46 protein-coding genes are annotated in these 50,411 nt (G+C 69.9%); 24 read left to right on the plus strand and 22 right to left on the minus strand.

Annotated features, from left to right (window positions below):
* The 4 genes from ACFWV3_RS42780 to ACFWV3_RS42795 all read right to left on the minus strand — a co-directional run.
* Positions 1 to 466 (minus strand): hypothetical protein (locus ACFWV3_RS42780; RefSeq protein WP_382419703.1); only part of this gene is annotated, 466 nt, incomplete at its 3' end.
* A gap of 33 nt (positions 467 to 499) precedes the next feature.
* Complete coding sequence (locus ACFWV3_RS42785; protein WP_382419704.1) at positions 500 to 862, minus strand: hypothetical protein; 363 nt, start codon at positions 860 to 862, stop codon at positions 500 to 502.
* Entirely contained in the window at positions 859 to 1,722 is an 864-nt protein-coding gene (locus ACFWV3_RS42790; RefSeq protein ID WP_382419705.1) for a 3-hydroxybutyryl-CoA dehydrogenase, read from the minus strand. Before ACFWV3_RS42790 ends, ACFWV3_RS42785 begins: the two co-directional genes overlap by 4 nt.
* A 1,358-nt stretch (positions 1,723 to 3,080) precedes the next feature.
* A complete protein-coding gene (locus ACFWV3_RS42795) occupies positions 3,081 to 4,616 on the minus strand; it encodes an amino acid permease (protein ID WP_382419706.1) in 1,536 nt (511 codons plus the stop codon).
* A gap of 125 nt (positions 4,617 to 4,741) precedes the next feature.
* Here ACFWV3_RS42795 and ACFWV3_RS42800 point away from each other — a divergent pair, with 125 nt between their 5' ends.
* The 6 genes from ACFWV3_RS42800 to ACFWV3_RS42825 all read left to right on the plus strand — a co-directional run bounded on the left by ACFWV3_RS42800 (position 4,742) and on the right by ACFWV3_RS42825 (position 11,450).
* Positions 4,742 to 6,082, plus strand: a complete 1,341-nt coding sequence (locus tag ACFWV3_RS42800) for a glutamine synthetase family protein (protein ID WP_382419707.1) — start codon at positions 4,742 to 4,744, stop codon at positions 6,080 to 6,082.
* Positions 6,069 to 6,773, plus strand: coding sequence for a gamma-glutamyl-gamma-aminobutyrate hydrolase family protein (locus ACFWV3_RS42805; RefSeq protein WP_382419708.1), 705 nt, complete (start codon positions 6,069 to 6,071; stop codon positions 6,771 to 6,773). The genes ACFWV3_RS42800 and ACFWV3_RS42805 overlap by 14 nt, the downstream gene beginning before the upstream one ends.
* On the plus strand, positions 6,770 to 8,122 hold the full coding sequence (locus ACFWV3_RS42810) for an aldehyde dehydrogenase family protein (RefSeq protein WP_382419709.1): 1,353 nt from the start codon (positions 6,770 to 6,772) through the stop codon (positions 8,120 to 8,122). The genes ACFWV3_RS42805 and ACFWV3_RS42810 overlap by 4 nt, the downstream gene beginning before the upstream one ends.
* A gap of 31 nt (positions 8,123 to 8,153) precedes the next feature.
* Positions 8,154 to 8,921 carry a 3-oxoacyl-ACP reductase gene (locus ACFWV3_RS42815; protein ID WP_382419710.1) on the plus strand — a complete coding sequence of 256 codons (768 nt, stop codon included), beginning with the start codon at positions 8,154 to 8,156 and terminating at the stop codon, positions 8,919 to 8,921.
* Between the two features lie 3 nt (positions 8,922 to 8,924).
* Positions 8,925 to 9,623 carry a FadR/GntR family transcriptional regulator gene (locus ACFWV3_RS42820; RefSeq protein WP_382419711.1) on the plus strand — a complete coding sequence of 233 codons (699 nt, stop codon included), beginning with the start codon at positions 8,925 to 8,927 and terminating at the stop codon, positions 9,621 to 9,623.
* A gap of 186 nt (positions 9,624 to 9,809) precedes the next feature.
* On the plus strand, positions 9,810 to 11,450 hold the full coding sequence (locus ACFWV3_RS42825; protein ID WP_382419712.1) for an AMP-binding protein: 1,641 nt from the start codon (positions 9,810 to 9,812) through the stop codon (positions 11,448 to 11,450).
* 136 nt (positions 11,451 to 11,586) lie between these two features.
* On the opposite strand, the gene ACFWV3_RS42830 is transcribed toward ACFWV3_RS42825, so the two are convergent.
* Positions 11,587 to 12,141: a hypothetical protein gene (locus ACFWV3_RS42830; protein ID WP_382419713.1), complete on the minus strand. Its 555-nt coding sequence runs from the start codon at positions 12,139 to 12,141 to the stop codon at positions 11,587 to 11,589.
* Complete coding sequence (locus ACFWV3_RS42835; protein ID WP_382419714.1) at positions 12,138 to 12,449, minus strand: hypothetical protein; 312 nt, start codon at positions 12,447 to 12,449, stop codon at positions 12,138 to 12,140. Before ACFWV3_RS42835 ends, ACFWV3_RS42830 begins: the two co-directional genes overlap by 4 nt.
* A gap of 186 nt (positions 12,450 to 12,635) precedes the next feature.
* Between ACFWV3_RS42835 and ACFWV3_RS42840 the strand changes: the two genes are divergently transcribed.
* From ACFWV3_RS42840 to ACFWV3_RS42875, 8 genes are all read left to right on the plus strand, one after another.
* On the plus strand, positions 12,636 to 13,127 hold the full coding sequence (locus tag ACFWV3_RS42840) for a GNAT family N-acetyltransferase (RefSeq protein WP_382419715.1): 492 nt from the start codon (positions 12,636 to 12,638) through the stop codon (positions 13,125 to 13,127).
* A 74-nt stretch (positions 13,128 to 13,201) separates the two neighbouring features.
* Positions 13,202 to 15,208 carry a threonine--tRNA ligase gene (gene thrS, locus ACFWV3_RS42845; protein WP_382419746.1) on the plus strand — a complete coding sequence of 669 codons (2,007 nt, stop codon included), beginning with the start codon at positions 13,202 to 13,204 and terminating at the stop codon, positions 15,206 to 15,208.
* Positions 15,205 to 15,753, plus strand: a complete 549-nt coding sequence (locus tag ACFWV3_RS42850; protein WP_382419716.1) for an HIT family protein — start codon at positions 15,205 to 15,207, stop codon at positions 15,751 to 15,753. Before thrS ends, ACFWV3_RS42850 begins: the two co-directional genes overlap by 4 nt.
* Positions 15,754 to 16,176: 423 nt before the next feature.
* Positions 16,177 to 17,025 (plus strand): helix-turn-helix domain-containing protein, encoded by an 849-nt coding sequence (locus tag ACFWV3_RS42855; RefSeq protein ID WP_382419717.1) that lies wholly within the window; start codon positions 16,177 to 16,179, stop codon positions 17,023 to 17,025.
* 239 nt (positions 17,026 to 17,264) lie between these two features.
* Positions 17,265 to 17,867 (plus strand): phosphatidylinositol phosphate synthase, encoded by a 603-nt coding sequence (gene pgsA / locus ACFWV3_RS42860; protein WP_382419718.1) that lies wholly within the window; start codon positions 17,265 to 17,267, stop codon positions 17,865 to 17,867.
* The gene (locus tag ACFWV3_RS42865) at positions 17,864 to 18,766 is read left to right on the plus strand and encodes a phosphatidylinositol mannoside acyltransferase (protein ID WP_382419719.1); all 903 of its coding nucleotides are present in this window, start codon (positions 17,864 to 17,866) and stop codon (positions 18,764 to 18,766) included. Before pgsA ends, ACFWV3_RS42865 begins: the two co-directional genes overlap by 4 nt.
* Before the next feature lie 30 nt (positions 18,767 to 18,796).
* On the plus strand, positions 18,797 to 19,909 hold the full coding sequence (locus ACFWV3_RS42870; protein ID WP_382419720.1) for a glycosyltransferase family 4 protein: 1,113 nt from the start codon (positions 18,797 to 18,799) through the stop codon (positions 19,907 to 19,909).
* The gene (locus tag ACFWV3_RS42875; protein ID WP_382419721.1) at positions 19,906 to 20,853 is read left to right on the plus strand and encodes an NUDIX hydrolase; all 948 of its coding nucleotides are present in this window, start codon (positions 19,906 to 19,908) and stop codon (positions 20,851 to 20,853) included. Before ACFWV3_RS42870 ends, ACFWV3_RS42875 begins: the two co-directional genes overlap by 4 nt.
* Here ACFWV3_RS42875 and ACFWV3_RS42880 read toward each other — a convergent pair.
* Positions 20,850 to 22,877, minus strand: coding sequence for an NB-ARC domain-containing protein (locus ACFWV3_RS42880; protein ID WP_382419722.1), 2,028 nt, complete (start codon positions 22,875 to 22,877; stop codon positions 20,850 to 20,852). The two genes, ACFWV3_RS42875 and ACFWV3_RS42880, sit on opposite strands and share 4 nt — an antisense overlap.
* Before the next feature lie 124 nt (positions 22,878 to 23,001).
* Here ACFWV3_RS42880 and ACFWV3_RS42885 point away from each other — a divergent pair, with 124 nt between their 5' ends.
* Positions 23,002 to 24,240 carry an MFS transporter gene (locus ACFWV3_RS42885; protein ID WP_382419723.1) on the plus strand — a complete coding sequence of 413 codons (1,239 nt, stop codon included), beginning with the start codon at positions 23,002 to 23,004 and terminating at the stop codon, positions 24,238 to 24,240.
* Between the two features lie 109 nt (positions 24,241 to 24,349).
* Here ACFWV3_RS42885 and ACFWV3_RS42890 read toward each other — a convergent pair whose 3' ends face one another.
* Genes ACFWV3_RS42890 through ACFWV3_RS42905 form a run of 4 tightly spaced genes read right to left on the minus strand, consistent with a single transcriptional unit; the run spans position 24,350 to position 29,090 of the window.
* Complete coding sequence (locus tag ACFWV3_RS42890; protein ID WP_382419724.1) at positions 24,350 to 25,342, minus strand: TIGR03842 family LLM class F420-dependent oxidoreductase; 993 nt, start codon at positions 25,340 to 25,342, stop codon at positions 24,350 to 24,352.
* A gap of 18 nt (positions 25,343 to 25,360) precedes the next feature.
* Positions 25,361 to 26,746 carry a dihydropyrimidinase gene (gene hydA, locus ACFWV3_RS42895; RefSeq protein ID WP_382419725.1) on the minus strand — a complete coding sequence of 462 codons (1,386 nt, stop codon included), beginning with the start codon at positions 26,744 to 26,746 and terminating at the stop codon, positions 25,361 to 25,363.
* Positions 26,743 to 27,585: a nitrilase-related carbon-nitrogen hydrolase gene (locus ACFWV3_RS42900; RefSeq protein WP_319970831.1), complete on the minus strand. Its 843-nt coding sequence runs from the start codon at positions 27,583 to 27,585 to the stop codon at positions 26,743 to 26,745. The genes hydA and ACFWV3_RS42900 overlap by 4 nt, the downstream gene beginning before the upstream one ends.
* Positions 27,582 to 29,090 carry an NCS1 family nucleobase:cation symporter-1 gene (locus ACFWV3_RS42905; RefSeq protein WP_382419726.1) on the minus strand — a complete coding sequence of 503 codons (1,509 nt, stop codon included), beginning with the start codon at positions 29,088 to 29,090 and terminating at the stop codon, positions 27,582 to 27,584. Before ACFWV3_RS42905 ends, ACFWV3_RS42900 begins: the two co-directional genes overlap by 4 nt.
* Before the next feature lie 144 nt (positions 29,091 to 29,234).
* On the opposite strand from ACFWV3_RS42905, the gene ACFWV3_RS42910 reads away from it, so the two are divergent.
* Complete coding sequence (locus tag ACFWV3_RS42910; RefSeq protein ID WP_382419727.1) at positions 29,235 to 29,936, plus strand: hypothetical protein; 702 nt, start codon at positions 29,235 to 29,237, stop codon at positions 29,934 to 29,936.
* Here the strand turns inward: ACFWV3_RS42910 and ACFWV3_RS42915 are convergent.
* The 4 genes from ACFWV3_RS42915 to ACFWV3_RS42930 are packed head-to-tail and all read right to left on the minus strand — an operon-like array spanning position 29,911 to position 33,109.
* The gene (locus ACFWV3_RS42915) at positions 29,911 to 31,218 is read right to left on the minus strand and encodes an AAA family ATPase (protein WP_382419728.1); all 1,308 of its coding nucleotides are present in this window, start codon (positions 31,216 to 31,218) and stop codon (positions 29,911 to 29,913) included. The genes ACFWV3_RS42910 and ACFWV3_RS42915 overlap by 26 nt on opposite strands.
* The gene (locus ACFWV3_RS42920) at positions 31,215 to 31,724 is read right to left on the minus strand and encodes a hypothetical protein (protein WP_382419729.1); all 510 of its coding nucleotides are present in this window, start codon (positions 31,722 to 31,724) and stop codon (positions 31,215 to 31,217) included. The genes ACFWV3_RS42915 and ACFWV3_RS42920 overlap by 4 nt, the downstream gene beginning before the upstream one ends.
* Before the next feature lie 36 nt (positions 31,725 to 31,760).
* A complete protein-coding gene (locus ACFWV3_RS42925; RefSeq protein ID WP_382419730.1) occupies positions 31,761 to 32,384 on the minus strand; it encodes a class I SAM-dependent methyltransferase in 624 nt (207 codons plus the stop codon).
* A gap of 17 nt (positions 32,385 to 32,401) precedes the next feature.
* On the minus strand, positions 32,402 to 33,109 hold the full coding sequence (locus ACFWV3_RS42930; protein WP_382419731.1) for a MerR family transcriptional regulator: 708 nt from the start codon (positions 33,107 to 33,109) through the stop codon (positions 32,402 to 32,404).
* A 127-nt stretch (positions 33,110 to 33,236) separates the two neighbouring features.
* On the opposite strand from ACFWV3_RS42930, the gene ACFWV3_RS42935 reads away from it, so the two are divergent.
* A complete protein-coding gene (locus tag ACFWV3_RS42935) occupies positions 33,237 to 33,674 on the plus strand; it encodes a hypothetical protein (protein ID WP_382419732.1) in 438 nt (145 codons plus the stop codon).
* A 60-nt stretch (positions 33,675 to 33,734) separates the two neighbouring features.
* Here the strand turns inward: ACFWV3_RS42935 and ACFWV3_RS42940 are convergent, their stop codons facing one another.
* On the minus strand, positions 33,735 to 35,327 hold the full coding sequence (locus ACFWV3_RS42940; RefSeq protein ID WP_382419733.1) for a PucR family transcriptional regulator: 1,593 nt from the start codon (positions 35,325 to 35,327) through the stop codon (positions 33,735 to 33,737).
* A gap of 107 nt (positions 35,328 to 35,434) precedes the next feature.
* Here ACFWV3_RS42940 and ACFWV3_RS42945 point away from each other — a divergent pair, with 107 nt between their 5' ends.
* Positions 35,435 to 36,718 carry an aspartate aminotransferase family protein gene (locus tag ACFWV3_RS42945; protein ID WP_382419734.1) on the plus strand — a complete coding sequence of 428 codons (1,284 nt, stop codon included), beginning with the start codon at positions 35,435 to 35,437 and terminating at the stop codon, positions 36,716 to 36,718.
* Positions 36,715 to 38,196: a CoA-acylating methylmalonate-semialdehyde dehydrogenase gene (locus ACFWV3_RS42950; protein ID WP_382419735.1), complete on the plus strand. Its 1,482-nt coding sequence runs from the start codon at positions 36,715 to 36,717 to the stop codon at positions 38,194 to 38,196. Before ACFWV3_RS42945 ends, ACFWV3_RS42950 begins: the two co-directional genes overlap by 4 nt.
* A 45-nt stretch (positions 38,197 to 38,241) precedes the next feature.
* Here the strand turns inward: ACFWV3_RS42950 and ACFWV3_RS42955 are convergent, their stop codons facing one another.
* Complete coding sequence (locus ACFWV3_RS42955; RefSeq protein ID WP_382419736.1) at positions 38,242 to 40,299, minus strand: elongation factor G-like protein EF-G2; 2,058 nt, start codon at positions 40,297 to 40,299, stop codon at positions 38,242 to 38,244.
* 238 nt (positions 40,300 to 40,537) lie between these two features.
* On the opposite strand from ACFWV3_RS42955, the gene pdxS reads away from it, so the two are divergent.
* A complete protein-coding gene (gene pdxS, locus ACFWV3_RS42960; protein WP_382419737.1) occupies positions 40,538 to 41,431 on the plus strand; it encodes a pyridoxal 5'-phosphate synthase lyase subunit PdxS in 894 nt (297 codons plus the stop codon).
* 46 nt (positions 41,432 to 41,477) lie between these two features.
* On the opposite strand, the gene ACFWV3_RS42965 is transcribed toward pdxS, so the two are convergent.
* The 4 genes from ACFWV3_RS42965 to ACFWV3_RS42980 all read right to left on the minus strand — a co-directional run bounded on the left by ACFWV3_RS42965 (position 41,478) and on the right by ACFWV3_RS42980 (position 45,995).
* A complete protein-coding gene (locus tag ACFWV3_RS42965) occupies positions 41,478 to 42,104 on the minus strand; it encodes a hypothetical protein (protein ID WP_382419738.1) in 627 nt (208 codons plus the stop codon).
* 49 nt (positions 42,105 to 42,153) lie between these two features.
* Positions 42,154 to 44,340 carry an RNA polymerase recycling motor ATPase HelR gene (gene helR, locus ACFWV3_RS42970; protein ID WP_382419739.1) on the minus strand — a complete coding sequence of 729 codons (2,187 nt, stop codon included), beginning with the start codon at positions 44,338 to 44,340 and terminating at the stop codon, positions 42,154 to 42,156.
* 158 nt (positions 44,341 to 44,498) lie between these two features.
* Positions 44,499 to 45,332, minus strand: coding sequence for a fibronectin type III domain-containing protein (locus ACFWV3_RS42975; RefSeq protein ID WP_382419740.1), 834 nt, complete (start codon positions 45,330 to 45,332; stop codon positions 44,499 to 44,501).
* A 108-nt stretch (positions 45,333 to 45,440) separates the two neighbouring features.
* Positions 45,441 to 45,995 (minus strand): helix-turn-helix domain-containing protein, encoded by a 555-nt coding sequence (locus ACFWV3_RS42980; RefSeq protein ID WP_382419741.1) that lies wholly within the window; start codon positions 45,993 to 45,995, stop codon positions 45,441 to 45,443.
* 57 nt (positions 45,996 to 46,052) lie between these two features.
* Between ACFWV3_RS42980 and ACFWV3_RS42985 the strand changes: the two genes are divergently transcribed.
* The gene (locus ACFWV3_RS42985; protein ID WP_382419742.1) at positions 46,053 to 46,766 is read left to right on the plus strand and encodes an AzlC family ABC transporter permease; all 714 of its coding nucleotides are present in this window, start codon (positions 46,053 to 46,055) and stop codon (positions 46,764 to 46,766) included.
* On the plus strand, positions 46,745 to 47,053 hold the full coding sequence (locus ACFWV3_RS42990; RefSeq protein WP_382419743.1) for an AzlD domain-containing protein: 309 nt from the start codon (positions 46,745 to 46,747) through the stop codon (positions 47,051 to 47,053). Before ACFWV3_RS42985 ends, ACFWV3_RS42990 begins: the two co-directional genes overlap by 22 nt.
* Here the strand turns inward: ACFWV3_RS42990 and ACFWV3_RS42995 are convergent.
* Positions 47,050 to 47,490 carry an Lrp/AsnC family transcriptional regulator gene (locus ACFWV3_RS42995; RefSeq protein ID WP_382419744.1) on the minus strand — a complete coding sequence of 147 codons (441 nt, stop codon included), beginning with the start codon at positions 47,488 to 47,490 and terminating at the stop codon, positions 47,050 to 47,052. The genes ACFWV3_RS42990 and ACFWV3_RS42995 overlap by 4 nt on opposite strands.
* 74 nt (positions 47,491 to 47,564) lie before the next feature.
* Between ACFWV3_RS42995 and ACFWV3_RS43000 the strand changes: the two genes are divergently transcribed.
* Positions 47,565 to 48,752, plus strand: a complete 1,188-nt coding sequence (locus ACFWV3_RS43000; RefSeq protein WP_382419745.1) for a trans-sulfuration enzyme family protein — start codon at positions 47,565 to 47,567, stop codon at positions 48,750 to 48,752.
* 140 nt (positions 48,753 to 48,892) lie between these two features.
* Positions 48,893 to 50,227, plus strand: a complete 1,335-nt coding sequence (locus ACFWV3_RS43005; RefSeq protein WP_382419747.1) for an amino acid permease — start codon at positions 48,893 to 48,895, stop codon at positions 50,225 to 50,227.
* Positions 50,228 to 50,411: the final 184 nt, after the last annotated feature.

Raw genomic sequence — 50,411 nt, forward strand, 5'->3', positions numbered from 1 at the left:
ACCACAGAGTTACCACGTCCTCTTCTAGGTATATCGTGCCAACGCGGATGCGCACTGCGGCATTCACCAGCACGGTTGGATGTTTAGACGCCGCAGGTGGCTTGGGGTCGTCGGTGGTCGCCGGGCTCACCGTGAGGTGGAAGTCGTAGCGGTGGCCGCCCAGGTAGATCGCGTCGACGAGCCCGCGGACCATGTCCGGCAGCCGGAACGACGCGGAGCCGAACAGCCGGGTCACCGCCTCCGCCGCCCGCAGCTCGTGCAGGGAGGCCGAGTACCCCCGCGGCCGCGCGCTCGCCTGCGCGTTCCAGGTGTTCGACAGGCACACGGCCAGCTGCTCGGTGGAGGTCAGCCCGAAGAACCGGCGGAACCGCCGCTGCCCCACCCGCACGGTGGCCGCGGCCACCAGTCCGAGCCCGAGCCAGAACACGATGTTCGCGATGACGTTGCTTGCGATGTCGGCCAGCACTCGATCATCATCTCGGGCGCGGCGGGGCCCGGTCTAGCGATCACTGACGCGGTGCGCGTCCTCCGGCCAGCTGCCGTGGCCCACGAGGTGCTCGACGATGGCCAGCGCCCGGTCGAGCGGCACCGTGTCGGAGTTCTGGTACGTGTCGTTCTGGCCGTTGGAGAGCAGGAACCCGTCGCTGGTGCCCTCCGCACCGGGATCGGTGGCGTGCTCACCGGGGTCGTCGGGTTCATCGAGCAGCATGACCATCGCGCGGTCGTTGTTGGTGACGAAGGCGATCCTGCGCTCGGGCTCACCGCTCAGCCACGTCTCCAGCCGCCCGCCGGCGATCCTGCCGCGCAACACCGCGACCACCTCGTCCGCCGCGAGGTGGTCGCCGTCGACGGTCCAGGTCACTTGGCGTAGTTGTGGAAGCCGCGTCCCGACTTCTTGCCCAGCAGACCCGCGTCCACCATGCGCAGCAGCAACGGCGGCGGCGAATACAGCGGCTCCTTGAACTCGTCGTACATCGACTCGGCGATGGCCTTGGTGGTGTCGAGGCCGATCAGGTCGGTGAGGCGCAGCGGCCCCATCGGGTGCGCACAGCCCAGCACCATGCCGTTGTCGATGTCGTCGGCCGACGCGAAGCCCGACTCGAGCATCCGGATCGAGGACAGCAGGTACGGGATCAGCAACGCGTTGACCACGAACCCGGCGCGGTCCTGCGAGCGGATGACCTCCTTGTGCAGGGTCTCGCGCACGAACGCCTCGGCACGGTCCTGCGTGGTCGCCCCGGTCAGCAACGACGGCACGATCTCCACGAGCTTCAGCACCGGCACGGGGTTGAAGAAGTGCACGCCGATGACCTGCTCGGGCCGGTTGGTCGCCATGCCGAGCTTCATGATGGGAATCGACGACGTGTTGGACGCGAAAATGGCGCCCTCGTCCGTCACCACCTTGTCGAGCGAGGCAAAGATCTCGGTCTTGACCTGCTCGTTCTCGGCAACCGCCTCGACCACGAACTGCCGGTCGGCGAACTCGCCGATGTCGGTGGTGAACCGGATCCGCCCGAGAGCAGCCTCCCGCTCCTCCTCACCGAGCTTGCCGGACTTCACACCCCGGGCGAGCGAGGTGGCGATCCGCCCCTGCGCAGCCTCGGCCGCCCCCGCGTTGACCTCGACGACGATGACGTCGAGCCCGGCCCGGGCACTCACCTCGGCGATCCCGGAGCCCATGAGGCCGGAACCGACGACTCCCACACGTTGAATGTCACTCACGCCCCGATCCTGCCACGACCAGCTGGAAACAGGGTCGTGAGCAGATGTGACCACGACCGCCGCCAACAAGGGCGGGGGAGGGGAGGGGAGCCACGCGCCAATGGCGAAGCCGAGGCCCCAAGCGATGCCGAAGGCGAGCAGTAACAACCCCCCACGCACTCGCGACCGCGACGCCGAAGGCGAGCCGTACAGACCTTGCCTCGATGGGTAGCGGTGAACCCACTCGTGGTTAGGCGATTGGGGCTTGACTTTGGGTGCGAGGTGCTACCACTCGTGGATCGGCCGGGTGCGAAGCATCCGGCCTTTTCCGGCCGACCAAGCGCCTCGCAAGGGCCCCGAAGTCAAGCCCCAATCGCAATCGTCGCGAAGCGGCGATGAACCCCGCTGATTCGTCCGAGGTGCACGACCACGCTGGAACAGAAACGGGTCTCAGCCTAACGGGACCACGCTGGAACCCCTAGAACCCAACTCCCGCAACGTCTCCACAACCGTCTCCGCATAACCCCCAACAGGCCGATACCCCAACGCAACCCCAGCCGAGGTATCCAAAACCACAGGCGGAACCCGATGCCAGGGATGCCGCCCACCGGACTCATCCGACAACAACACCTCCCGCCACGAATGCCCGAAAAACCGAGCAACGATCCGAGAGATCTCCAACCCGCTGGGAGCATCCGGATCGGCAGCGTTCACCACCCGACACCCAGGACGCAAGGCAACAGCCTCGACAAGCGCAGCGATGTTGACCGCAGCAGACGGATGATCAGTCCCTTCACCACGGCAGGCGAGCACGATCTCAGGCTCCCCGGCCAACACCCGGTCGACGAAGTAGGACTCCAACGGCCGCTTGTTCCCCGGCCCGTGCACTTTGGACGGTCGAAGAACGGACACCGGCACCCCGCTGTCGAGCAACACCCGCTCCGCGGCCACCTTGTTGGGCCCGTACCCCTCAGCGGACATGAAATCCATCGAACCAGGCGCAAGCGTCGGCTGATCCTCAGCAACAGGACCGTCAAACCGAGGAGCCTCAGCAGAGTTCACATGACGCCCAGATGAATCCACGTACACGGCCTTCGACGACATCATCACGGTAGAAGTCGCATTGCGCGCCAACGGCAACAACGACCGCGCATGCTCAGCCGTGTAACAAAGACAGTCGACAAGCAGATCGGCACCATCACCGAAAACGCGACCGATCGCAACAGGGTCGTACCGATCCACCGAACGCCCAGGCGCATCCACAACCCACCCAGCAGCCACCAGTCGACGCCTAACAGCACCGCCGATAAGCCCACGACCCCCGAAAATCACCGCACGTGGCACTCCCGCACACTACGCGGAAGTGCCACGCAACAGCGTCACACCGAGTCGAGATCCCGTTCGATAGCAGCCAGTTCCTCAGGAGTCCCCTGAACAGTGGGCCCCTTGAACCACTTGCGAGCGGACACGAGCCACCACACACCGGCGAACCCGAGCACCACCAACACGGCGACAGGCGTGTAGTTGAACGTCTTCGCGGTGACCGGACTCGCCTGCGGCAACATGAACAACACGCTGATGAACACGACCCAGGCGACGGCGACCACACCGATCGGCCGGCTGAAGCGGCCGAGGTGCCACGGCCCGCGCTGGAACCGTTCGCCCTGCAGCAACCGCAGCAAAGTCGGCAGCACGTAGGCGATGTAGAGCCCGATCACCGCGATGGAGGTCACCGCGGCATAAGCGGTCGGGTTCCACAGGTACGGCAGGCCGAGCACGAGCGCACCACCGGCGGCCAGCCAGATCGCGTTGGTGGGCGTCCGGGTGCGCTTGTTGATCTTGTGCCAGAACGCCGACGCCGGCAGTGCGCCGTCGCGGGAGAAGGCGTAGATCATGCGGGAGTTCGCCGTCACCGACGACATGCCGCAGAACAGCTGCGCGCCGATCGCGATCAGCAGCAACAGCTTGCCGCCGGTGAGTCCCAGGGCGTCGATGAAGATCTGCGCCGGGGGCACGCCGGTGGCGCTGGACAGGGCGCCGTCGTAGTCCCGGATCGCGAACGTGATGCCGACCAGCAGCACCCAGCCCGCGATGAGCGACACGACGATCGACATCACGATGCCGCGCGGGCCGCTGCGGGCCGCGTCGTGGGTCTCCTCGGTCATGTGCGCCGAGGCGTCGTAGCCGGTGAACGTGTACTGCGCCAGCAGCAGGCCGAGCAGGCCCACGTAGAACGCCGAGGACCAGCCGGTGTTGTTGACGAAGTGGGTGAAGACGAACGAGGCGGACTGGTGCTCCGAGGGCAGGATCACCAGCGCGCCGACGATGACCACCACGCCGACGATGTGCCACCACACGCTGATGTCGTTGAGCAGCGCGACCAGCTTCACGCCGAACGTGTTCAGCAGGCCGTGCAGCACCAGCACGATGGCGAAGATCAGGATCGTGTGCGGGGGAGTGGCCGCGAAGCCGAACTGGAGGTCGAGGAACGCGTTGATGAAGAACGCCGCGCCGAAGTCGATGCCCGCCGTGACGGCGACCTGGCCGAGGAAGTTGAACCAGCCGGTGAACCACGACCAGGCGGCGCCGTTGCTCGGCGCCAGTTTCGCGGCCCAGTAGTAGAGGCCACCCGCCGTCGGGTAGCTGGAGCAGACCTCGGCCATGGCGAGGCCGACGATGAGCGTCATGAGCCCGACGAACGGCCAGCCCCACACGATCAGGGCAGGGCCGCCGGTGTTCATGCCGAAGCCGTAGAGGGTCAGGCAGCCGGAGAGGATCGAGATGATGGTGAACGACACCGCGAAGTTGGAGAACCCGGACATCGTCCGGGACAGCTCCTGGGCGTAGCCCAGCTCGTGCAGCCGTTGTTCGTCAGCGGATTTTCCGGTGGCAGGACTGTCTGTTTCGTGACTCATCGGCGTCCTCCTCGATTGGACTCCGTCCAGTCCTTTAGACGGTGGCTGAGGGTGGCGCTCGTCACCCCGTGGTGTCAAGATGGTGCGGCCAATGGCTCGCAGACAGACCTTTGGAGGAACGCGGGATGCTGACCGTCGAGGAGTTGCGCGCGGCCGTGGACGCGGGGGAGATCGACACCGTCCTGGTCGCGATCGTGGACATGCAGGGGCGCCTGCAGGGCAAGCGGTGCGCCGCTCGGTACTTCCTCGACGAGGTCCTCGGGCACTCCGCCGAGGGCTGCAACTACCTCCTCGCGGTCGACGTCGAGATGAACCCGGTCAGCGGCTACGCGATGTCGAGCTGGGACCGCGGGTACGGCGACTTCGTCATGAAGCCGGACATCGCGACGCTGCGGCGCGTCCCGTGGCAGGAGGGCACCGCGCTCGTCATGTGCGACCTCGTCTGGGAGAACGACGACCCGGTCGTCGCGTCTCCCCGGCAGATCCTGCGCAAGCAGCTCGACCGCCTCTCCGAGCTGGGGCTGGAGGCGTACGTCGGCACCGAGCTCGAGTTCATCGTCTTCGACGACACCTACGAGCAGGCCTGGAGCTCCGGCTACCGGAACCTCACGCCGTCCAACCAGTACAACGTCGACTACTCGCTGCTCGGCACCGCCCGCGTCGAGCCGTTGCTGCGCGCCATCCGCAACGGCATGACGGGCGCGGGCATGGTCGTCGAGTCGGCCAAGGGCGAGTGCAACCCCGGCCAGCACGAGATCGCCTTCCGCTACACGACGGCGCTGCGGACGTGCGACCAGCACGCGATCTACAAGAACGGCGCCAAGGAGATCGCGGCGCAGCAGGGCAAGTCGCTCACGTTCATGGCGAAGTACAACGAACGCGAGGGCAACTCCTGCCACATCCACCTGTCGTTGCGCTCGAAGGACGGCGACCCGGTGTTCGCCGAGGGCCACGGCATGTCGAAGCTGATGAAGCACTTCCTCGCGGGCCAGCTGGCCGCGCTGCGGGAGCTCACCTACTTCCTCGCGCCGAACATCAACTCCTACAAGCGGTTCGTGCAGGGCTCGTTCGCGCCGACGGCGGTGGCGTGGGGCCGGGACAACCGCACGTGCGCGCTGCGGGTCGTCGGGCACGGCCAGTCGCTGAGGTTCGAGAACCGGGTGCCCGGCGGTGACGTGAACCCGTACCTCGCGGTGGCGGCGCTGATCGCGGCCGGCCTGCACGGCGTCGAGCAGGAGCTGGAGCTCGAGGACGAGTTCGTCGGCAACGCCTACGCGTCCGACCGGCCGACGGTGCCGACCACGTTGCGGGAGGCCGCGGACCTGCTCGCCGGCAGCGAGATCGCGCGGTCCGCGTTCGGCGAGGACGTCGTCGAGCACTACCGCAACGCCGCGAAGGTCGAGCTGACCGCGTTCGACGCGGCGATCACGGACTGGGAGAAGGTGCGCGGGTTTGAGCGCCTCTGAACCACTCGTCGGCATCAGCACCTACCTGGAGCGCACGCGCTTCGGCCACTGGGACGTGGAGGCCGCGGTGCTCTACCGCGGCTACCTCGACTGCGTGGTCAGGGCGGGCGGCACCCCGGTGATGCTGCCGCCGGTCGGCACCTGGAACGCCGAGAACATCGCGTTCCTCGACGGGCTGGTCATCGCGGGCGGCGCGGACATCGACCCCGCGGCGTACGGGGCCGAGAAGCACGAGAGGACCGGGGAACCGCGCCGCGACCGCGACGACTCGGAGTTCGCGCTCGTCGACGCCGCGCTGAAGCTCGACCTGCCGGTGTTCGGTGTGTGCCGCGGCATGCAGGTGCTCAACGTCACGCTGGGCGGCACGCTGCACCAGCACATCGAGGGCCACAACCCGGCACCCGGCGTCTTCGAGCACACCGACGTCGAGGTCTCGGCGGACACCCGGCTGCACTCGATCCTGGGCGACCGCACCAACGTCCAGTGCCACCACCACCAGTCGCTGGACCGGGTCGCGGACGGCCTGCGGGTCACGGCCAAGGCCCCCGACGGGACGGTCGAGGCCGTCGAGCTGGATGGCGCGCGGTTCGTCGTCGGCGTCCAGTCGCACCCGGAGCAGGACATCGAGGACCTGAGGCTGTTCGAGGCGCTGGTAGAGGCCGCCCGAGAGTTCGCGAGGAGCAAAGCGTGACCTTCGACGTCATCAACCCGGCCACCGAGAAGGTCGTGCGGTCCGTGCCGCACACCTCGCTCGAGGAGACGGACGCGGCGATCCTCCGCGCGCAGCGGGCGTTCGAGAGCTGGCGGACCGTCGCTCCCGGGGATCGCGCCCGGCTGCTGCGGAAGTTCGCCGAGGTCGTCGACGCGCACAACGAGGAGCTGGCGCGGCTGGAGGTCGAGAACTCCGGGCACACCATCGGCAACGCGCGGTGGGAGGCCGGCAACGTCCGGGACGTCCTGCAGTACTACTCGGCGGCGCCGGAACGCCTGTTCGGCAAGCAGATCCCGGTCGCGGGCGGTCTCGACGTCACGTTCCACGAACCGCTCGGCGTCGTCGGCGTGATCGTGCCGTGGAACTTCCCGATGCCGATCGCGGGGTGGGGCTTCGCGCCCGCTCTGGCCGCCGGCAACACGGTCGTGCTCAAGCCCGCCGAGGTGACGCCGCTGACCGCGATCCGCCTCGGCGAGCTCGCGCTGGAGGCGGGGATCCCGGAGGGCGTGTTCCAGGTGCTGCCGGGCAAGGGCAGCGTCGTCGGCAACCGGTTCGTCACGCACCCGGTGGTGCGCAAGGTGGTCTTCACCGGCTCCACCGAGGTCGGCAAGCAGATCATGGCCGGCTGCGCGGACCAGGTGAAGCGGGTGACGCTGGAGCTCGGCGGCAAGTCGGCGAACATCGTCTTCGCCGACTCCGACCTGGAGAAGGCGGCGGCGACCGCGCCGTACGGGGTGTTCGACAACGCCGGGCAGGACTGCTGCGCCCGGTCGCGGATCCTCGTGCAGGCGAGCGTCTACGACCGGTTCATGGAACTGCTGGAGCCTGCGGTCAAGGGCGTGAAGGTCGGCGAACCCGGCGACGAGGCGACCGAGATGGGGCCGCTCATCAGTGCCGCGCACCTCGGCAAGGTGGCGTCTTACGTCCCGGACGACGCCCCCGTCGCGTTCCGCGGCTCGGCACCGGACGGACCGGGGTTCTGGTTCCCGCCCACCGTCCTCACGCCCGCCCACGACCACGTGACCGTCACCGAGGAGATCTTCGGGCCGGTCGTCGTCGTGCTGCCGTTCACCGACGAGGCCGACGCGATCCGGATCGCGAACGACTCCGAGTACGGCCTGTCCGGTTCCATCTGGACGAACGACGTCGGACGCGCGATCCGGGTGTCGCGGGCCGTCGAGGCAGGAAACCTCTCGGTGAACTCGCATTCGTCCGTCCGCTACTGGACGCCGTTCGGCGGCGTCAAGCAGTCCGGTCTCGGCCGGGAGCTCGGACCGGACGCGCTCGACGCGTTCACCGAGGTCAAGAACGTCTTCATCGCAATCTGACACTCGGGCAAACCTGACAGGAGAACAGCAGATGGTGCAGCGACTCGAGGGCCGCGTGGCCGTCGTGACGGGTGGCGGCAGCGGCATCGGACTCGCCACCGTGCGCAGGTTCGCGAGCGAGGGCGCGAAGGTCGTCGTCGCCGACCTCGACGAGGAGACCGGCAAGGCGGCCGCCGACGAGGTGGGCGGCCTGGCCGTCGCGGTCGACGTGACCGACGAGGACCAGGTCGAAGCGCTCTTCCAGACCACTGTGGACACCTACGGCAAGCTGGACATCGCGTTCAACAACGCCGGCATCTCACCGCCCGACGACGACTCGATCCTCACCACGGGCATCGAGGCGTGGGAGCGCGTGCAGAAGGTGAACCTCACGTCGGTGTACCTGTGCTGCAAGTACGCCATCCCGCACATGCAGGCCAACGGCAAGGGCTCGATCATCAACACCGCGTCGTTCGTCGCGACGATGGGCGCGGCGACGTCGCAGATCTCCTACACGGCGTCGAAGGGCGGCGTGCTGGCGATGTCACGGGAGCTCGGCGTGCAGTTCGCGCGCGAGGGCATCCGCGTCAACGCCCTGTCGCCCGGTCCGGTCAACACGCCCTTGTTGCGGGAGCTGTTCGCGAAGGACCCCGAACGGGCCGCGCGCCGCCTGGTGCACGTCCCGCTGGGACGGTTCGCCGAACCCGAGGAGATCGCCGCCGCGGTCGCGTTCCTGGCCTCCGACGACTCGTCGTTCATGACCGCCTCGAACTTCCTCGTGGACGGCGGCATCGCCGGCGCGTACGTGACACCGCTCTAGACCATGGTGGAGCACGCGCAGGACGCGTTGTTCCGCCCGGTGCGGGCGGGCAACGCGTTCGAGGAGACCGTCGAACGGCTCATGCAGTCCATCCGGCTCGGCGTCGTCGCGCCGGGGGAGCGGCTGCCGTCCGAACGGGACCTGGCCACCCGGCTCGGCGTGAGCCGGGTGACCGTGCGCGAGGCCATCAGGTCGTTGCAGGAGAACAACTACGTCGAGTCGCGCCGCGGCCGGTACGGCGGCACGTTCGTGCGGACCGAGATCCCGAAGCCCGCTCCCGGCAAGGAGTTCGGCGACCTCCACGACGTGCTGACCCTGCGCAAGGTGCTGGAGACCGGTGCCGCGGAGACGGCGGCGGGCCGGTCGCTGGGCCCCGCCGAACGCCGCGGCCTGCGCACCCGGCTCGACGAGGCCTCGACCTCATCGCTTGCTGAATATCGGCGCAAGGACTCGCGGCTGCACCTCGCGATCGCCGAGGCGACCGGGTCCGCCGCGCTCACCGCCGCCGTCGCCGACTCGCGGATGCGCGCCAACGAGCTGCTCGACAGCATCCCGCTGCTCGAACCGAACCTCGTCCACTCCAACGCCCAGCACGAACGCATCATCACCTCCATTTTGGACGGAGATCCGGCGTCGGCGCGGCAGGCCATGGCCGAGCACCTCGACGGCACCGCGTCACTGCTGCGCGGCTTCTTGGTCTGACCGGTCAGACTCCCGCGTTCGCAGCAGCGAAGGGCAGCGGACGCCTCGGACCAGGTAGGATGAAAACGTTTGCACCCATGATTGTCCTGTTGTCATGCTCATTCCGCGGGGAACAGCACTTGGCGTGGGCCTTGCGGACAGTTACCGTCCGAACACCTCGGGGACTTGCAGCGCGAGGAGCTGTTGATGCCAGGGTTGCGCAAGGTGTTTCGCGACGCCATGGGCCGGGTGCACTCACTCCGTGTCTTGTCCGCCGCGGGCATGGTGAGTCTCACGAACGTGAAGATGTCCATGCAGGCGTTGAGAGAGGTGCAGGTCTGGGGTCCGAACGTCACGGCGTTGCGCCGTTCCGTGCGGTTGAACCCGGACGGTGTCGCGATCGTCGACGACCGCGGTTCGGTGACTTACCGGCAACTCGACCGGCGTTCGAATGCAATCGCGCAAGGATTGCGCGCGTTGGGCGTGCAACACACGCACATCGTCGCGTTGATGTGCCGCAACCACCGCGGCATGGTCGAGTCGTTGCTGGCGTGCGCGAAACTCGGCGTGCGCGTGCTGTTGGTGAACACGGGATTCGGCGCGCCCGTCATTCTCGATCTCCTGCACCGTGAAAGAGCGTCGCTCGTCATTCACGACGAGGAGTTCACGCCGCTGTTCCACCAGCTGCCGCCGTCCATTCCGCGCTGGCTCGCGTGGTCGCGGGACGGTGTGGACCGTCGCACGCCGACGCTCGACCAGCTGGTGGCGAAAGCGCCGCGCGGAGAGCTGGAACCGCCGCGCGAACCCGGTGTCGTCATCCAGCTGACGTCCGGCACGACCGGGACGCCGAAGGGCACCGCGCGCGAGATCAAGTCCGTGCTGACGGCGTCGGACTTCCTCGACCGGATCCCGATGGTGGCGAACGAGTCGACGTTCATCGCCGCCCCGATCTTCCACTCGGTCGGCTACTCGCACCTGACGCTCGCGATGTCGCTGGGCTCGCGCGCCGTGCTGCACCGCCGGTTCGACCCGCGCAAGACGCTGTGGTCGGTGCAGGGCCAGCGGTGCACGACGCTGGTGCTGGTCCCGACGATGCTGCAGCGGATCATGGAGCTGGACCGGTCCGTGATCGACTCGTACGACCTGCGGCACCTGAACGTCGTGTTCTCCTCCGGGTCGCCGATCGCGCCGGAGCTCGTGGAGCGCACCATGGCGACGCTCGGGCCGGTGCTCTACAACCTCTACGGCTCGACGGAGGTCGCCGTCGCCACCGTCGCGACGCCGGAGGACCTCGCCGCGGCGCCGTCCAGCGTCGGCCTGCCGCCGCACAACTGCATCGTGCGCCTCTACGACGAGGACGGGACCCGCATCACGCGGTCGTTCGTGACGGGCCGGATCTACGTGCGCGGCTCGCTCACCGTCGACCTCTACACCGACGGCACGCAGAAGGACTCCATCGACGGGCTCGTCGCGACCGGCGACCTCGGGCACTTCGACCCCAGCGGCCGGCTGTACTTCGACGGCCGGGAGGACGACATGATCGTCTCCGGCGGCGAGAACGTGTACCCGGTCGAGGTCGAGAACCTGCTGATGACGCACTACCGCGTGCGCGACGCCGCGGTGCTCGGCGTGCCGGACCCCGAGTACGGCCAACGGCTGCGCGCGTTCGTCGTGCCGGTGGCGGGCACCCGGATCGACGTGCGGGAGCTGCGCGAGTTCGTGCGCACCCGCCTCGCGCGGCACAAGGTCCCGCGCGAGGTCGTGGTCGTGCCGCAGCTGCCGCGCAACGCGACCGGCAAGGTGCTGCGCCGCCAGCTCATGTCGATCCGGCTGGGGCCGCAGGGCTGACAGAAACTGGGCGGAACGCACGCCACGGCAGAACGAGGGGGTTTGATCCGGCCGTGGCGCGCGTCCCTGGTTCTTGGGGAGCGCACGACCCGTGTCGTCGGGGTTCGGGCAGTGACGCGGGTCGTGCACTCGTCTGTCACCGCTCGAAGCGGTCGCCCCTGTCACCCCGGTCGGGCCCGCGGTCGCCGAACGGCCCGCGCTGGTCTGCCCCGCCGCGGTCAGGGCCGCGGTCGCCGCGCTCGTACATCCGCACGTGGCCGGGCCCGCCGCGGTGGTCGAACCGGTTGGCCGCGACGGCTCCCACGACGCCACCGCCGAGCACGAGGCCCAGCAGGCCCACCGCGACCAGCTGAGTGGCCCGGTGACCGGCGAACCGGCGCACCCGGCCCGGCTGGGCGGGGACGGCGGTCACGGGAACCCCAGCGGCCGGAGGAGGCGGCGGAGGCGGTGCCGCGGCGGCGTGCTCCGCGGTGGGCTGCGCCGCCGTCGGTTGCTGGGGCGCGGGTTGCTGGGGCGCCGGTTGCTGAGGCAGCTCGGCGGTCGGCTGCGGGGTGGTCGCCGGGTGCTGACCAGGCGTGGCCGGTGCGTCGGCCGGCAGCGGGGTCGTCGCCTGCTCCGGTGCAGGCCGGGCCGCCTGCGGTTCGTTGCTCGACGGCCCCTGCGGTGGGGGCGTCGGTCCCTGCTCGCTCATGTCCTCAACGATGCGCCGTTCGGCTGAGCTGGGGCTGACAGCCACCTGTTCGTTTCCTGAAGCTCGGCGCCGTCCCGCGCTGAGTTCAGCACAGGCCTGGAACCAGCGAAAACGTGCCGCTGGTCGGCGTAGGTCGCGCCGAAGAGCTCGTCGTCGAGCACACCGGACCACAGGAAGTGCAGGGTCGTGAGCGTGCCGTCACGGGCGTCGCGGCGCGCGTAGTGCTCGCGCAGGTCGGCGTACAGCAGGCGCAGCTCGTCCCGGTTGGACTCGGTGAGGCGGACCGGGCATTCGACGACGACGTGCATGATCGGTGCTCCGTTCGGCGGCGGGGAACACAGACTGCTCGCTCCGGCCACCGCGACGCATCCGAAAAACCACTCAGAACCGGCTGCGTAACCACCCGATCGAGTCAACCATCGCACCTCGGACGCGCCGTCCGCCCGCCCGGTTCCCCGGGAATCCACTTGCGCGCACCGGCTTCAATCGGACGCATGGAACTCGTCCCGCTCCGCATGGAGTTCGCGCAGGCGATGGCCGCCGGCGGCCCGAACGACGCCGAGGTCGACCGCCTCACCGGCACGCACGCCACGTTCACGCTCGCGGATTACGAGGCGTACGTCGAGCGGACCCTGAACGACCCGAACCGCTACACCCGCGCCATCACCGCGGACGGGAGGTTCCTCGGCGAGGTCGTCCTCACCGTCGACCAGGACAACCGGTCGGCCGGCATGCGGATCGCGTTGTGGGACGGTTTCGGCAAGGGCTACGGGACGATCGCGATCCGGCACGTCCTCGACCACGCGTTCACCGTGCTCGACCTGCACCGGGTCGACCTCGAGGTCTACGACTTCAACGAGCGGGCCATCCACGTGTACAAGAAGCTCGGCTTCCGCGAGGAAGGCCGGTTGCGGGACGCGCTGCTCTGGGACGGCGTCTTCCACGACGCGATCGTCATGTCCATCTTGAGCACCGATAACATCTGATCGAACACCAACACCACCAGCTAGGAGTCATCGTGTCCGAGTCGCGTCCAGCCCTCGCCCAGAACCCGCCGCGCGTGGTGGTTCCGGCTGGGACGACGGCGGGCACGGCCGTGCGCGAGGCCGGTCTGCCCGGCAAGGGGTCCGACGCGATCGTCGTCGTCCGCGACGCCGAGGGCCACCTGCGCGACCTGTCGTGGACCCCGCAGGTCGACGTCGAGGTCGAGGCCGTCGCCGCGGACACCGAGGACGGCCGCAGCGTCATCCGCCACTCCGCCGCGCACGTGCTGGCGCAGGCGGTGCAGCAGCAGTTCCCCGAGGCCAAGCTCGGCATCGGCCCGCCCGTGAAGGACGGCTTCTACTACGACTTCCAGGTCGAGAAGCCCTTCACGCCGGAGGACCTGCAGGCGCTCGAGAAGCGCATGAAGCAGATCGTGAAGTCCTCGCAGCGGTTCTCGCGCCGCGTCGTCGAGTCGGTCGACGCCGCGAAGGCCGAGCTGGCCGCCGAGCCGTTCAAGCTGGAGCTCGTCGACATCAAGAGCGACGTCGACACCAGCGAGGTCATGGAGGTCGGCGGCGGCGAGCTGACGATCTACGACAACGTCGACCCGCGCTCGGGCGACCAGGTGTGGGGCGACCTGTGCCGCGGCCCGCACGTGCCGACCACCAAGCACATCCCGGCGTTCAAGCTGACCCGCGTGGCGGCGGCGTACTGGCGCGGCAACGAGAACAACCCGCAGCTGCAGCGCATCTACGGCACCGCGTGGGAGTCGCAGGAGGCGCAGGACGCCTACCTGGAGCGCCTGGCCGAGGCCGAGCGCCGCGACCACCGCAAGCTGGGCGTCGAGCTCGACCTGTTCTCGTTCCCGGACGAGATCGGCTCCGGCCTCGCGGTCTTCCACCCCAAGGGCGGCATCATCCGCAAGGCGATGGAGGACTACTCCCGCCAGCGGCACACCGAAGAGGGCTACGAGTTCGTCTACTCGCCCCACATCACCAAGGGCAACCTGTTCGAGGTCTCCGGCCACCTCGACTGGTACAAGGACGGCATGTACCCGGCGATGCACCTCGACGCCGAGCTCAACGAGGACGGCACCGTCCGCAAGCCGGGCCAGGACTACTACCTCAAGCCGATGAACTGCCCGTTCCACGACCTGATCTTCAAGTCGCGCGGCCGTTCGTACCGCGAGCTGCCGCTGCGCATGTTCGAGTTCGGCGGCGTCTACCGGTACGAGAAGTCCGGTGTGGTGCACGGCCTCACCCGCGTGCGCGGCATGACGCAGGACGACGCGCACATCTTCTGCACCAAGGACCAGGTCCGCGACGAGCTGAGGTCGCTGCTCACGTTCGTGCTCGACCTGCTGCGCGACTACGGCCTCGACGACTTCTACCTGGAGCTCTCGACCAAGAACCCGGAGAAGTACGTGGGTTCGGACGAGATCTGGGACGAGGCGACCGAGACGCTCGCGTCGGTGGCGCAGGAGTCCGGTCTCGAGCTCGTGCCCGACCCCGGCGGCGCCGCGTTCTACGGCCCGAAGATCTCCGTGCAGTGCCGCGACGCGCTCGGCCGCACCTGGCAGATGTCGACCATCCAGCTCGACTTCAACCTGCCGGAGCGCTTCGAGCTCGAGTACACCGGGCCGGACGGCTCGCGCGTGCGCCCGGTCATGATCCACCGCGCGCTGTTCGGGTCGGTGGAGCGCTTCTTCGGCGTGATGACCGAGCACTACGCGGGCGCGTTCCCCGCCTGGCTCGCGCCGGTGCAGGTCATGGGCATCCCGGTGACCTCGGAGAACGCCGACCACCTGTTCGCGGTGCGGGAGACGTTGCGCAAGAAGGGCATCCGGGTCGACGTCGACGCGTCCGACGACCGCATGCAGAAGAAGATCCGCAACCACACGCTGCAGAAGGTGCCGTTCATGCTCCTGGCCGGTGCCAAGGACGTGGAGGCGAACGCGGTGTCGTTCCGGTTCCGCGACGGCACGCAGATCAACGGCGTGCCGGTCGAGCGGGCCGTCGAGCAGATCGTCGACTGGGTGGGGCGCCGTGAGAACGCCTCGCCCACGGCGGAACTGCTCTCGTGACGCCTGAGTTCTCGCAGCAGGACGGCATCGGGGTCCCGGACGCGTTGCAGCGCCTGTGGACCCCGCACCGCCTGTCCTACGTGCAGGGCGCGGGCAAGGCCGAGGGCGACGAGCCGGCCGGGTGCCCGTTCTGCCGCGTGGTGTCGCTGTCCGACGAGGACGGTCTGATCATCGCGCGCGGCGCCGAGGTCTTCGCGGTGCTGAACCTGTACCCGTACAACCCAGGCCACCTGATGGTGCTGCCGTACCGGCACGTGCCGGACTACACGGACCTGACGGCGTCCGAGACGGCCGAGTTCGCCGCGTTCACCCAGAAGGCGATGCGGGTCGGCCGGCACGTGGCCGCGCCGCACGGGTTCAACGTCGGCATGAACCAGGGCGTCGTCGCGGGCGCCGGGATCGCCGCGCACCTGCACCAGCACGTCGTGCCGCGGTGGGGCGGCGACGCGAACTTCATGCCCGTCATCGGGCACACCAAGGTGCTGCCGCAGCTGCTGGGGGAGACCCGCCGGCTGCTGGCCGACGGCTGGAAGGCCGTCGGCTGACCCAGGCCGCCCGCGCTCCGGCGGGCCGCCTTCCCGTCACCGCGCTCGGCGGTGGCGCTCGTCCGTGGCGTGATCTGCTTCGCATTGCGTACGGTATTGCTTGTGTTCAAGTCCGTTTCGCAGTTGCGCACTAAACGAGGTGTTTAGTCGGCCACCTGCTCGAAGTCCCGCGAATTCGTGGACAAAAGAGTGACAAAAACTGCGCACGTTTGTCCGGGCCGGACAATCGATGTCGTTTCCACTTGGCCGGGAATAGCTTTCGGTTACAACTTTCGGGTGCATTTCCGGGGCGGATCGAGACGTAACACCAGCACAAAGCGATTCCAGGTAGGTGAGATCACCCACCTGGAGGTGTCAACTGCGAGTCAAGTCCCCGCCTATGGCCGATCGTCTCGCCGAGTGTGAATGGTTACGGTGCGAACCATGACCGCACCTGAGCGTTCGCGATTAGCGAGAGAACGGCTTTCGCGTGAACTACGCCGGTTGCGCACCGAGGCGAAGATGACCGGCACGGCCACCGCCCGTGCCACCGGGATGAGCCAGTCCAAGCTGTCGAAGATCGAGAACGGCATGCTGCTCCCGTCCGTCGCGGACGTGGAGCGTCTCGTGGCGGAGTTGGCCGCTTCGAGGGAGACGCGCATCGAACTGGTCGAACTCGCCAGATCGCTGCACGCTGAGGCGGAGACCCGTCGCGTCGTGCTGCACCGCGGGGCGCACCGCCACCAGCAGACGATCAGCCGCGTGGAGGCGCGGGCCGCGACGTCGAGGTTCTTCCAGGTCAACCTGGTGCCCTCGCTGTTGCAGTCCGAGGCCTACCTGCGGATCGTGCTGGGGACGATGCCGCCTTCGGAGCAGGAGGCGGCGGTGTCGGCGCTGCGCGTGCGCCGGTCCAGGATGGACGACCTGGCCAAGCAGTTCGTGTTCGTGCTGTCCGAGAGCGCGCTGCGCTGGCGGATGGGCTCGCCCGAACAGATGGCGGAACAGGTCGAGCACCTGGCCGCGATCCAGCGCAGACCGAACGTCCGCCTGGGCGTCGTGCCCTGGACGGCGGACGCGAACGCCGTGGCGCTGCACGGTTTCCAGATCTACGACGAGCGCGTCGTCACGGTCAGCGTGCTGACCGGCAACGCCACCATCACCGACCCGCTGGACGTCCGCGAGTACCTCGCGCTGTTCGGCCGGCTGGAGAGGATGGCGGTGCGCGGCGAGGAGCTGCAGGCGCTGCTCAAGCGGATCGCCGAGGACCACCGGCGGCTGGGCCAGCTCGGCTGAGCGGTGGGACGGGGGAGTCACCTGGGTAACCGGGTGCTGAGATGAGGCGCTGAGGGAGAGCGTCGAAGGGGGACGACGGGCTGTTCGTGGGTGCCGCCGGGGGAACCGGACGGCGTTCGCCCGGCCCGTCTCCTGGACGCGGACGTGACTGCGGCGGTGCGCCGCACCCCTGCTACCGGTGTCGGGCGCGTCACCCGCGAGCGGTGCGTTTCAGCAGTCCAGCTAGGCTGCGACACGCCATGCTGAACATCTTCGCTCGCGCGTCCGTCTCGCGCGTCACCGATCCGATCGGGGCGTGGCTGCTGGCGCGTGGCCTCACCCCCAACGCCGTCACCGTCGCCGGTACCGCCGGCGCCGTGGCCAGTGCGCTGTGGTTCATCCCGCGCGGGCAGCTGTTCGTCGGCAGCGCGCTGGTGACGTTCTTCGTGCTGCTCGACCTGATCGACGGCGCGATGGCCCGTGCGCAGGGGCCCACGAGGTTCGGGGCCGTGCTCGACGCCACCTGCGACCGCATCGCCGACGGGGCGTTGTTCGCCGCGCTCACCTGGTACGCGTTCGACACCGGCAACCGGTGGACCGCGGCGGCCGGGTTCGTCTGCCTGGTCGCCTCCCAGGTCATCTCGTACGTGAAGGCGCGCGCCGAGGCGTCCGGGCTGAGCGCGGACGGCGGACTGGCCGAGCGGGCAGAGCGGTTCATCGTCGCGCTCGTCGGTGCCGGGTTCCAGGGCCTCGGGGTGCCGCACCTGCTCGACATCGCGCTGTGGATCCTCGCGGTCATGACGGTGGCGACGGTCCTGCAGCGGATCCTCGCGGTGGCGAAGTCGGCGCGGGAGGCCGCGTGAACCTCGCGACGCTCGGGTACAGCGCCGGGTGGCGGCTGATCCGGCTGCTGCCGGAGTCGTGGGCGCGCGGGCTGTTCCGCGCGGGGGCCGACTACGCCGCGAAACGCGGTGGTGGCGGGGTCGACCAGCTGCGCAGGAACCTGCGCCGGGTCGTGCCGCAGGCCGGTGCGGAAGAGCTCGACGAACTCGTGCGCGACTCGCTGCGGTCCTACGCGCGGTACTGGTGCGAGGCGTTCCGCCTGCCGTCGACGGACCTCGCGGCCGCGTACGAGAAGTGCGACTCGCAGGTGTCCGGCATGGAGAACCTCGACGCGGCGCTGGCGAACGGCACCGGCGCGGTCGTCGCCCTGCCGCACAGCGGCAACTGGGACATGGCCGGCGTCTGGCTGGTGGGCCACTCCGGCACGTTCACGACGGTGGCCGAGCGGTTGAAGCCCGAGTCGCTGTACCGGAAGTTCGTCGAGTTCCGCGAGACCCTCGGGTTCGAGGTGCTGCCGCTGAGCGGCGGCGACCGTCCACCCGCGACGGTGCTGGCGGAGCGGCTGCGGGCCAACAAGGTCGTGTGCCTGCTGGCCGACCGCGACCTGACGTCGTCCGGCGTGCCCGTGACGTTCTTCGGCGAGCAGACCCTGATGCCCGCGGGCCCCGCGCACCTGGCGTCGACGACGGGCGCCGCGCTGCTGCCGGTCGGCTGCTGGTTCACCGAGGACGGCTGGCACTTCCGCATCCACCCGCCGATCAAGGTCGGCACGGTCCAGGCCGCCACCCAGGCCGTCGCGGACGTGTTCGCCGCCGACATCGCGGCCCACCCCGCCGACTGGCACATGCTGCAGAAGCTCTGGCTGGCCGACCTGCCGGAGGGCCGCCGCGCCGCCCTCGCCAGGAGGCTCGCGCGGTGAAGGCCGAGCCCCGGTGAAGGTCGTGGCCAAGTGAAGGTCGGGATCGTCTGCCCCTACTCCTTCGACGTGCCGGGCGGGGTGCAGGCGCACGTCGTCGACCTCGCGCGCGCCCTGATCGCGCTGGGCCACGAGGTGGACGTCCTCGCCCCGGCCGACGACGACCAGTCGCTGCCGCCGTTCGTGACGTCCGCCGGTCGCGCGGTCGGCATCCCGTACAACGGCTCGGTGGCGCGCCTGTCCTTCGGTCCCGTCTCCTACGCGCGGGTCCGCCGGTGGATCGACGAGCACTCGTTCGACGTCCTGCACCTGCACGAGCCCACGGCGCCGTCGCTGTCGTTCCTGGCGCTGATGCTGGCCGACGGCCCGATCGTCGCCACCTTCCACACCTCGACCCCGCGCTCGAAGATGCTGTCGGCGTTCCAGCCCGTGCTGCAACCGTTCCTGGAGAAGGTCACCGCCCGCATCGCCGTCTCCGCACTGGCCCGCCGGGTCCAGGTCGAGCACCTCGGCGGCGACGCGGTGGAGATCCCGAACGGCGTCGACGTCGACTTCTTCGCCTCCGCGTCCACTTTGGACGGCTACCCGCGCCCCGGCGGCACGATCGGGTTCGTCGGCCGCTACGACGAGCCGCGCAAGGGCATGCCGATCCTGTGGGAGGCGTTCGGCATGATCGCCGACGAGTTCCCCGACCTGCGCCTGCTCGTCGTGGGCCGCGGCGAGGCGCCGTTCGACGGCCCGTTCGCCGGCCGGGTGGACCTGCTGGGCCAGGTCGACGACGTCGAGAAGGCCAGGATGCTGCGCTCGCTCGACGTCTACGTGGCGCCGAACACCGGCGGCGAGTCGTTCGGCATCATCCTGGCCGAGGCCATGTCCGCCGGCACCGCCGTGGTCGCCTCGGACATCGACGCGTTCCGCCGGGTGCTCGACGACGGCAAGGCGGGCGCGCTGTTCCCGGTCGGCGACGCCCCGGCCCTGGCCGGCGCGCTGCGCTCGGTGTTGCGCGACTCGGCCCAGCGCGCCGAGTACGTGACGGCCGGATCCCAACGGGTGCAGGCGTTCGACTGGTCCGTCGTCGCCTCGCAGGTCTTGCGCGTCTACGAGACCGCCATCGCCGCCGACCCGCGCCGGGTGGGCGGGGCATGACCACCGGCTTCGTCGTCGTGGTCGCGGCCCTGCTGCTGGCCGCCTGGATCCTCGCCATCGCCAACCGCCTGGACCGCCTGCATGTCCGCACCGACGCCGCCTGGGCCGCACTCGACGCCGCCCTGGCCCGCCGAGCCGTGGTGGTCCGCGCCCTGCTGGACCCGGCGCTGTCCGCCGCCGCCTCCCGAGCCGAGTCCGCCTCGCGCGCCGAGCGCGAGTCGGCCGAGAACGAGCTCTCCGGCCTGCTGGGCGCGCTGGACAGGTCGTCGCTCGCCCCGGCCCTGGCCGCGGAACTGGCCGACGCCGAGGAACGCGTGGTGCTGGCCCGCCGCGTCCACAACGACGCCGTGCGCGACACCCTGCTCCAACGCCGCCGCCGCGTCGTGCGCTGGCTGCGCCTGTCCGGCACGGCCCCGCAGCCGTCGTACTTCGAGATCGCCGAACCCGCGTCCCCGTCCGACGCCGTGATGCTCACCCCCCGCCCGTCCGCCCGCGTGCTGCTGCTGGACGCCGCGGGCCGGGTGCTGCTGTTCCAGGGCTTCGACCCGGCCCGGCCGCAGGAGCTCTTCTGGTTCACCGTGGGCGGCGGCGTCGAGAACGGCGAGGAACTGCGCGACACGGCCGTGCGCGAGGCGTTCGAGGAAACGGGCGTGAAGCTCGCGCCGGAGTCCTTGGCCGGCCCGGTCTGGCGCCGGCGCGCGGTGTTCAGCTTCGCCGGGCAGACGTTCGACGCCGAGGAGTGGTTCTTCCTGGCTCACGTGGACGGGATCGAGGTCGACACCTCGGGGTTCAACGACGTGGAGGAGCACAGCATCTCCGCGTTCCGGTGGTGGACGGCGGAGGAGCTGGAGTCCACAGAGGACACCGTCTATCCGGTGCAGCTGGCGGAGTTGCTGCCGTCGCTCAGCGCGGAGTGGGACGGCGAGACCAGGCCAGTTCGCTAGCCCTTGTTCCGCCAGAACGCGTGCAGTCCCTGGACCCGGCGCGTGTCCGGGTGGTCGGGACCGAGGGCTCGCAGGCAGTCGGCGGCGAGCTGTTCCGCCTCCGCCGCGGCACGAGCGGGGTCACCGCCTCGGCCCCGGCAGTCGGCGAGGTCGCCGCGTGCGATCAGCGTGTCCGGGTGGTCGGGCCCCCAGACCTGTGCGTAGTCGGACACCAGCTCTTCGAGGTCGGCGGCGGACCCTGTGAGATCACCGGACGACGCCCGCGCGGCGGCCAGCTTCAGCCTGGCGTTCAACGACTGGCGGTGCTCGGGCCCGAGCGTGCGCACGAGGTCCGCGGTGAGCTTCTCGTAGCCGGCCACCGAGTCGCCGGCGCCGGTCCGCGCGCGGCAGCTCAGGAGGGTTTGCCTGACCGACAGCACCTCCTTGCTGTCGGGTCCGTGCACGCGGGCGGTGTCGGCGAGCAGCTCCTCGAGATCGGTGATCGCCCTGTCCGGCTCTCCCAGGTCGGTGAGCAGTTCGGCCCGCTGTTGCCGCGCGCTCAGGAGGAAGGAGTCGAGGAGCGGTTGCTCGGCAGGGCGGACCCGCGGGACGTGGGCGAGCACTCGGTCGAACTCCGCGCACGCACCGGCCGCGTCATCGGCCCGGCTGCGCCAGTAGGCGAAGTTGATGTGGGCGAGCACGCCGAAGAGCGCGTGTTCCGCGGTGTCGGTCAGGCGCTCGAAGTGGTCCCGGGCCTGGGCCTCCTGTCCGTGCAGGCCCATGCTGTGTCCCAGCTGGATCGCGAGCGTGTGGCAGGTCCGGCCCCACAGCTGGCTCCCGCCCACGGCGAACAGCGCCTCCGTGTTGTCGCGGAAGGCCCGTTCCAGGTCGTCGACCTGCTTGATGAGCGGCCACCTCTCCGACAACGCGTCGGCGGCGGCGCGGACGACCTTCTTCTCGTGCCGGGGTTTCCACGAGTCGCGGTTGGCCTGCTGGACCAGGGCGTGGACCCGCACCTCGCGCGACGGCGATCCGGTGTCCAGGGTGACCAGGCCCAGCCGGTGCAGGGTCGCGAGGACGTCTCGGACACCGTCCTCGTCGATCCGGCCGCCCAGGTGGCCTCGCACGGAAGGCCCGGCGAGGACGTCGAGCGGAACGCCGTTGGGGTCCAGCACGCTGAGCAGGTCGAGCAGCCGTCCCGCCATCCGCTTGGGGGGCAGGGCGTCGGCCTGCTTGACGGACAGCGTCCACGTCGCCGAGACCGCCGTCCGGTGCCTGCCCAGTTTCGCGTGGTAGCGAGCACACGAGAGCTGCGTGTCCAGCACGTAGGCGCCCGCGTGGGCCAGCGCCAGCGGCAGGTATCCCAAGGCCCGCACCAGTTCCTCGGCGCCGTCGAGCAGCGCCGGCCGTTCCGCGAGCACCGAACGCAGGTAGGCCAGCGCCTCGTCCTCGCTGAACGTCCCGACCTCGGCCACCCGCCGCTCGTCCAACCGCAGCGAGGTGTCCCGCCGCCGGGTCGTCACGAGCACCCGCCCGGTGTCCGGCGGCCACAGCCCGTCGAGGTCGGCGGGGTCCCGCACGTCGTCGAGCACCACGAGCCACGGCTCGTCGCCCCTGGCCAGCCAGGCCAGGAACTTGCGCGCGGCCCGTTCCGGCTCGGGGTCGTCGAAGCCGGTGAGCTCACCCGCCGCCTCCGCGTAGGCGGACACGACCGCACTCCGCGAGGTCGCCGTGACCCACACCAGCAGCCGCACCGCCCCCTCGGCCCACTGGCGCTGGGCGAAGCCGGCGGCGAGCTGCGTCTTGCCCACCCCGCCCATGCCCGACAGCACCGCGACGCCCTCGGGCAGCACCCGTTCCTGGAACGCCGCCGCCCGTTGCGGCACGACGCCCACCCTCAACGGCAGCTCGCCGGGAGAGCGCGACTTCGAGTGGTGGTGCAGGGTGAGGTCGCCGCCGATGGACCCGATCTGCACGTTCATCCCGATGACGTCACCGGTCACGGAGTTCCGCACGGACCAGGGGAGCTCTGGTTCATCGGGCACCGAACCATCATCCCCGATCGACGACGAGCGCGAACGTCTTGTCCGGCTGAAGTTGTGCGCCAGGCCGTGGGCGCGTGCTCGCGAACTACGATTCCGCGGTGATGTCGGGACGTGGGTGGCGGTGGTGACGAGCTCGGGGCGGTGGTGGTCGCTCTACCGCCAGGTGTGGTCGGTGCCGGGCGCGGCGGCGTTCAGTTCGGTGGGAGCGCTCGCCCGGCTGCCGCAGGCGATGGCCGGACTCGGGGCCATCGTGCTGATCACCGGCCTCGGTGGTTCGTACGCGGTGGCCGGAGCGGTGGCGGGCGCGATCTCGCTGTCGCAGGGGCTGCTGGCGCCGCAGTTCAGCCGGCTCGCCGACCGGTACGGGCAGGCACGTGTCCTGGCACCGCAGACGGTCGCGAACGTCGCGGCGCTGTGCACCCTGGTCGCCGCCGCGCAGCTGCGGGCCGGCGCCGTGGTGCTGATCGCGCTGGGGGTGCTGGTCGGCGTGTCGTTGCCCCAGATCGGCGCGTTCGCCCGCGCCCGGTGGACGGCGTTGCTGCGCGGTGACCCGCGGCTGGACACGGCTCTGGCCGTCGAGTCGCTCATCGAGGAGGCGGTCTTCGTGATCGGCCCGGTGCTGGTCGCGGCCGCCGCGACCGCGGTGGCACCGGCCGCGGGGCTGCTGACGGCCGCCGCGCTGGTCGCGCTGGGCTGCACCCTGTTCCTGGTGCAGCGGGCCACCGAACCGGTGCCCGGATCCGCCCGGCGGTCCGGACGGCGATCGCGGGCCACGGCGCACGCCGGGTTGTGGGTGCTCATCGCGGTGTTCCTGGGCATCGGCGCGCTGTTCGGGTTGATCAAGGTCGGTGTCGTCGCGCTGACCCGCGAGATGGGCCGTCCCGGCGTGTCCGGCATCGTCCTCGCGCTGTGGGCCGGTGGCAGCCTCGTCTCCGGGGTGTTCTACGGCAGCCGCACCCGGCGCTCGGCTCCGGCGCGGCGCTTCCTGCTCGGTGCCGCCGCGATGGCCGCGGGCACGGTCGTGGTCGCGGTGTGCTCCGGCTCGCTGGTCGCCCTCACCATCGCGCTGGTGGTCGCCGGTGCGGCCAACGCGCCGACCCTGATCACGGGCAACGCACTGGTCACCGCGGTCGTGCCGGCTCACGTGGTGACCGAGGCCTACACCTGGCTCGGCGTCACCGTCTTCGCCGGCATCGCCATCGGCGCACCGTCCGGCGGGGCTCTCGTCGACCGGTTCGGCGCCGCCGGCGCGTTCTGGGCGGCCACCGGCGCCGGTGTCGTGGCGCTGCTCGCCGCGGTCCTCGGCGGTCGTCTGCTCCGCACCACGGCTCCATCACCCGGCGACCTCCCGCCCGCGCCATAGCGCGACTTCAGGCATGGGCAGCGGGCCCGAGCTCGCCGACAACGACCAAGTCAGGGCCGCATCCGCACCTGCCCGGCCTCGGTACGGCCGGGCAGGTCGCAGGCACTCGTCAGACCGCCGGGATCACCGCCGACCCGTACGCGTCGCGCGTCTTGTCCTTCTCGTCGTGCATCAGGTACAGCGCGAAGTTGTCGACACCGATCTCCTTCAGCTCCTGCAACCGCTCGACGTGCGCCGACTCCGGCCCGACCAGGCAGAAGCGGTCGACGATCGCGTCCGGCACGAAGTCGGTCGACCGGTTGCCCGCCTTGCCGTGGTGGGCGTAGTCGTAGCCCTCGCGGTCCTTGATGTAGTCGGTCAGGGCCTTGGGCACGACGCCGGAGTCGCCGTACCGGGCCACGAGGTCGGCCACGTGGTTGCCGACCATGCCGCCGAACCACCGCAGCTGGTCGCGCTGGTGGTCCAGGTCCGTCCCGACGTAGGCCGGGGCCGCCACGCACATCGTGATCGCCGACGGGTCGCGGCCGGCGGCGGCTGCGGCCTCGCGGACCGAGCCGATGGTCCAGCGCGCGATGTCCGGGTCGGCGGTCTGCAGGATGAAGCCGTCGGCCTGTTCGCCGACCATCTTCAGCGCCCGCGGGCCGTACGCGGCCATCCAGATCTCGAGCTTTCCGTTGCGCACCCACGGGATCTGCACGGGTGTGCCGTGGTGCTCGACCTCTCGCCCCTCCGCCAGTTCCTTGATCACGTGCATCGCGGAGCCCAGTGTCGCCAGTGAGGCGGGCTTCTGGCCGATCACGCGGCGGGCCGAGTCGCCCCGGCCGATGCCGCAGACCGTGCGGTTGCCGAACATGTCGTTCAGCGTCGCGAACAGCGAGGCCGTCACCGACCAGTCGCGGGTCGACGGGTTGGTGACCATGGGGCCGACCACCAGGTCGCGGGTGGCGGCCAGCACCTGCGAGTAGATGACGAACGGTTCCTGCCACAGCACGCAGGAGTCGAACGTCCAGCCGTAGCGGAAGCCGCAGTCCTCGGCGACGCGAAGGCCCTCCACCACGTCCCGCGCGGGCGGGTCGGTCTGCAGCACGATGCCGAAGTCCACGGCGTCACGCCCCTTTCGCTACACGAGGTACTGGTTGAGGTCGCGGGACACGAACCGGCCGTGGCCCGTCGAACCGTGGTAGGCGCCGTCGGCGATCACCTTGCGGCCGCGGGAAAACACCGTGTCGACCTTCCCGGTGACCTCGAAGCCCTCGTAGGCCGAGTAGTCCACGGCCATGTGGTGGGTCTCGGCCGAGATCGTCTGCGTGGCCCGCGGGTCGTAGACCACGACGTCCGCGTCCGCGCCCGGTGCGATCACACCCTTGCGCGGGTACATGCCGAACATCCGCGCCGGAGTCGTGGCGACGATCTCGACCCAGCGCTCACGGGTGATCTCGCCCTTCACGACGCCCTGGTGCAGCAGGTCGACGCGGTGCTCGACGCCGGGCATGCCGTTGGGGATCTTCGAGAAGTCGCCGACGCCCAGCTGCTTCTGGTCCTTGAAGCAGAACGGGCAGTGGTCGGTGCTCACGACGGACAGGTCGTTCGTGCGCAGGCCGCGCCACAGCGACGACTGGTGCTCCTTGGGGCGCAACGGGGGCGACGCCACGTACTTCGCGCCCTCGAAGCCCGGCAGCGCCAGGTCGTCCAGCGACAGGTAGAGGTACTGCGGGCACGTCTCGGCGAACACGTTCTGGCCCGTGTCACGGGCAGCCGTCACGGCGTCGAGCGCTTGCGCCGCGGAGAGGTGCACGATGTACAGCGGCGAACCGGTGACGCGAGCCAGCTGGATCGCCCGCGACGTGGCCTCGCCCTCCAGCTCCGGCGGCCGGGTCAGGCCGTGCTGCACCGGGTCGCCCAGGCCGTTGGCCAGCGCCTGCGCGACGAGCTGGTCGATCGCGATGCCGTTCTCCGCGTGCATCATGATCGTGGCACCGGTCTCGCGCGCCTTCTGCATCGCGCGCAGGATCTCGCCGTCGGTCGCGTAGAAGACACCGGGGTAGGCCATGAACATCTTGAAGCTGTTCACGCCGGCCGCGATGCACGACTCCATCTCCTTGAGCGACTGGTCGTTCACGTCGGAGATGATCATGTGGAAGCCGTAGTCGACGGCGCAGTTGCCGTCGGCCTTCGAGTGCCACTTGTCCAGAGTGGACAGCAGCGACGACCCCTTGGGCTGCACGGCGAAGTCGACGATCGTGGTCGTGCCGCCCCACGCCGCCGCGGTCGTGCCGGTCTCGAACGTGTCCGCGGACTGGGTGCCGCCGAACGGCATCTCCATGTGCGTGTGCACGTCGATCCCGCCGGGGATCACGTACTTCCCGGCCGCGTCGACGACCTCGTCGGCCCGCACCTCGAAACCGGGCGTGACCAGCGCGGCGATGTGCTCGCCCTCGATCAGCACGTCGGCGGCGTGCGAGCCGGTGGCGTTGACGACCAGGCCGTTGCGGATCAGCGTGCTCACGGCGTCACCAGGCCCTCGTAGGTGTCGGGGCGGCGGTCGCGGTAGAACGCCCACGTGTCGCGGACCTCGGTCAGCAGGTCCAGGTCGAGGTCGCGCACGACGAGCTCTTCCTCGGTGTCGGACGCCGCCTCGCCGACGAGCTGGCCGCGTGGCGATACGAAGTACGTCTGGCCGTAGAACTCGTTGTCGCCCAACGGTTCCACTCCCACGCGGTTGATCGCGCCGACGAAGTACTCGTTCGCCACGGCCGCGGCGGGCTGTTCCAGCTTCCACAGGTACTCCGACAGCGACCGGGACGTCGCCGACGGGTTGAACACGATCTTCGCGCCCGCGAGGCCCAGCGCCCGCCAGCCCTCGGGGAAGTGCCGCTCGTAGCAGATGTAGACGCCGATCCGTCCCACCGCGGTGTCGAACGTGGGGTACCCGAGGTTGCCCGGCTTGAAGTAGAACTTCTCCCAGAAACCCTTGACCTGCGGGATGTGGTTCTTGCGGTACTTGCCGAGGTAGGTGCCGTCGGCGTCGATCACGGCCGCGGTGTTGTAGTAGACGCCGGGCTGCTCGACCTCGTACATCGGCACGATCAGCACGATGTTGTTCTGCGCGGCGACTTCCTTCATCAGCTCCGTCGTCGGTCCGTCCGGGATCGACTCGGTGTAGGAGTAGAAGTCCGCGTCCTGCACCTGGCAGAAGTACGGCCCGTAGAACAGCTCCTGGAGACACAGCACCTGCGCGCCCTGGGAAGCGGCGTTGCGGATGTGCTCGACCGCGTTCGCGATCATCGACTCCTTGTCGCCCGTCCACTTCTGCTGGACGAGCGCCGCCCGGATGATGTTGCTCACCTGGTCGTCTCCTTTGCCGAGTTGTCCTTCAGAGCCAGGAAAACGAGGAAGCCGGCGGCGAAGCCGACCACCCAGTTGTAGTCGTAGAGCGGCTTGAGGAACGGGATCAGGCCGTCCGCCGGGAACGGTCCGCCGTGCGCGCCGCCGACCGCGAGCACGGAGCCCACGAGAGTCGCCAGCACGGCACGCCAGTTCCAGCCGCCGTTGAACCAGTACGCGCCCCTGCCGTCGAGGTAGAGGTCGGCGAGCTCCAGCCGGGTCTTCTTGATCACCCAGTACCCGGCGACGAACACACCGGCCACGGACGCGAGCAGGCCGCCGTAGAACCCGAGCCACGCGAAGATGTAGATGCTCGGGTCGGAGATCAGCCGCCACGGCTGGATCAGGATGCCGACGACACCGGTGATCAGGCCGCCGACCGCGAACGTGATCCGCTTCGGGAACGCGTTCGAGAAGTCGTAGGACGGGCTGACGACGTTGGCCGCGAGGTTCGCCGAGATCGTGGCCAGCACCAGCGAGATCAGCGCCACCAGCACGAGCACGGTGCTGTCGAACCGGGACGCGAGGTCTGCTGGGTCCCAGATCGCCTCGCCGTACAACGCCTGCGCGCCCGACGTGGTCAGGATCGCGACGATCGCGATGAACGACATCGTGGTCGGCAGACCGAGGATCTGGCCGGTGACCTGCTTGCGCTGGCTACCGCCGAACCGGGTGAAGTCCGGCATGTTCAGCGACAGCGTCGACCAGAACGCGATCATGCCCATCAGCGACGGGAAGAAGATCTTCCAGAACTCCGGCCCCCATCCGAGGCTGCTGCCCTGGTGCAGGATCGGCCCGAACCCGCCCGCCTTCACCAGCACGTAGCCCAGCAGGATCAGGAAGCCGACGCTCACGAGCGGCGCCGTCCAGTTCTCGAACCGCCGGATCGCGTCCATGCCGCGCCAGATCACGAGCATCTGCACGACCCAGAAACCGAAGAAGCACAACCACAACGTCCACGGCTGGCCCGCGACGGCGGAGGCCTTGGTCCACCCGTCACCCGCCAGCCTGCCGATGATCACGTGCAGCGCCTTGCCGCCGACCCACGTCTGGATGCCGAACCAGGCGCACGCGATGAACGCGCGGAGCAACGCGACGAGGTTGGCGCCGCGGATGCCGTAGAACGCGCGGGCGAACACGGGGAACGGGATGCCGTACTTCGTGCCGGCGTGGCTGTTGAGCAGCATCGGCACCAGCACGATCAGGTTGCCGAGGGTGATCGTGAGGAACGCCTGCACCCAGTCCATGCCGAGCGCGATGAGGCTCGCGGCGAGCGTGTAGCTGGGGATGTTGTGCGCCATGCCCATCCACAGCGCGAAGAAGTTGTAGGTGCTCCACGTGCGTTGCTCGACCGGCACCGGCGCGAGCTCGGGGTTGTAGAACCTGCTGTCCTGGATGGGACCCACGTCGCTCAACTCGACGCGGCCGTCCGGTGTGACCTGGGGCGGGGAGGACTCAACTGCCATCGTTCAACCCCCTGTTACGCTGCTGAAACACGGCGAACGCGGTCGGTTCCATCCCGGAATCCTGGGACCGGTGACGCGGGTCTGGCAGTGTCAGAGTGTCCACGCTTGTCATGATCGGCGCACATTGTGCGTACCGTGGTCCGCATGGGGGTCTCCCGGCGCACACTGCTGCTCGGCGGAGCGGGCCTGGTCGGCGTGGGCGGGACGTGCGCGGCGCTGACCCCGCGCGGCCGCCGTCTGCTCGGCTGGACAGGTCCCGACGGAGTGGTGCCCGACGTGCCGCCCGTACCCGTGCAGCCCACGGAGTGGGGCGCGTGGATGGGCTCGTCCGGGCCGACGGTGCTCGTGCTGCACGGCCGTGGCGGCAGCGTCCGGTGGTGGGAGGGCCTCGGGCTGCCGCGGTTCCTGCACGGCGCGCGGTTCCGGTGCGCGGTGGTCAACGGCGGTGACGACTACTGGGTGTCGCTCGTCCCGCCGGTGCCCTTCGAGGCGGCGCTGGGCGTGTCGATGGGCGGGTTCGGCGTGCTGGACCTCGCGTCCCGGCAGCCGCTGAAGGCCGTCGCGGCTGTGAGCCCGGCGTTGTTCCCGGCCTGGGAGGACGCGGAGCGGATCAACGGGTTCGCGTCGCGCGAGGTGTGGGAGGCGCACGAGCCGTTGCGGCACATGGACACTATCCGCTCACCGGTCGGGGTGTGGTGCGGGCGAGAGGACCCGTTCCACGACGCGGCACGGGAGCTGGCTCGGGCGGTCGGTGCGGAGGCGTCGTTCGACCACGGCGAGCACGGCGACGGCTACTGGCGGCGGGTGCTGCCGGACGCGATCAGGTTCCTGGGGTCTCGGCTCTGAACAGCCGGACGTACGGGAGCACGTCGAGGTTCCTCTTGGCGTCGGCGGTCACCGTGTCCGCCATGTCCAGGTCGTCCTGGTGGCCCCACGTCGCGAGATACCGGTGCAGGGCCGCCGCCGTCCTCCCGCCTTCGTGGAAGCGGCGCATCAGCAGCGCACCGAACGCCAGCAGCAGGAGCATCGGCCGGTGCCGGTCGAACCAGTGCAGAGCCTCGGCCTGCTTCGGGGTGTCCAGCGCGGCGTCCATCTGCTCGGCACGAGCGGCGAAGTGCGCGAAGAGCCCGAACATCGCCTGGTTGCGCGTCTCCTGGTCGTCCTGCTCGCGCAGGCGCTCACCCGCGAACTCCCGCACCAGGTCGTGGAACCGGTCGCCGGGCTCCAGCAGGTGCGCCGCCCGCAGGTCCCGCACCAGCCTGCGCGCCCTCGCCTCAGCGCGGCCGGTGACGATCGACGCCGCCTCCGCGGTGATGGTGGTGCCCGGGATCAGCACGACGAACCGGAAGCAACGCCGTTGTTCCTCGGTGAGCGCCCGGTAGGAGAGCTCGAACGCCGCGCGCACGGACCGTTCGTCGCCGTCGTCGAGCAGGTCCAGCTGCAGCTCCCGCAGCTCGGCGGCCCAGTCGTGGTCCGGATCGGTGCGCCGCAGCGCAGCCATGATCCGCAACGCGAGCGGCAGCCGTCCGCACAGCTCGGCCAGCTCGGCGTCACCCACGAGCGCGGTGGCCTCCTCCGCGGTGAGCAGGCCCAGCTCCAGGTGGTGGGCGTCGTCGAGGCCGGGGAGCCGGTGCCTGCTGGTGACGATCGTGCGGTGCCGGTTGGGCAGCAACGGGCGCACGTGCTGCGCGGACCGCGCGTTGTCGATCACGACCAGCATCGGCTCGCGCTCCGCGGTCACCGTGCGGAACAACGCCGCCCGCGCCGCCTCGCCGCCGGGGATCTCCCGCACGCCCAGCGCGGTCAGGAACTGCTCCAGCGCCTGGGCCGGCGACACCCGGCGTTCGTCGTCGTAGTCCTGGAGGTCGACGAAGAGCTTGCCGCCGGGGAAGCCCTCGGCGTACCGCAGCGCCAGCTCGGTCTTGCCGACACCGGCCAGGCCGCACACCACGCTCAGCCCGTCGCGGTCCAGCTCGGCCAGCTCCCGCACCCTCCCCGTGAACGACTCGGACGCGCTCCGCAGCCCGTTCAACGCGGTCGGCGCCGGCTCGGGGGAGGTGAGGTGGACGGACCCGATCTCGTGCGCCTGGACGACGTTGCCGTGGTTCTGCCCGACCTCGTTGGTCACGACCGCGATTGTGTCACCTTGAGCCGGATCACGGCCGTGCGCGCCTTGCGGTCGTGCCACGTCCGCGTGCCCCGCAGGTCCAGCGACTCCACGGCCGACAGCATCAGCATCGCGAAGCCGCTGACCAGCAGCAACGGCGCGAGCCAGCCCGTGAAGCCCACCGGCAGGTGCTCACCGACGACGACCCACGGCTGCTGCCAGCCGAGCCCCGCCATCAGCGCCGGCTCCCGCCAGCCCAGGCCCGTCTGCACGAGCACCGCGCCCGCGCCGGGCAGCGCGGTCGTGACGAGCGTGCGGGCCAGCGCCCGTCCGTGGTCGAGGCCGGACGCGGGGCCCACCACCCTCAGGCCAGTGAGGACCTTGCCGATGGTGTTGAGGCGCAGCAGCAGTGCGTCGTACACGGCCGCACAGAGCACCACGAGCACAGGTTCGTGGACCAACGGCCACGCCACGACCAGCACCAGCAGCCAGTCGAGCAGGCGGGCGACCATCCGACGAACGAGCATGATTCACGCTAAGCGGCAGAAGTCCGCCATAAGTGGTCAGTTCATGGCCACTTCGCGCACGAACTCCGCGGTCCAGCGCACCTCGTCGCGACGCACGTTCGCAGGCGACAGTCCGTCCACTGCGAACGCCTTGATCTCGGCGGGCGTCAACGGCCACGGCGGACCGTCCGGAACGGGACCCTCGTCGCACGCGACGGCGAGCACGAGCAGCTTCGAGCCGGTCAGCCACGCCACCTGCTCGATCGCCCGGGCGTGCAGGCCGACGGGCAGCGCCTGCACCGTCATGTTCTCGACGACGAGGTCGAACGCGCGGTGCCACTCGGCGGGCGGCGCGAGCAGGTCCGCGGCGACGTACGTGACCTCGGAGTCCGGGTACCGCGCCTGGACGGCGGCGATCGCGGTGGGGGAGATGTCGAACGCCGTCACGTCGAACCCCAGCGACGCGAGGTACTCGGAGTCGCGGCCGTACCCGCAGCCCACGACGAGCGCGGTCTGGCCGGTGCCGTCGACGCCGGAGGACCACTCGACGAGGTGCGGTTGCGGCTCGGGCTTGTCCCAGGGGACGGAGGCCGTGCCGGCGTCGGCCTCCGCGTAGAGATCCTCGAACCACCCCTCGGGGTTCGCGGCTTGCAATCGGCGTGCGTCGTCATCAGCGGACATGACGACACCTTGTCAGGTCACCGCGACGCGCGCGCCTGGTTCACGTAGTCCACCAGACCGTCGTCCGCCGGCCAGCCGATCTGCGAGCTGATCGCCGACTTGTTCTCGTTCCACGACTTCTGCGCCGCGGCCTGCACGGCGGGGTCGCCGCCGGTGAACTTCGCGCCCAGCTCGTCCCACCGCGCCACCAGCTCGGTCACGCGCGGGTCGGACGCGGGGGTGCCGTCGGTCAGGTGCTGACGCAGCTGCGTGACGAGCTCCAGCCAGGACGCCTTCAGCCCCTCCACGGCCTCGGGGCCCAGTGCAGCCGCGCGCGACCGCAGGTCGTCGAGCTGGTCGGCGGTGAAGTAGCTCTCGTACACGGACATCATCTCCAAAGTGGACAGAAGGGACTCGGTCGTGTGCCCGTCGAGCAACGCGGTGAGCCTCGACCGCAGCGCCTCCACCTGCCGCGCCTGGGCGTTCAGCGCGGCGAGCTGGGCCTCGAAGAGCGGCCGCAGCGAGTCCGAACGGGACAGTGCCGAGCGGACCTCTTCCAGTGAGAGACCGAGCTGGCGCAGCGATCTCACCTGATAGAGGCGCCGTACGTCGTCCGGGGTGTACCGACGGTGACCGGATGCCGTGCGCTCGGAGGCGACGACCAGTCCGATCTCGTCGTAGTGGTGCAGCGCGCGGACGGTCAGTCCGCTCGCTTTGGCCAGGTCACCGATGCTCCAACGGGTCACAGGACGACCGTAGGACCTCCCGTGGCGTGAGGTTCAAGCCCTGAACACCCGATCGAGCGGGTTAATTCGCGAACCGAACGCGCCGATGAAATCGAAGATCGGTCCCCAATCCAGATTGAGGAAAACTGTGTCTCGTTCCGGACTGTTCCGTGCCGCCGCCCTCCTCGCCGCCGGTGCGGCCCCGCTGCTCGCCGGCGCGGCCAACGCGGCGGAGGTGCCCCAGCTGAACGGCGGTCTTCCCGAGGTCGGCGCGGACAAGGTCGTCACCGACACCTCCCAGCTCGCCAACCCGCTCGAGGCGGCCGGCGCGGTGCAGCTCCCGCACGTCGGCGCGCCGGTCGCGAGCGACCTGCCCGTCCCGGCTGTTCCCGCTGTTCCCGGCGCGCAGGAGCGCTCGCTGCCGAACCCGGTCGGCGCGAACATCGGCACCCTGCCGTCGCTGCCGAACGCCGATGCCCTCGGCAACTCGCACGTGGGCGACCTGCACGCCCCGGCGGTGCCGGCCGCTCCCGCCGTGCCGAACCCGGCCGTGCTGTCGGGCGTGCTGCCGACGATCAACGGCTGAGTCTCTCCGCTGGGAACGGGCCCGTGGTGGTGCGGCCCGGCCTGACGCCGGACCGCAGCACTACGGGCCCATTTCGTGCACCAGCAGCGCGACGTACAGCGACAGCACGGACTCCGGGTCCTCCAGCGAGACGCCGAGAACCTGCTCGATCCGCCCCAGCTGCTGGTAGTACGCGGTGCGCGACAGGTGTGCCGCCGCCGCGGCCGCCGACTTGTTGCCGCTGTTCTCGCACAGGCACCGCAGCAGCTCCACCAGCCGCGAACCCTGCGCCGCGTCGCGGGCCAGCAACGGGCCCAGCTCGCGGTCCGCGAACGCCCGCATCCGCTCGTCGTCGCGCAACAGGTGCAGCAGGCCGCGCAGCCGCACGTCGTCGAGCCGGTGGTAGAGCTGCGATCCCGGTGCCCGCAGCGCCGCTCCGGCCACGTGCGCCGCCTCGCCGAGCGACCGGCGAACGTCCGATGTGGATGTCACGGTCGTGCCGACGGCGATCACCACGGGAGACGCCGCCGTCCGGTGGATCTCGCGCGCGACCTTGCGCAGAACCCCTTCCACGCCCACGGTCATCGGTACCGACAGCAACGCGCGCACCGACGTGTCGTCCACGACGCCGACGAGCGCCGCGACCGTCACCCGTCGTCCCGCCAGCGCGGTGGCTTCGGCGAGATCACGCAGAACCTCCTGCGTGGCAAGGGTTTGTCCCTGCAGCACCGACACCGGCCGGATCGCCACGCCGATGAGCTGCCGGCGTTCCAGCGGCACGCCCAGCGCGGCCGCCCGCGCGCCGAGGTCCGGCGCCGAAGGTGACTGGCCGAGCAGCTGGGCGAGCAACGTGCGGTGCGTCTGCCGTTCCAACGACTCGCGGTCCCGTGCCACCAGCCGGTGCACGGCCAAGGCCGATGCCGCGCGTTCGGCGACGACGACGTGCCGGTGCGGCGGCGGTTCCGGGGAGACGAGCACGAGCCGGCCCCAGTCCGCTCCGCGCGCGCCGACGATCGTGATCAACCAGCCCGATGCCGTGTCGTAGGCGGTGCGTTCGGACACCGTGACGGCCCGCGACCGCGCCGCCCAGTCGTCCAGCAGGGTCACCGGGTCGTGCCCGGCCGCGTCGTAGGCGAGCACGTCGTGGCCGAGCGTCTCCAGGACGACCGGCAGCCCGGACGTGCGGGCGACCTCGCGCAACACCTCGGCCGGTTCGGCGCCGGCGACCGTGAGTGCCGTGAACGTCTCGTGCACCTGCTCGGCGGCCCGCAGCTCGGCCAGCTGGGCGTCCACGATCAGCCCGACGACCGCCTCGGTCACGGCGACGTACTTGGTCTCCTCCGTGAGCGTGACCAGCGGCAACCCGTGCCGTTCGGCCTCGGTGACCAGGGCCGTGGGCACGTCGTCGCGCCACCGCCGCCCCAGCTCGACGACCAGCCCGGCGCAGCCGACGGCGGCCAGCTCCTCGACGTAACGAGCGAGTCCGGACTCGGGCAGCATCACGCCCGTCGTGAGCACCAGCTCGCCGCCGCGCAGCAGCGGCGCGATGTCTGCGATCTCCGCCACATGCACCCAGCGGACGCGTCGCGACAGTCCGGCCGACCCGGCCACCAGACGCGGCTTGCCCTGCCGGATCACCGGCAGAGCGACGACTTCCGCGACCGTCGGGTACATGGACACAACGTAATGCCAACCAGCCGATCCGGGTACAGGTTGTGCATGGCGGCGGACCTGGCGCGCCAGGACACTCCGAGGGCAGGCGTAGACCCCTGGAGGACGTGATGGCCCACAAGGAGCTGCTGGCACGACACCGCGCGGTGATGCCGAAGTGGCTGGCCCTCTACTACGACGAGCCCATCGAGATCGCGAGCGCCGAGGGGCGCCGTGTGACCGACCGCGAGGGCACGACCTACCTCGACTTCTTCGCGGGCATCCTGACCAACGCCATCGGCTACGACGTCGCGGAGATCAGCGACGCCATCCGCTCGCAGCTCGACACCGGCGTCCTGCACAGCTCGACGCTGTACCTGATCAAGTCCCAGGTCGAGCTCGCGGAGAAGATCGCCGAGCTCTCCGGCATCCCCGACGCCAAGGTGTTCTTCACCAACTCCGGCACCGAGGCCAACGAGACCGCGCTGATGCTCGCCACCCAGGCCCGCCGCAGCGAGCAGGTCCTGGCCCTGCGCAACAGCTACCACGGCCGCGCGTTCGCCACGATCGCCATCACCGGCAACCGCGGCTGGTCCGCGTCCGCCCTCTCGCCGATCAAGGTCAGCTGGGTGCACGGCGGCTACCGCTACCGGTCGCCGTTCAAGTCCTTGAGCGACGCCGACTACGTCAAGGCGTGCGTCGACGACCTGCGCGAGATCATCGAGACCACCACGTCCGGCGACGTCGCCTGCATGATCGCCGAGCCGATCCAGGGCGTCGGCGGCTTCACGTCCCCGCCCGACGGCCTGTTCCGCGCGTTCAAGGACGTGCTCGACGAGTACGGCATCCTGTTCGTCTCCGACGAGGTGCAGACCGGCTGGGGCCGCACCGGCGAGCACTTCTGGGGCATCCAGGCGCACGACGTGGTGCCGGACGCGATGACGTTCGCCAAGGGCCTCGGCAACGGTCTCGCGATCGGCGGCGTGGTCGCGCGCGGCGACCTGATGGACTCGATCAACGCCAACTCGATCTCCACGTTCGGCGGCAACCCGATCTCCACGGCCGGCGCCCTCGCGACCGTGAACTACCTGCTGGAGCACGATCTCCAGGCCAACGCGGCCAAGCTCGGCTCGCGGCTGCTGAGCGGGCTCCGCGAGCTGGCCGAGAAGCACCCGGTGATCGGCGACGTGCGCGGCAAGGGCCTGATGGTCGGCGTCGAGCTCGTCGGCCCGGAGGGCGAGCCGAACGCCGCGGCGGCGGCCACCGTTCTCGCCGAGTCGAAGGCGCTCGGGCTCCTCGTGGGCAAGGGAGGCTTGTACGGCAACGTGATCCGGCTCGCGCCGCCGATGACGCTGACCGAGGACGAGCTGGAAGAGGCGCTGGGCATCCTGGCGCGGGCGGTGGAGCGCGCATGATCAAGCACTGGATCGCCGGCAAGCCCTGGGACGGCGCCACGGAACGGCTGGGCGACGTCTACGACCCGACGACCGGCAAGGTGGCCACGCAGGTCGCGTTCGCGTCGGTGTCCGAAGTGGACGCTGCGGTTGACGCGGCCGCGGAAGCGTTTGCGTCCTGGCGCAACGCGTCCCTGGCGCAGCGGTCGTCGGTGATGTTCAAGTTCCGCGAGCTCCTGAACGACCGCAAGACCGACCTCGCGAAGATCGTCTCCGCGGAGCACGGCAAGGTCGTGTCCGACGCCGGTGGCGAGATCCAGCGGGCACTGGAGTCCGTCGAGTACGCGTGCGGCATCCCGCAGCTGCTCAAGGGCGGCTTCAGCGAGAACGCCTCGACGCGCGTCGACGTCTACTCGATCCAGCAGCCGGTCGGGGTGGTCGGCGTGATCTCGCCGTTCAACTTCCCCGCCATGGTCCCGCTGTGGTTCGTGCCGACCGCAATCGCTTGCGGCAACACCGTCGTGCTCAAACCGTCGGAGAAGGACCCGTCGGCGTCGATCTTCATCGCCGAGCTCTTCGCCGAGGCCGGACTGCCGGACGGCGTGCTGAACGTCGTGCACGGCGACAAGGTGGCCGTCGACCGGCTCCTCGAACACCCGGCGGTGAAGGCGATCTCGTTCGTCGGCTCCACCCCGATCGCCCGCTACGTCTACGAGACCGGCACCGCGCACGGCAAGCGCGTGCAGGCGTTGGGCGGCGCCAAGAACCACATGGTCGTCCTCCCGGACGCCGACCTCGACCTGGCGGCGGACGCGGCGGTGTCCGCGGGCTTCGGCTCGGCGGGGGAGCGCTGCATGGCGATCTCGGTGGTCGTCGCCGTCGGTTCGTCCGCAGACTCGTTGGTCGAGAAGATCAAGTCGCGGATCGCCGACGTCAAGGTGGGCGCCGGTTCCTCCTGCGAGATGGGGCCGCTGGTCACCGGCGCGCACCGCGACAAGGTGACGTCCTATTTGGACACCGGCGTGGCGGAGGGCGCGGTGCTGGCGGTCGACGGCCGCGACCACCCGATCGACGGCGAGGCGAGCGGCTTCTGGCTCGGGCCCACGCTGTTCGACCACGTCGGCCCGGAGATGTCGGTCTACACCGACGAGATCTTCGGACCGGTGCTGTCGGTCGTGCGGTGCGGCACCTACGAGGACGCCGTCGAGCTGGTGAACGAGAACCGGTACGGCAACGGCACCGCGATCTTCACCAACGACGGCGGGGCGGCGCGGCGGTTCCAGAACGAGATCGAGGTCGGCATGGTCGGCGTGAACGTGCCGATCCCGGTGCCCGTCGCGTACTACTCGTTCGGCGGGTGGAAGGAGTCGTTGTTCGGCGACTCGCACGCTTATGGGCCGCACGGGGTGCACTTCTTCACGCGGTCGAAGGTGGTCACGTCGCGGTGGCTGGATCCTTCGCACGGTGGCGTGAACCTGGGGTTCCCCCAGAACACCTAGAGCGAAGCAGGGCGGGTCGCACCGGCGGCGACCCGCCCTGGGCATCTACTTGCCGGCGCGCGCCGCCAACGCCTCCGGCAACGGGTCGTACCGCGAGAAGTGACGGGTGAACGTCCCCGTCCCCGAGGTCAGCGCCCGCAGCTCGATCGCGTACCGCAGCAGCTCCGACGACGGCACCTCGGCGCGGATCAACGTCCGCCCGCCCTCGTCGGCCTCGGTGCCGAGCACGCGCCCGCGTCGTCCGGACAGGTCGCCGAGCACGGTGCCGAGGTGTTCGTCGGGCAGCCGGATCGCGACCTCGTCCATCGGTTCCAGCAGCTGGGTCCGCCCGATGGAGGCCGCTTCCTTCAACGCCAGCGACCCGGCCATCTGGAACGCGGCGTCGGACGAGTCGACCGAATGTGCTTTGCCGTCGACGAGAGTCACGCGCACGTCCACGACCGGCGTCCCGTCGTGCAGGCCGCGTTCGAGCTGTGCGCGCACGCCCTTCTCGACGGAGGGGATGAACTGGTGCGGGATGGCGCCGCCGATGATCTTGTCGACGAACTCGAACCCCGCGCCGCGCGGCAGCGGTTCCACCACGATGTCGCACACCGCGTACTGGCCGTGCCCGCCGGACTGCTTCACGTGCCGGCCATGCCCTTTCGCCGACCCGGCGAAGGTCTCGCGGAACGGCACGCGCACCGGTTCGGTGTCGATCTCGGCGCCGCCCGCGCGCAGGCGGGCCAGGACGACGTCGGCGTGCGCCTCGCCCATGCACCACAGGACCATCTGGTGGGTCTCGGCGTTGCGGTCGAGGCGCAGGGTCGGGTCGCTCGCGACCAGGCGGTTGAGGTTGCGGGCCAGGTTGTCCTCGTCGCTGCGGGTGCGGGGGACGACGGCCACGGGCAGCAGGGGTTCCGGCATGTCCCACGGAGCCATCAGCAGCGGCTGGTCCGGCGCGGAGACGGTGTCGCCGGTCTCGGCGGTCGTCAGCTTGGTCAGGGCGCACAGGTCGCCCGCCACGCAGTACGGGACCTCGCGCAGGGACGCGCCCAGCGGCGAGTAGATGTGGGCGACGCGTTCGTCGGCGTCGTGGTCCTCGTGGCCGCGGTCGGCCATGCCGTGGCCGGAGACGTGCACGGGGCGTTCGGGGCGCAGGGTTCCCGAGAAGACGCGGACCAGCGACACGCGGCCGACGTAGGAGTCCACTGCGGTGCGGACCACCTCGGCCACGAGTGGCCCGTCCGGGTCGACGGCCATGCGCGGGTGGGGAATGCCGTCCACGGAGGTCACGGACGGGACTTCGTGCTCCAGCGGTGACGGGAACGCGCGCGCGATGCCGTCCAGCAGCTCGGTCAGACCCATGCCGGTCGCGGCGCACACGGGCATCACGGGGTGGAACGAGCCGCGGGCGACGGCGGTCTCGAGGTCGGTGATCAGGGTGTCCTGGTCGATCTCCTCGCCGGCCAGGTAGCGGTCCATGAGGGTCTCGTCCTCGCTCTCGGCGATGATCCCCTCGATCAACGCCGCCTGCTCCTGCGGGTAGTTCTCACCGGAGGTCAGCAGGCCGATCAGCCGATCGCCTTCCTGCACGTACAGCGGGACGACGCCCGCGCCGAACGCGGCTTGGCACTCGATGACCTCGTTGCCGAAGTTCGCACGGTGGTGGTCGGTGCGTGTGATGACCACAGCCCGTGGCATGCCCACGAGCGCGCACTCCTCCCACAACGTGATGGTGGCGGCGTCGACGCCCTCGAAGGCGTTGACGACGAAAAGGGCCGCGTCCGCGGCCCGCAGTCCTGCCCTGAGCTCCCCGACGAAGTCGACGTAGCCGGGGGTGTCGATCAGGTTGATCTTGATGTTCCCGTGCTGGACCGGTGCCACGGCGAGGCCTACCGATCGTTGTTGTCGCACGGCGGCCGGGTCGTGGTCGCAGACCGTGGTTCCCTCGGTGACCGAACCGGCACGGGTCAGCACGCCCGTGCTGGCGAGCAGGGCCTCGGTGAGCGTCGTCTTGCCCGCGCCCGATGGGCCCACGAGCACGACGTTGCGGACCTTGGCCGGGTCGTCCACAGCGACCGCGCCTGCCGATGTGCCGTTGTCGGAGCTCTTGCTTCCCATGGCGACCTCCGTCAAGTCGTAGTGTTCGATCTCACACCCGTTGGTCCCTCGGGACAACCCCGGAGACCCATCCGGTCTCCGGCCGGCGTTCACACCACTGCTGCGTGACGGGCGTCACCTACCAGCGTTGATCGTGAAAGTGGCCTTCCGAAACGGCGCTCCAGTGGCTTGGGGAAGGGGGCCACAGCGGTCGTACGGTGAGGTCACCGGAACTTCCCCTCGTGAAAGGGTGCCCAGGGTGAGCACTGATCAGGTCACGGGCACTGCCCGCGTCAAGCGCGGCATGGCCGAGATGCTCAAGGGCGGCGTGATCATGGACGTGGTCGACGCCACCCAGGCGAAGATCGCGGAGGACGCGGGCGCCGTCGCCGTCATGGCGCTGGAACGCGTGCCCGCCGACATCCGCGCGCAGGGCGGCGTCGCCCGCATGAGCGACCCCGACCTGATCGACGGGATCATCGACGCCGTCTCGATCCCGGTGATGGCCAAGGCCCGCATCGGCCACTTCGTCGAGGCCCAGGTCCTCGCCTCGCTCGGCGTCGACTACATCGACGAGTCCGAGGTGCTCACCCCGGCCGACTACGCCAACCACATCGACAAGTGGGCCTTCACGGTTCCGTTCGTCTGCGGTGCGACGAACCTCGGCGAGGCCCTGCGCCGCATCACCGAGGGCGCGGCCATGATCCGCTCCAAGGGCGAGGCCGGCACCGGTGACGTCTCCAACGCCACCACGCACATGCGCAGGATCCGCCAGGAGATCCGCCGCCTGCAGAACCTCCCCGAGGACGAGCTCTACGTCGCCGCCAAGGAGCTCCAGGCGCCGTACGAGCTGGTCAAGGAGGTCGCGCAGAACGGCAAGCTCCCCGTCGTGCTGTTCACCGCCGGCGGCATCGCGACCCCTGCCGACGCCGCGATGATGATGCAGCTCGGCGCCGAGGGCGTGTTCGTCGGCTCCGGCATCTTCAAGTCCGGCAACCCGGCCCAGCGCGCCGAGGCGATCGTGAAGGCGACCACCTTCCACGACGACCCGGACGTCATCGCCAAGGTCTCGCGCGGCCTGGGCGAGGCCATGGTGGGCATCAACGTCGAGGACGTGCCCGAGCCGCACCGCCTGGCCGAGCGCGGCTGGTAGGCACCGGAACGAGGAAGGGGCGCATTCCCGCGGGATGCGCCCCTTCTCACGGCTGGCTGAAGCAGTACGTCGTCTTCGTCTCCGGATAGGCCAGTGCCAGCGCCGGGTTCGGGCCGCACGCCGCCTTGTCGACGGTGTTCGCGAGCACCTTCACCCGTGCCGTGCCGATGCTCCCGCAGTCCCTCTGGGGCAACGCCGCCTGCGTCATGCTGAACATGACGTCGTAGCAGGCGCCGTCGGCGAGCACCGGGACCAGGCAGACCGAGAACGACTTCGCCGTCGGGCCGCCGTAGTTCTTGTACTGCACGTACCCGTCGGTGTCCCCGCACTTCTCGTCCGCCGCCGGCGACACCACGATCTTGGCGACCGTGTAGTTGTGCTCGCCGCAGGGGACCTTCCTGAAGTCCGGGTTCATCATCTGCCCGGTCATCGACACGCAGTCGCCCGGTGCGGCGATCGGAGGTGGCGGCGGCGTGGTCGTCCGGAGGGTCGTGGTCGTCGCGACCGGTGCCTTCGTGCTGTCGCCTCCACTGCTGAAGTGGAGGGTGTCCTTGGTCGAGAACCAGAAGATCGTGCCGCCGAGCAGCAGCGCGAACACGCCCAGCACGGCGACGATCTTGATGCCCGAGCCGGGTTCTCCCGGTGGCGCCACCGCGATGAACGGCTCGGGCACCTCGAAGCTGCCGATCGGCCGAGTGGGGCCTCGCGGTGGCGCGTAAGGGTTATCCGGTTGCTCCGGATCGTGTGGCGGTCTCGTCATCGTTTCCCCCGTGGTTCGAAGGAACGAGCCTAGGGGAAAGGCCGGACAGCGGAGTGGGCAATTCATTGACATGCAGCACGCCGAGTCGTTGCGTGGCACGGGTCAGCGCCACGTACAGCTCGGCAGCGCCGCGCGGTCCGTCGGCCAGGATCCGCTCCGGTTCCACGACGAGCACCGAGTCGTACTCCAGGCCCTTGGTCTCCGACGCGGGCACGGTGCCGGGCACGCCGGGCGGCCCGATCACGACGCTGGTGCCCTCGAAGTCCTTCTCCGCCAGCGAGAACTCCTCGATGGCCGCCGGGATCTCGTCCGGTGACACCCGCCGCGCCCACGGCTCGACACCGTTGGCGCGCACCGACTCCGGCGCCTTCACGTCCGGCGCGAACTCGGCCAGCACCCGCGCCGCGACGGCCATGATCTCCGCCGGCGTGCGGTAGTTGACCGTCAGGGAACGGTATTCCCACCGGCCTGGAACGTAGGGCTCCAGCATCTCGGCCCACGACGTGGCACCCGCCGCCGCACGGCGCTGCGCCAGGTCGCCCACCACCGTGAAGGAACGGCCGGGGCAGCGGCGCATCAGCACCCGCCAGTCCATTTCGGACAGTTCCTGCGCCTCGTCGACCACCACGTGCCGGTAGGTCCAGGACCTGTCCGCGGTGGCGCGTTCCACCAGGGAGCGCTGGTCGTGCTCCTCGAAGCGCTCGGCCAGGTCCTCGGCGAACATCATGTCCGTGGCGAGGAGGTGGTCCTCGTCGTCCATGTGGTCGACGCGGTTGACCATGCTCTCCAGCACCTCGGCCGCGTACGTGGCCTCGGCGGCGCGTGCGGCGGCCGCTGCCTGGTCCTCGGCCTGCTCGCTGCCGTCCTTGCCCAGCAGGTCGTGCAGCTCGTCGAGCAACGGCACGTCCGCCACGGTCCAGGGCTCGCCGGCCGGGCGGTGCAACGACGGGTCGCCGCCCGCCTCCGCCAGCAGCTCGGGAGTCGCGTAGAGCGACGACAGCAGCTCGAACGGCGTCAGCACCGGCCACAACGCGTCCAGCGCGGCGATGAACCCGTCGTCGTCGGCGAGGTCGTGCGTCAGCCCGGCGCGCATCTCCTCCCAGGCCTGCTTGTCCGACCGCGACATCCAGCCCTTGCCGATCCGGCCGATCGCCCGCTCGGTCAGCACGTAGGTGATGATCTCGCGGAACACCTTGCGGGCCTCGTTGTGCGGCAGCCCGCTGTCCCGCGCCTCCTGCCGCGCCCACTCGGCGACGTCGGCGGTGATCGGCACGACGACGTCCTTGATCGCGATCGGGAGCGGCTCGGCCGGCAGGCGCTGCAACGACGCCACCGCCGCCTTGAGCACCTCGACCATCTTCAGCGATCCCTTGAGCCGCGCGACGTCCGGCGCGTCCTCCGCGGTCGCGACCAGGCCGGGCAGCAGCGTGCCGGCGGTCGAGAACACCACGTCCGACTCGCCGAGCGACGGCAGCACGCGCCCGATGTGGTTGAGGAACGCCGGGTTCGGGCCCACGACGAGCACGCCGTGGCGTTCCATGCGCTCGCGTTGCGTGTACATGAGGTACGCGACCCGGTGCAGCGCCACGACGGTCTTGCCGGTGCCGGGACCGCCCTCGATCACCAGCACGCCGGGGTGGTCGAGCCGGATGATCGCGTCCTGCTCGGCCTGGATCGTCGCCACGATGTCGCGCATGCCCGCGCCGCGCGGCGCGTTCAACGCCTCCAGCAGGGCCACGTCGCCCTGCTCCTCGCCGAGCCTGCCGAACACCTCGTCGGTGAACCCGGCCACGGCACGCCGCCGGGTCAGGAACTGGCGACGGCGGCGCTGCCCCTCGGGGCTGGCGCCGGTGGCGGTGTAGAACGGCCGCGCGGCCGGCGCCCGCCAGTCGAGCAGCACCGGCTCGAAGTCGTCGAACTCGTCGAAGAGCCCGATCCTGCCGATGTAGGAGACGTCGCCGTCGACGCTGTCGAGCCGCCCGAAGCACAGGCCGTAGTCGGCCACGTTCAGGCGCTTCATCTCGCGGTGCCGGGCGCGCACCTCGTTGTCACGGTCCATCGCGGTCGCGCCGGTGCCACCCAGCGCGGACTGGTAAGCGGCCTTCACGCGCGCACGTTCGCCATCGAGCCGTGCGTACAGGTCGGCCACGTATTCACGCTCGGACTGCAGTTCTTCTTCGTAACCCACGTGCTCCCCACAGCGCCCTTGTCTCGGCTTAGGACGATGAGTTTGCGGCACGCCCGGGGCCTTGTGGCAAGGGCCCCCTTCTGCTATACGGTGAAGTGGGAAGAAACACCTCGTCCGGGTCAGGCCGGATCGGTGGAGAACACCAGGCCCTCGCTCTTCAGCGAAGCGCTGCCGGTCGTGTCGCGGGTCACGACCTTCACCCGGTACTGGCCGTCGGGCACGAGCCCGGTCAGGGTCACCTGCTTGTCCACCGGCTTCGCGACCACGGTGTTGTTCACGTAGACCTCGTAGTAGGCGGTCGGCATCCACCAGCGGTTGGCTTCCCACGTCAGCGTCGCCGTGGTCGCCGTCGTCGAGGTCACCGCGAGCGAGTACGGCCGCAGCGGGCGGTCGGCGATCAGGCCGAAGGACTGCAGCGATCCCAGCACGACCGAGTCGCCGGTGCCCGGCGTGCAGCGGGCGTCCACCGCGGGGAGCGCGGAGCCGTCGGAGGCCTTGGGGCGCAACGACATCGAGATCGCGCCGAGGTGGATCCGGTAGGTGCCGGCGGGGTTGAGGTGGAGCGCGTCCAGCCCACCGGCCGCGTGCAGCCACGGCGTGTCGTGCGTGGCCGCGAACCGCAGACGGCCCAGTGCCTGCTTCTTGTCCGGACCGGAGGTCCAGGCCTCGACCACCGCCGTGCTGTCGCCGTCGACCCGGCCGCTCACGAGACTGGTGATGTCGAGGTCCAGGTCGACCAGCGCGGCCTGCGCGTACGACACGCCGTTGGGTCCCACGTCGTCGGGCAGGCCACCGCCGAAGTGGACTCCCACGGGCACGCTCTGCCCTGTCGAGGTGACGCACGTGTACGAGCCGACGACGTCGACGCCCGTGGCGGTCGCGGTCCCCGCGGTGATGCCGGACAGCGCCAGTGCGGCGGCCACGACCAGAGCGGTACGAGCAGGAGTGGTCACGGTTCCCCCTCGGTTTTTCCTCACTTCCCTCCAGCGTGGCGGCGCCGGATCGGAGGCGAAACCGTCAAGCGGGGTAAGGAACTTCGGCCAAGGGGTGCTCAAAAAGTGCTAAACGGTGTGTTCCATGACCATCATCGCCGCCGTCCCCGGCTCCAGCGCCTTGCAGATGTGCGGCAGGTCGCCGGGGTACACGATGTAGTCACCGGGCCCGAGCTCCACCGGGTCGTCCGCCAGCCCCGCCAGGCACCGCCCGGACGCCACGATCATGTGCTCCACGCTGCCCGGCATGTGCGGCGCCGACTCGCGGGCACCGCCCGGTTCCAGTGCCAGCCAGTAGATGTCGTGCTTGGTCCCGGGACGGCACGCGGCCAGCAGCGTCGCGGCGTAGTGCGCTCGTTCGGAGTGGATGACGGGGCCCTCGCCCGCACGGATCACCTGCACGCGCGGCACGGCCGGTTCGACCAGGCTGCTGAACGGCACGCCGAGCGCCACGCCCAGTGCCCACAGGGTCTCCACGCTGGGGTTGCCGCCGCCGGACTCCAGCTGCGAGAGCGTCGACTTCGCGATGCCCGCCTTCTTGGCGAGCTCCGAGAGCGAGAGGCCGCTGCGGTCGCGCTCGCGCCGGAGGTTCGCCGCGATGAGGTCGAGTGGTGCGTTCGACACAGAAGACCATCCGTTCGGCTTGACGAACACCCGTTGCGTTGTTCATCGTATCGGGTGATGCGTTCGATATGGCGAACCCTTGATCGGGGTTCATACGACTCAGGGCTCCTGCGTGACGTCGCCGCGGTCGCACTGGGTGCCGCGGTGACCGGCGCCTCCTTCGGCGCGATCTCGGTCGGCTCCGGCCTGCCGTGGTGGATGCCGGTGCTGATGTCGCTGGTGATCTTCGCGGGCGGCTCGCAGTTCATGGCGGTCGGGATCGTCGCGGCCGGGGGCAGTCCCGCCGCCGCGGTGCTGGCCGGGCTCGTGCTCAACGCGCGGCACCTGCCGTTCGGGCTCGCGGTCGGCGACGTGCTGGGCAACGGCTGGCTGGCGCGGATCGTCGGCAGCCACCTGCTGATCGACGAGTCCACGGCCTTCGCGATGTCGCAGAGGGACCCCTCACGCGCGAGAGCGGCCTACTGGGCGTGTGGCGTCGCGTTGTTCTTCACCTGGAACACGGGCGTGCTCATCGGCGCGCTCGCGGGCCAGGCGATCGGCGACCCGATGACGTTCGGGCTCGACGCGGCCTTCCCGGCGGCCATGCTCGCGCTCACCCTGCCCGCCCTCAAGCACGCGGGCACCCGCAACGCGGCGCTCACCGGCGCGGCGATCGCGCTCGCGGCCACGCCGTTCCTGCCCGCCGGGGTGCCGGTGCTGCTCGCGCTGGGCGGCCTGGTCGTGTTCCGGACCAGCAAGAAGGAGGAACCGTGCCCGTCACCGCAGTCCTGATCCTCGCCGCGGGCACGTTCGCGATCCGGATCGCCGGCCCGTTGCTGCGCGACCGCGTCACGTTGCCCGACCGGGTCCGCGAGATCATCTCCGCCAGCGCGACCGTGCTGCTGCTGGCACTGGTCGCGGTCTCGGCGCTGACGAACGGCAAGAGCTTCGGCGGCTGGGCGCTCGCGGCCGGTGTCGTGGTGGGCGGGCTCGCGGCGTGGCGGAAGCTGCCGTTCGTGGCGGTCATCGTGCTGGCTGCGGCCACGACCGCGGGGCTGAGGTTCCTCGGCATCAGCTAGTGCTTGCGGACGTGGGAGAAGAGCAGGTTCGTGTGCACCTCGGTCACCTCGCGGCGGCTCGTGAACTTGTCGAGCACGAGCCGTTGCAGATGGCCGACGTCCGACACGGCGACGTGCACGAGGAAGTCCTCCGGGCCCGTCACGTGGGAGAGCGCGAGCGTCTCGGGCAACGACAGGACGTAGGCCATGAACGGGTCGACGATCTCCTTGGTGTGCGGGCGGATCTTCACCGCGAGCATCGCCTGCACGTGCTGGCCGACCGCCGCCGGGTCGACCTCGGCGTGGTAACCGGTGATCACCCCGCGCTCCCGCAACGCCCGGTGCCGCACGACCGCCGTGGACTGCGCGACGTTCACGCGGTCGGCCAGGTCCTTGTTCTGCAGCCGCGCGTCCTTCCGCAGCTCTCGCACGATGGCCTCGTCGATCGCATCCAGCACGGCTGTTCTCCGTTCCGCCGAATCGGCTGCGGTTCCTCGCCCGCTCCGCCGAGGAAGTCTCCACCATTCGGGCCATGACGCGCATCGAGACCATCGCAGTGCACGGCGGCCGCGACGACCTCGCGGAGCTCGGCGTGCACGCTCCTCCCATCGACCTGTCCACCACCTACCCCGTGCCCGACCAGGCTCTCGGCGGGCAGGCGCTGGGCGACTGGGCCACCGGTGCCGCGCGGGCGTCCTCGCCCGTCTACGCGCGGCTGCACAACCCGACCGTCGCGCGGTTCGAGCAGGCGCTCGCGGCTCTGGAGCACACCGAGACGTCCGTGGCGTTCGGCAGTGGCATGGCTGCGGTGACCGCCGTGGTCCAGGCCGCCTGCGTGATGGCGGGGAAGCCGCACGTCGTGGCCGTGCGACCGCTGTACGGCGGCACCGACCACCTGCTGTCGTCGGGTCTGCTGGGCGTCACGACCACCTACGTCGAGGCGGGACTGGTGGCCTCCGCGATCCGGCCGGACACCGGGCTCGTCGTCGTCGAGACGCCGGCCAACCCCAACCTCGACCTGGTCGACATCGAGCACGTCGTGCGGCAGGCCGGCGGCGTGCCGGTCATGGTCGACAACACCTTCGCCACGCCGATCCTGCAGAACCCGGCGCTGCACGGCGCCACGTACGTCCTGCACTCCGGCACCAAGTACCTCGGCGGGCACGGGGACGTCCTCGGTGGCGTCGTGGCGTGCGACGAGGAACGGGCGGCGGCGCTGCGGCAGGTCCGGATCATCACCGGCGCCGTGCTGCACCCGCTGGGCGGCTACCTGCTGCACCGCGGGCTCGCCACGTTGCCGTTGCGGGTCGAGTCGGCGTCCCGGTCGGCCGCCGTGCTGGCTTCCCGGCTGGCCTCGCACGACGCCGTCGAGTTCGTCCGCTACCCGTCCGCGTCCCGGCAGATGCGGGGGACCGGGGCGATGATCGCGTTCGGCGTGCGCGGCTGTCCTGTCGAGGTCGTGCGACGGTTGCGGCTCATCACGCCTGCCGTGTCGCTCGGTTCCGTCGGCACCCTTATCGAGCACCCCTCGGCTTTGACACATCGGCTCGTTCCGGGTGAAGAACTGCGGGCTTCTGGCGTTCCGGACAATTTGCTGCGCATTTCCGTGGGACTGGAGCACGTCGAGGACATTTGGGACGACCTGAACGCGGCGCTGTGTGACGTCCCTTACGTTAAGGCTTCCCCAACTGATTTCTTGGTGATGACCGCCACTCACTAGGGTCCCAACGCATCAGCGCGTCGGGGCGCGGGAGGTTCCGACGCGAGCGTTTTTCCGTTTTCGGAGGGAACCTCTTCGTGAGTTCTGCAGAAATCGATGCGGACGGCTACACCAAGGCGTTGAGCAAGCGCCAGGTGCAGATGATCGCCATCGGTGGCGCGATCGGCGTCGGCCTCTTCCTGGGCGCGGGCGGACGCCTCGCCACGGCGGGGCCGTCGCTGATCCTGTCCTACGCGTTGTGCGGTCTCGCGGCGTTCTTCGTCATGCGCGCGCTGGGCGAGCTGGTGCTCCACCGCCCGGTCGCCGGCAGCTTCGTCGAGTACGCCCGCGAGTTCATCGGTCCGTGGGCCGGCTTCACCTCGGGCTGGATGTACTGGGTGAACTGGGCGATGACGGGCATCGCCGAGATCACCGCCGTCGCGATCTACATGCACAAGTGGTTCCCGGACCTGCCGCAGTGGATCACCGCGCTGGTCGCCCTGGTCGTGCTGATCGCCGTCAACATGTTGTCGGTCAAGCTGTTCGGCGAGCTGGAGTTCTGGTTCTCGGTCGTCAAGGTGACCGCGCTCGTCGTGTTCCTGGTGGTCGGTACCGGGCTGGTGATCGGGGCCGCGGACATCGGCGGCACCACGGCGTCCGTGTCCAACACGCTGGGGCACGGCGGGTTGTTCCCGGCCGGGTTCGGCGTGGCGCTGATGACGTTGCAGGCCGTCGTGTTCGCCTACTCGGCGATCGAGCTGGTCGGCATCGCGGCCGGCGAGACCAAGGACCCCGAGAAGATCATGCCCCGGGCCATCAACGGCGTGGTCTACCGGATCGCCGTGTTCTACGTCGGTTCGGTGTTGCTGCTGACGATGCTGCTGCCGTGGGACCACTTCACCGGGACCGAGTCGCCGTTCGTCACCGTGTTCTCGGCGCTGGGGATTCCGGCTGTCGGCGACATCATGAACGCCGTGGTGCTCACGGCCGCGTTGTCGTCGTGCAACTCCGGGCTTTACTCGACCGGGCGGATTCTGCGGTCGTTGGCGCAGAAGGGGGAGGCGCCCGCGTTCACCGGGCGGATGAACTCGCGGCACGTTCCCGCCGGCGGGATTCTGTTCACCGGGGCTGCTTACCTGTTCGGTGTCATTCTCAACTACATCGTGCCGAAGGAAGCGTTCGACATCGCGATCGCTGTTGCTTCTCTGGGTGTGGTGTCGACTTGGGCGACGTTGATCGTGTGTCAGTTGCGGTTGCGCAAGAAGGCGTTGGCGGGGGAGGTTGTGCGGCCTTCTTATCGGATGCCTGGGGCTCCTTACACGTCTTATGGGACGTTGGCGTTCCTGGGGCTGGTTATCGGGCAGATGGCGTTCGCGGGGACTGCTGAGAAGATCGCGTTCTGGTCCATTCCGGTGTTGGCTGTGGTTTTGTTTTTGGGGTGGCGGTTCGTCCGGTCTCGTCGAGGGGCGGAGCCGGCTCTCGAACTGTCTCGGTAGGTGGTTCCGTTGGCGTGTTGGGTGCCCGTTTCGGGCGCGGGGCTCTGCCCCGGACCCCGCCAACTGATCAAAGACCCCCAGCGCCGTTAGCGGGTTGATGGCACGCCTGTTGCGTTCGGCGGCTTGCGGCTGCGTAGGTGGTGCGGTTCGGGTGGGGTGGTCCCGTCACGGCTCGTGACGGGAC

This window comes from Lentzea sp. NPDC059081 (genome assembly GCF_042738015.1).
GTDB lineage: Bacteria > Actinomycetota > Actinomycetes > Mycobacteriales > Pseudonocardiaceae > Lentzea.

What these genes read in the sequence shown, in the direction of transcription:
- ACFWV3_RS42795 (WP_382419706.1), bottom strand. Translation starts at nt 4,616, where the DNA reads ATGAGTCACGAAACAGACAGTCCTGCCACCGGAAAATCCGCTGACGAA.
- ACFWV3_RS42800 (WP_382419707.1), top strand. Translation starts at nt 4,742, where the DNA reads ATGCTGACCGTCGAGGAGTTGCGCGCGGCCGTGGACGCGGGGGAGATC.
- ACFWV3_RS42815 (WP_382419710.1), top strand. Translation starts at nt 8,154, where the DNA reads ATGGTGCAGCGACTCGAGGGCCGCGTGGCCGTCGTGACGGGTGGCGGC.
- ACFWV3_RS42820 (WP_382419711.1), top strand. Translation starts at nt 8,925, where the DNA reads ATGGTGGAGCACGCGCAGGACGCGTTGTTCCGCCCGGTGCGGGCGGGC.
- ACFWV3_RS42825 (WP_382419712.1), top strand. Translation starts at nt 9,810, where the DNA reads ATGCCAGGGTTGCGCAAGGTGTTTCGCGACGCCATGGGCCGGGTGCAC.
- ACFWV3_RS42830 (WP_382419713.1), bottom strand. Translation starts at nt 12,141, where the DNA reads ATGAGCGAGCAGGGACCGACGCCCCCACCGCAGGGGCCGTCGAGCAAC.
- ACFWV3_RS42835 (WP_382419714.1), bottom strand. Translation starts at nt 12,449, where the DNA reads ATGCACGTCGTCGTCGAATGCCCGGTCCGCCTCACCGAGTCCAACCGG.
- ACFWV3_RS42840 (WP_382419715.1), top strand. Translation starts at nt 12,636, where the DNA reads ATGGAACTCGTCCCGCTCCGCATGGAGTTCGCGCAGGCGATGGCCGCC.
- ACFWV3_RS42855 (WP_382419717.1), top strand. Translation starts at nt 16,177, where the DNA reads ATGACCGCACCTGAGCGTTCGCGATTAGCGAGAGAACGGCTTTCGCGT.
- pgsA (WP_382419718.1), top strand. Translation starts at nt 17,265, where the DNA reads ATGCTGAACATCTTCGCTCGCGCGTCCGTCTCGCGCGTCACCGATCCG.
- ACFWV3_RS42875 (WP_382419721.1), top strand. Translation starts at nt 19,906, where the DNA reads ATGACCACCGGCTTCGTCGTCGTGGTCGCGGCCCTGCTGCTGGCCGCC.
- ACFWV3_RS42905 (WP_382419726.1), bottom strand. Translation starts at nt 29,090, where the DNA reads ATGGCAGTTGAGTCCTCCCCGCCCCAGGTCACACCGGACGGCCGCGTC.
- ACFWV3_RS42910 (WP_382419727.1), top strand. Translation starts at nt 29,235, where the DNA reads ATGGGGGTCTCCCGGCGCACACTGCTGCTCGGCGGAGCGGGCCTGGTC.
- ACFWV3_RS42920 (WP_382419729.1), bottom strand. Translation starts at nt 31,724, where the DNA reads ATGCTCGTTCGTCGGATGGTCGCCCGCCTGCTCGACTGGCTGCTGGTG.
- ACFWV3_RS42925 (WP_382419730.1), bottom strand. Translation starts at nt 32,384, where the DNA reads ATGTCCGCTGATGACGACGCACGCCGATTGCAAGCCGCGAACCCCGAG.
- ACFWV3_RS42940 (WP_382419733.1), bottom strand. Translation starts at nt 35,327, where the DNA reads ATGTACCCGACGGTCGCGGAAGTCGTCGCTCTGCCGGTGATCCGGCAG.
- ACFWV3_RS42945 (WP_382419734.1), top strand. Translation starts at nt 35,435, where the DNA reads ATGGCCCACAAGGAGCTGCTGGCACGACACCGCGCGGTGATGCCGAAG.
- ACFWV3_RS42950 (WP_382419735.1), top strand. Translation starts at nt 36,715, where the DNA reads ATGATCAAGCACTGGATCGCCGGCAAGCCCTGGGACGGCGCCACGGAA.
- ACFWV3_RS42955 (WP_382419736.1), bottom strand. Translation starts at nt 40,299, where the DNA reads ATGGGAAGCAAGAGCTCCGACAACGGCACATCGGCAGGCGCGGTCGCT.
- ACFWV3_RS42985 (WP_382419742.1), top strand. Translation starts at nt 46,053, where the DNA reads ATGCGTTCGATATGGCGAACCCTTGATCGGGGTTCATACGACTCAGGG.
- ACFWV3_RS43000 (WP_382419745.1), top strand. Translation starts at nt 47,565, where the DNA reads ATGACGCGCATCGAGACCATCGCAGTGCACGGCGGCCGCGACGACCTC.
- ACFWV3_RS43005 (WP_382419747.1), top strand. Translation starts at nt 48,893, where the DNA reads ATGATCGCCATCGGTGGCGCGATCGGCGTCGGCCTCTTCCTGGGCGCG.